Genomic DNA, 57,671 nt, shown 5'->3' on the forward strand with positions numbered 1-57,671 from the left:
TCTCCGGTTTGAGGATCGCGATAGATTAGCGCCTTCGGTCTGGCACCCTGAGGTGAACCACCCACCTGCAACAAACGCTGCAGGAATGCTCCATCGTTACCATGGAGCACCTCCTGCACTTCGGTGGCAAGCAGGTCGAGTGGGATGTGCACACTTGACGCCAATCCCTCGGGCACCACAGGCTCGAACGACATAGCCCCTATAGCCTTGTTGCCAATGTACGTCAGTCGTTCCAATGGGTCGATGCGTGCGGTGGTAAGCCCGCGGCGCCTGAATAATCGGTCCATCAAGAGCATGCCCCAACCGTCAGGCAACGAGTCATAGACCGGCCCTGGTAGGCCCAATTGATGGGGGGGGAAACCGCGACGCAACTGAGTTCCTTCCAGCGGCAGGGTGTAGGACGATAACTCCAAGCCCCTTTGCCTTGCCTCATTGCTGTACTCAAACATAATCTGCGGCCGGCCGGTGAGGGCCGTCGTAGACATCAGCGTACCCCAGAGCCACCGTTCACCCCAGCCTTCGTAGTAGACGTTCACTTGCTCAAGCATTGTTGGGCTTCCTCTTGCTACGGTGACGATTGGCGCTGTTTTCGTAGCGGCGAATGTCTTCGAGGCTCTCTAGCTTAGGCAGGAACAGACCTTCGAGCTCCTTGGTTCGGCCAAGAACCATCGCCACGCGAACCACGTTCTCGAAGCCGACATTACGTCCGGCTTCCAGATTGGACACGGTATTGGTGCCGATGCCAGCGCGGCCAGCCACATCCGCTTGAGTCATCTGCTGCGCCAACCGTTCAGTACGCAAGCGCTCGCAAAGTTGTTTGACAATCTCACTCGGCTTTTTGAAGCTTAAATCCAACATATTGTGAAAACCTATCAAATAAAGCGAGTTAGTACCCAAAATTATAGAATTAACGAGAAATCCGGGCAAGCTTAGTTATTCCCTTAAATGATGTTTTAAGCTCAAAAAAGTCATTTAAACCCCAATTTATTGGATTTAAATGGGGGCGATAGGCTGATCCTTCCTATTAAGTGGGCTTTTAGTGATTCTTGATATCTCTCCACTTTCTCCCATGGCGCTTACCGTATATTCCTTGTTAAATCCTGATGCCAGCTTGGGCGTAAGCCGGTTGTTTTGTACTGCCAGGATGCGTACTATCTTCCCTCGCCGGCGGCGGTGGGCAAGGCTTGGGTGTTATCTGACAATAAAGGGGATGTGATGGAAAGGCGTAATTTTCTCAAGGGTGCTGCTGCGTTATCTTCTTTTGGCCTGATAAGCCCCGCCTGGTCGGAGTCGCGTAAAGCGGGCACCCCGGCGGCAACCTGCGTGGACAGAAGAAGACGCTTTCTGATGACCCAGACTTATCGGCTGAAAGCGCCAGCAGGTTCCGAAGGTAAGGCCAATCTGTGGATCCCGGTACCGGAAGATACCGCCTTTCAGCAACTGGAGCACATCTCTTTTTCTGGCAACTATCAGCAGGCTTATCTGACGGCCAACAACCGTTACGCGGCTAAAACGCTGTTTGCTTCCTGGCCGAGCTCAAAGGGCCCGATGGAAATAAAAGTGGAAATGCTGATTGAAACCCTGGACTGGGAACCGTTGAAGAACAATCAACTGTCCGCATGGCATCTTCCTGACACCGATCTGGTGTTCCCGGCGGAAATACAGCCCTATCTCAACGCTACGCCCCATATCCCGGTGGATGGGTTGGTGAAAGAAACGGCGCTGAAGATTATCGGCAGCGAGAAATCACCTCTGCAGCAGGCGCGGTTAATTCATGATTGGGTAAGAACCCATATGCATCGCGACGATTCTGTCATTGGCTGTGGCAGCGGCGACGTGGGCCAAATTCTGAAAACCGGCAATCTGGGCGGGAAATGTACCGACATCAACTCTGTTTTTGTTGCGCTGTGCCGTGCCAGTGGGATCCCGGCGCGCGAGATGTTTGGGATTCGCCTGGGGGCCAGTCGCAAGCTCGGCAACTATTCGAAGAAGGCGTTCGGTAGCGCAGACGAACAGGGTGTGGCGAAAATCAGCGGCGGGCAGCACTGCAGGGCCATGTTCTGGCTGGCAGGGTTTGGTTGGGTGCCAGCCGATCCGGCCGATGTGACTAAAATGCGTCTGGCAGAGAAAAAAGAAAACGGCGATCCGGCAGTCGAGGCCGTTAGTGATTACCTGTTCGGCAACTGGGAAATGAACTGGGTGGGCTTTAACTATGCCCGCGACTTTGCGCTTTCACCGGTGGCGGAACAGGGCGATCTCAATAACTTTGGTTATCCCTATGCTGAAGTGGATGGCGATCCGTTGAACTTCTACGATCCGGCTGAATTTAGCTATGACTACGTCTCTGTCGAACAGCCTTAAGGGCTGTGTGGTGACGTTGCTGGCGGCTCTGCTTGCCGCCGCCGCATCCACGCTTTGTTGCCTCGGCCCGCTGCTCTATCTGGTGTTCGGCATTTCGGCTGCCGGGTTGACGGGCATCCCGGCGCTCTCCTGGCTGCAACTGCCGATGATCTTTCTCTCTGTCGGCTTGATGCTGAGAGGGTTCTGGCGGCTTTATCTCTCGCCACGTCCTGTCTGCGTGAATGTCGTCAGCCGCCGGGCATTGCTTTGGCTTTATTGGTTATCGGTGCCGCTGCTTTTGGCCTTGATGACCTACCCGTATGTATTACCCTGGTTGTGGGAGTGGATGGAATGAAAAAGGGCATTTTTCTGATGTTGGCTCTGGTGCTGATGGTACCGCAGGCATGGGCGGAAAACCAAAAGGTCACTATTGATATCAAAGATATGACCTGTTCGCTGTGCGTTATTTCCATCAATAAAGCGCTGCGTGCTACAGACGGCGTGATTAAGGCCAAAGCCTCCCTGAAAACGCATCAGGCAGAGGTGATTGTGCCAGAAGGCTTTGATAATCAGACATTGCTCACGGCAATTTCCCGCACCGGGTATACCGGTGAAATTCAGGGCGTGGCTTCAGCGCCATAGTTTATTCTGCCTATTTTATCCCGGTACTTGCTGGTTATGGGTTTTTCAGTGGCCGCTTATTTTGGAAAATACAGCAGGTAATAGTCTTCATCGCCATCGCAACCCGTCGCAATATTCTGCCAGCCGTGCTTGTGGTAAAACGCCAGCGCCTTTTGATTTTTCACCAGGCATTTTAACGATCCGGCAGAAGTAAAGGTGCGTTCAGCCGTATGCAGCAGTGCGCTGCCAACGCCCTGTGGCGGCAAATACGGATCGACATACAGATGGTGAATGAAGTTGTCGGCGCGATAAATTGCTACAAACCCCAGTAACTTCCCAGCCTCTTCAGCAACCCATATTTCTTCCCCTCGCGTTGCGCGATCGAAATCTTCCAACTGGTAATGACGCGTGTCGCGCCAGGTAAATGCCGATCGGCGTGCGGCCAAGTACAAAACGCGCAGAAATAGTCGATCTGTCTCCTGGTATGGCCTTATCTGCATAATGTTTCCTTTGGGAGGGTGATATTTATCAACGCATTTATGCCGATGGTTCCACCTCAACGCAGGTGCCTAATTTATGTGCCAGCCTTCCGGCATTTCAATAACCTGGACCAAATTTTTCCACCAACTTGGCCTGGTATCGGGATGATAAAGAACACCCCATAGCTCCTGCAAGGGAGACTTGATTCGCCAGACGGTGGAAAGTTGATACTCAGCCATGCCATCAAACTCTGTATCAAGGGGTAAAGAAATTATCGGGAAATTGGATGTTGAATACGATGGCATCCATAAAAACGCTTTCTATAACATGGCCATCAATACCATAACTCACGACTTTGATGGGAAAATGGTGGCTATTCTCCAACCAGAGTTCAGACCGGTGAACATCACTGACGGTAAAACCTGCAGGGCCATTGACTGATACATGCAACACGGGTTGCCCCTGTAAGATTTCTTTACCAACGATGGTGGTTTCACCTCCTTGTTGCAGGTTGCGGATATTGCGCAGTAATGTACCAACATCTGATTGGTCCACCCGGTGGCCGTTCTGATCGCGTATTAAAGAGTTTGCTGGTGAAAGGTTAAGCACAGGGAGTTGATGCAGGCCGAATGGCCACAGGCGGACAGTGCCGCTCGTTGGGTTATAAACCAGCACCGCACCCGGGTGCGGCTCAGTAAAATCCATCCGCACATACCCCGGTTTGCGATAGCTGTATCGAATCACATTATTTTCACCCAGGGCCGATTTGGAAATGATCTTAACCTGGTAGGATTCAATATATTCAAAATGTTGCTGGGCAAGAATGATAGGATCCGGGCTGCTTTCGTTTGACGGTGGCAGGAAGGTGGCCGCGTTTGTGCTAGCAACACAAACGCGGGGAATCGGCATTAATAGGGTTGCTAGTAACAATATTGATCGAGTTCGTTTAATGATAGTCTTCTCCTATACTGAATCAGCAGATAGTAAGAGCAATATCCCTGTTATTTTAGTCATTAATCTCTGTTATTACGACTCTATTTCTCCCTTCTTTCTTTGCTTGATAAAGGCACTGATCGGCGAGTTCTATAATAGACTCCATTGAGAGGCTATTATTGCGCGATGAAATACACACTGCCCCAATGCTGACTGATACTTTATATCCACCTTCAGTATTTCCGCTATGAACCAAGCCTTTAGCCACAATAGCTTTTCTCATACGTTCACAAATAGCATGAAGCTTATCAAGATTAATATCCTTTATCACTGCGGTAAATTCTTCCCCACCCGTCCTGGCAATCAGATCTTTTTTATTCCTAATAATGATCGACAAGGTGTTGGCGACGATGATTAAACATTTATCTCCAGCAGAGTGCCCATATATATCATTGTATTTTTTGAAGTTATCAACATCGAGCATCACGACGCCAAACAGGTTTTTTTCTTTATTTTTTTTACTCCAAAAAGCTGTTAATTCATTGTCAAAATGCCGACGGTTATTTAGCCCGGTCAATGCATCAGTGATTGATTTTTTAAAGTTAATATTACTTTGCTCCTTGATTATCTTGTAGTCACTGGTCAGGTAGTATAAAGCGACGCCTATCATGCCTACTCTGAATAAACTTTCCAGAATTTTAGAACTGTACCAACCAAAGGTATGTTGTGGGAGTAAAGAAAGGTTGAGTGCATGTAAAATGGTGGTTAATGCAATCCATAGAATAAATACAAGGGTGATGTGGTTAAGTGGCTTTAACTTAAATATTAACATTGGCAGTACTGCGGATTTTATTAAAATACAAGTTAATACAATTTCATCTCTTGTTGCCGCACTAAACAAACCAACGTCTAATATCATAAACCTGAGGGTACCAATCAATAATAATGCTGCAATAGGGAGGGAAAAACTATATATCATTAGTTTTTTGAATGAGAATGATATTTTTCTCATGGAAATAAGTATTAAAACAGTTACAGGTAGGCATATTTCCCATAATAACCATAAAAATAAAATGACGGTTGACTCAAGGCTGTTTAAATGATAATTGTCATTAATTAAATCATAGCGAAGGACAAAAACTATCATGATGATAGTTGATGTCAGATAAGCAACCCCTACCGCCCAGATATTTTTATTTTTAAACGCGCTTGCATGTAATAAAGCGATTAAAGCAAAAAATAAATCACAAAGAGTGCTTAGGGTGAAAAAAACCGGTTTGAAGTAAGGGATGTCATTAACGATAATCAACTTGTTTTTAAAAATGATGAAAAAAGATAAAAACATTATTACTGCAATTAAACTACCGTAGGCTTTTGTTTTCATGATTCAACACCGTGTTTGCTATAGTCATGATTTATTGATTATGTTGCCATGCCAAAGTTAAAGAGATCCCCTTGCGTGTGGTGTAGTGAAACTAAAATTCATTTGGCAGTTTAGCTACACTCAATAGTTTTCCATTCTCAATGGTTATGTATCCCCCCTTTCTTAGTTCGGAGAGTATAAACATAACTCTACTTTTCGAAATTCCTGTACATTCAATGATAAATGTCGAAAGGGAAATGCTATCTCCTAAAATATCTTTATGTTCGTAAAATAAGTTAATGCATATTTTGACTTTTTTATAGGCGCTAGAATCTGGATTAATGTATATCTCAGTTATGTTACAAAATTCGTAAAGTCTGTTAGCAATAAGATATGATATTGACTCATAGAGATTGTATTTCGATACTAAGCTCTTCGCTTGAGCAATATCTATAGTATACACTTCAGCACCAGAAAGTAATTTAAACTCTAGATTAAGACGCATGGCTGTTTGCCCAAGAATGAAATAAGTGCCAATAAAATCAGGGCCAATGAGTGGGCTAAATGAGCTACCGCTATTAAAGACGAGTACCGCTCCTTTTTTAACATAATACAGAGTGTCAATTGCGTACATTCCAGATTTGGACTCTGGTAGAGGGCACAGGTAGGGCTCGAAAACGTCAGCCAATGTTATCACACACTTTTTGACCTGCTCTTGAAAGTTATCCACTTTTATTCCTCGCACATTAGCACCGCCTATATGCTAAGGATAGCTGAAAATTGAGTGGGTAGATCTTGGCATGAGGTGCTACATAATGTTGTTTTAGTCGTTAAACAGCATGAGGTGGTGTACTTTTTTCAAGTTATTTTTGAAATGATTACCGTAAGTGATTGTTGAGAGTGCTCTGGAGAGGTGATCGCTATTCTGGTTTTATGACGTCTTGTGCAAAAATCTGACTATGTTTGAGCTTGCTTAACCAACTGAGGAGTTCGTCTTTAATAGCACCCAGGTAGAACCGTCACTGCAATTTGTATAAGATATGTCTTGGAAACCTATCCCATCAGGTCACTTTATGCCTAGGCAGTGCTCGTAATTCTCACGTTCTGCGTGTGCGTGCTGCTTGCTCCGCACAGACCTCATACAAACTGGCTGCAGTTATCTACGCATACAGGGATAGGTTTTTGTTGTAAAAAATTATTCAGGAAGGTGTGGAATGAACGTCAGGAACTATACCCGTATAGGTTCTGACATCAGCGGAAATACGGCTATGATCTACTGTTATTCCAATTTTCGTATAAATAACTGTCTGCTTCTTTTAAAATAATACGAATTTGGTTAAAACTCACTAGGTAACTTGGAGGCAATTAATACTCGACCATCTTGGGTGGCAATATGCCCCCCTTTTTTTAACTCGGAAAGTATAAACATAACTCTACTTTTAGAAATGCCTGTATACTCGATGATAAACGAAGAAAGTGAAATATCATCTTTTAGGATATCTTGAGAGTTGTGGTATAACTCGATGGCAGTTTTAACTTTTTTATAGGCATTTGAGTTTGTGCTGGTAAATGTTTTCGTGATGTCACAAAATTCATAGAGCCTGCGGGCTATAAGATATGCTACTGATTCGTATGAGTTTTTATTGAAAACTTCTGATTTGGCTGCATGGGCGTCTATCATATAAACCTCAGCTCCGGGAAGTAACTTAAACTCCAATTTCAGGCTGCTGATTGATTGACCAAGTACGAAATGAATGCCGATGAAGTCAGGCGCAACCAAAGGAGAGAGGGCTCTGCCATCATTAAGAATCAAAATGGCACCATGTTTAATATAATACAGAGTATTAAGTGCATACACGCCAGAACTTGTTTTAGGCAATGGAGACATGTAAGCATCTAGAATGCTGGCTAGCTCCTGTATGCTTTCATTGACTTTACACTGAAACTGTTGCAATTTTTTCTTCTCCCATAGAAATCCTTTGATTTATTTAATGACGTCATGACTTAATTTACTTTAACTATATTGTAATAATTATGTGGCATTGTGCATTTGATGTATTCTTCGCTTTCGCCTCGGCATCGATGAGGCTTATTTATAGTCACTCCCACAGAAGATCCTCTCTCTTGAATGAAAGCGTAAGCCTGAAATATGAGGAGTTAGGCGGATAGAGCCCGTACTTAATCCAACATAAAAATGTTAACGACTACCCCTTCCGGTACCAGTTAATGGGTAACGTATCATCTCAAATTCATCCTATCAAGTCCTATAAAGGACTGGTGTCGGTGTTTTAAACTGGCCGGTAATATTCTATTATCACTGCAGCTAATTATAGCAGCACCTGTTTTAGTTCGGACCATATGCTTTATGTATGATGCATTTCAAGTATCTAAAGGGCACAAGAAAAGACTAAAAAGGAAAAGGATATCTGTAATCGAAGCGTAAGCCAGTTTATAGATAATTTAGTCGTTCGATGCCAAAAATTGTCTTGTAGGACACGATTTTATCGCCTGATAAATCAACCCTTAAAACAGTATCGCCATCGAAAGAAACGTTAATGTTGTAATCCAGTCAATGGAATATGGAGTTCCAAATCGTGAAAATGAATGTTTGTGTTAATAGCCTGATTGCCTTGGGGTTGAGTTTGTCTGCAAGTGCTTTTGCTGCAGATGGCATGATTAGTTTTGAAGGTATTGTGAATGGCAAGACTTGTACGCTGGATAGCGGTAGCCAGAATTTAACGGTTACTTTGCCTTCTGTGCTGACCACTACTTTCTCAGCGGCAGGCACCGCATCTAGCGCGGCGCCAACTCAGTTTACGCTGACTGCAAGTGGGTGTGACGTTGGTACTGTCAGTGCAGCGGCTGTTTTTTCCGCCGGTGCCAATGTTGATAGCGTAACAGGTAACCTCAAGAACACTTTTGCTGGCGGTACCAATGCTCAAGTTCGTCTTTATAAGAAAGATGGCCTCACGCCGATTAACTTGGCTAACTTTGGCGATTCGGTAACTAACACCGGTACTGTAGATAGTGGTACAGGCACTGTTTCTGTTATTTTCTTTGCTAACTATTTCGGTGCTGTAGCACCTGTAACTCCTGGTTTATTGAAAACCAGCATTCAATATAGCATGCAATATCTGTAATACCCGGCCCCCAGAGGAAACTCTGGGGGTTATAGTACTTTGAGTCATCATAATAGATAGTGTAATCAATGAACGGTTATATACTTCTAGTGATTAACTCGAAAGGGTTTTATATAAACGTAATAAGTTGAAATATTTATGGTTAGACAATTTTTGACTATTTTTATGATGTTTATTGTTGTACTTAAGCTACAGGCTAGTACTCAATTAGCATCAACGCGCATAGTTTTCCCTGCTGATGAGAGAGAGGTTACCGTTCAGCTATACAATCCTGCTACCAACGCAACATTAGTTCAGTCTTGGATTGATAGCGGAGATAGGGATGTCGTGCCACCTAAAGAGGATATTCCATTTTTAATCCTACCCCCATTGGTTCGTATTAATCCTGAGCAAGGGGCAGCATTAAAAATAATATTCACAGGCCAAGGGAAACTTCCCCAGGATAAAGAAACTCTATTTTGGCTAAATGTGATGGATATCCCTCCATTGGCGAGGGGGAAAAGTGAAAATCACATTCAAATAGCCTATCGCACTAGAGTTAAGTTGTTTTTCAGACCCGCAGGGTTGCGAGGATCTGCTGAGCAGGCAATTAAAAGTGTTGTTTGGAAAACAATGCATAATGAAATTGATGATGTATTACAGGGGTGTAATAAGAGCCAGTTTTTCGTATCCATTAATCGTATATCAGTGATAATTAATAATAAAAATTATACTAATGAATTGGGGGGCTCTATTGCTCCTGGCGAATGTGAGGAATTCTCCGCTACAGCAGAGGGAAATACACAGAGTAACAATGGAGCTGTTGCTGTTGAGTGGATAAATGATTATGGCATGGTTTATAAACAGGAAGGAAGGTTAAGTAACGCGCCTTAAATAGCTGGGGGAATAATGAAAATTACTTCATATTCTGGTTATCGGATGTGGCTCTCCTGTTTTTGCAACTCGTTGGTTTAATAACGGTTTTGTATGCAGGGAAAGTTAATCCTCAGCACAGTGAATATTATTGCGACGAGCGGAAATGTTGCGGTCGGAATGATATTTAAGAGTGCCACGGTAGCTGCAAGCACCGTGACTTTCGCCAGTGGTCATAATTCATCCCCATACGACTTGGAGCGGCTTGCGAATGAGATCGCATTTATCTTTTCCGGTTCGTATTCCACCGTTACGTGCACACAATGACTGATAATGAAATTCTCCATCAAATATCGTCGCTGAACGTGCGGTTTTCGGTTAATGCCAATGTGATTGCTTCTATTCCTGTGTTATTTCGGCGACGAAGGTTCTCAACATCTATCTAGCGGGGGAAACGCTGAATGCGCTTCCGTGCTAAGGCTGAAGCGGGGTCTGATGCGTCGAGTTGAAAAGCATTCAGGGAAAGTACCATGCACGTTTATTTTAGTGAGGTGTAATATTATGAAAAATACCACAGGTATTAAACCTTTGGTGCTATGTCTGTCTTTAGCGCTCTTTGCGGTGATAGGCAGTACCCCGGCATTTGCCGTATGTGGTTTTCTTGATGGCCACAGCCTGCAAGTTCATCAACTGACTATTAGCCCAATTTCGCTGGCGCGCGATACTGCCATCGGTACGGTAGTGGGCAATGGGGAAACCCTTGCAGCCAATGGGCCAAACTATGCCTGGTGTAACAGTACCACTTTTTATCGTTACCAGATGAATGCGTCCAATGGGATGACCGTTAACGGTTTAAACAACGTTTTCCCCACCAATATTCCCGGTATTGGCCTGCGTTTTTATGGTCGGTCTGAAGGCTCTGCTAAATCTTATCAATTTAACAATCAAGGGACGGGAGGGGGCACTGTTGGTGGCGGTGGTTGGCGTTGGGGTAGCAATGGGCTTAATTATTGGGGGGTTGACGTTGTCGTGACGGGGCCGGTCAGTAGCGGTATATACAGCAGTAACCTGGTCGCCTCTTTGACGATAGATACTTTACTCGTGTTTAATGTGAGCGTTAATCCGTTTACGGTAACCGGTAGCAGCTGCGATGCATCAAGTACTCAACAGGTCGTTGATTTTGGGCGACAACCCCTCTCCGCCTTCACTGGCCTAGGAAGTACGACTCCAGCGAAAAATTTCTCTATCGAGCTGCGCGGCTGCAGTGCCACCAAGTTGAATACCATCAGCTATACGCTCAGCGCGTCTAATGGAAATGTTGTAGGATTGCCAACCGGTGTGATAGCTAATTACAATGGGTCATCTCTTATCGGCGTATTGAAACCGGCAGCTGGGATCGGCGTTAAGGTGATGGATAGCCTGGGTAACCCGGTAACGTTTGGCAGCAAAAAAACAGTCAGTTTTACGCCAGGAACAAGTTCAATAAGCATTCCCTTCAAGGCCAGTATGTACCAATACGGAAACCCAACTGTTTCAGTCGGTACGGTGTATGCGAATATGTTTTTTACCATGGAGTACAAATAGTTCCCGTATCGGTGGCGTGCCGAGAACCGCAAGCCAGGTTTCGAAGATGTCTGGCAGTCTCTCTCTCTCCCAGCCAACCCGGTATCGTTGCCGGGTTTCTCTTTTGCGGTAAATATTAAAGCAGTGAATTGAGGTAGCAAACCCAGTCGTATGCAACACGGCTAAAGCGATGGGTGATAGAGCATGGAGATATTCAATAAGTATTTCATTTCAGGCAGCATTTGCTGATGTGTACCTTCTATTCATATTTTTGATTAAATACACAACGTTATTCGGTTATAAGTGTTTAACCCAATCACACTACCTGGGTGATTTCCCTAGAAAGTTAAAAACCTCCTAAGCTCTTATCAAGTCCTATAAAGGACTTAAGTTTGTATTCTAAACTTGGCTGAGATGTTCTACTATCATTAACAGCGAATATATATTCTATGTGGTGCAGACTGCGGAGTGTAGCGAGAATAAAAGTCCGCTAACAGGTATGTAATTTATAACGTCCGTGTTTTTGTGAAATCGGATAGAACACCGCAGTTACAGTCAAAAATTGAAACAATACCTTTATAGTGGCGGGATGTTATACGTCACCTTGTAGGACAATGTGGCTTAAAAACTATATTGGTCTTTAATGCTGTATTGTGAGTGAGAAAATCGATAAACACGGAGTTAAAAATCAATGGGTAAGTATATATATGTTAGTGGGGTAATTGCCCTGGGGTTAAGCTTGTCTACAGGTGTTTTTGCTGCTGATGGTACCGTCCAATTTCAAGGGGTTGTGAATGCTAAAACCTGCACGCTGGATGCCAACAGTCAAAATATGACGGTTCTTCTGCCTTCGGTTTTGTCTACGTCTTTCCCAGGGGCTAATTCATATTCTACTGCACCAGCAACTAAATTCACACTGACGGCTACTGGGTGTGATCCAAGTCTTACGAGTGCTGCAGCTATTTTTTCCGTCGGCAGTAGCGTTGACAGTACTAACGGTAATCTCAATAACACTATTGCTACTACTAGTGGTGGTACCGATGCGCAAGTTAGGCTTTTTAAGGATGCCGGACAATCTTCGCCGATTAACCTGGCTAATTTTGGTGACTCAGGATCCAATACTGGTTCTATAACCGGTGGTGTTGCCAAGGTTGATTTTTATGCTAACTACTTTTCTAAAGCTGTGACCGCAAAGCCTGGTTTATTAAAGACCAGCATTCAGTTCAGCATGCAATATCTGTAATTCTATTTACCCCAGAGAAATCTGGGGGATATCTTTGAGGTTTGCCGTGAAATTGTTTTATCGTTCGTTTTATTCTGTCATTTTATTCAGCTTGTGCATAGTTCCAGTGGCACAGGCGAGTGTTTCTATTGAAGGTACAAGGCTTATTTATCCCTCCAGTGAGCGGGAAATCACGATTAAGATGACCAATGAAGGGACCGCACCTGCTTTAGTTCAAATGTGGACCGATCGTGGGGATCCTGCAACACAGCCACAGAATGCCGATGCTCCTTTTTTAATTACTCCGCCTATTTTTCGCATAGAACCAAGCAAGGGACAGAGCGTGCGTCTGGTGTTTGCGGGGGAAAAATTACCGCAGGATCGTGAGTCGTTGTTCTGGTTTAACGCATTGGAAATCCCCCCTGCGAATTTGGATACTGATCGGAGTTCTATGCAAATTGCTGTACGTTCCCGGCTGAAGTTATTTTACCGTCCCGCCAATTTACCTGGGGATGCAGCCAGTGCTGCGTATCAGGTCACTTGGCAATGGGTATCGGCGAAGGGGAATGGATATGCGTTACGGGCGACTAATTCTAGCCCATATTTTGTCACCTACAGCAAACTGGAATTACAGGTACAAGGCAAAAAGCATAACTTAGGCACTGGGATGATCGCACCTTTTGACCACTTGGATTTCCCGGTGAAAGGACTGAACAGCAAGGCGGCTAATAGCTCGCTGGTTTACCGCCCAATGAACGATTATGGTGTCGGCGCTGAACAAACGGTATCAATTCATTAAGCGATGCCGATGATATTATCAAAAAGGAATTAAGTTACATGTCAGCAGTGCATTTTCTTGCATATCGCTCTGTTCCAGATCAGTTATCTGCTGATATATTGCTTTTTTTAAAGCCACATATATTGGCGGTGACGATTACCGCTATTATATCGGGTTATGATCTCTTATTACCTAAAGAAGCTAGGGCTAATGAGATTGCTTATCAACAGTTTAATACGGACTTCTTACTTACGAAAGAAGGGCAGTCGGTAGATATTTCACGCTTCGAAAAAGGCGATTCTATTAATCCAGGTAATAACCGCTTTGATGTTTTTGTTAATCAAAATTTAATTGGTAGGCATGACGTTACTGTTAATAAAGACGAAGATGCACACATAACCTATTGTTTTAATAGCCAACAGGTTAAGATGTTAGGCATTGATATCAACAAACTGCCAGACATAAATGCGGTTGCCAATATACTGAAAAATGAAAAGTGCATTGATATTGAGCGCCTAGTGCCTGGGAGTAAAGTTGATTTTGATCAAACTAGCCTGCGTATTGATCTCAGTATCCCACAAGCTTATTTGAGCCAGATTGAGCGTAATTATGTTTCGCCATTGGATACCGATCGTGGTATTACTGCCTTTTTTGCAGACTATAATATTAATAGCTGGCGCTCCCGTTCATCCGGTGTTGAGCAGACACAACATTATGCGGGCCTAAATACTGGGTTGAATTTAGTCGGATGGCGTTTACGGCATAACGGAAGCTATAGCCAGAGTAGCGGTGATAATACTGAAGCAACGCGGCAATACGCATCGCTCAGCACTTATGCCCAAAAAGAGATCGCTATTTTAAAATCCCAGTTGACCATAGGGCAATATTTTACACCGTCAGATCTGTTTGAGAGTGTGCCGTATAATGGTATTCAACTGGCATCTGACGACAGAATGTTGCCCGACTCTCAGCGCGGGTTTGCTCCTGTTATCCGGGGAACCGCTGAAACTAACGCTAAAGTTACCGTTCGTCAGAACGGTAATACTTTGTATGAGAAAACGGTCGCTCCTGGTCCATTTGAGATCAACGATCTCTATAGCAGCGGTTTCGCTGGCGATGTAGAGGTTACCGTGACGGAAGCAGACGGACGTGTGCGCAGTTTTACGGTGCCTTTTGCAACGGTGCCACAGCTTTTGCGCCACGGCGTGTCGCGCTATAGCGCGGTAATAGGCACGCTGCGTGATAATCGCCTGGATAATGCTCCTAACTTTCTCCAAGGGAACTATCAGCGGGGAATATCTAATTTGTGGACCGGATACACTGGCAGCATTCTTGCCAATGATTATATGGCGGTTCAAGTCGGGGTGGCGCTGAGTACCGGATTAGGTGCATTTGCCTTGGATGTGACGCACTCTGATGCCTCGGGTCTTTCGCTCAGTCAAGGGTTGGGAGAGAAGTCTCGTGGACAGAGTTATCGCCTTAGTTACAGCAAATTACTGGAGTCGACCCAGACTAACGTAGCCGTAGCGGCTTACCGTTTTTCCAGTAAGGGATACCTCAGTTTTACCGATTACGCCCAATCGTTGGATGAGGTGGGTGACAACATTGCGACTTACCGCCAACGTAGCCGTCTGCAGGTTAACATTAGCCAAACCATGGGTGAAGGGTTTGGCAGTTTTTATCTGAGCGGGGCGGCGCAAAATTATTGGGGAGCAGGACGAGGTAGTGATATCAGCTATCAGGCTGGCTACACCAACAGTTTCAACTGGGGGAGCATCAATCTTTCCGTTGGGCGTACTCGCTCATCGAATGGCGAGCAGGAGACACAATATATGTTGGGTATTTCTCTGCCTTTGGGGAGTTCACCCCAGGCCCCTTACCTGAATACATCGGTGACGCGCTCACAATCTGGGAATATGAATTCCCAACTCGGGGTATCTGGTTCGTTGGGGAATCAAAGTCAGTTTAGTTATGGCTTGTACGGTTCCTACAATCAGTCAAGCAGTAATAGCTCGACGCATAATTTGGGCGGCAATGTGCAATATCGGGCCTCTAATGCTCTGCTTTCAAGCAATATCAGCAGTGGTAATAACTTCAACCAATACGGTGTGGGTATGAGAGGTAGCGTATTGGTTCATGCTGGCGGGATTAATTTTAGTCAAGGGCAAGGCGAAACCAAGGCCATAATTGTCGCTAAGGGGGCCAAAGGCGCCTCTTTGTTGAACAGTAGTGGTGAAAAGATCGCCGGTAATGGTTATGCCGTAGTAAGTGGGCTAATGCCATATCGGGAAAACTCGTTGGCTATTGATCCGAAAGGTATGTCAAATAACGTTGAACTAGCGACGACCGAGCAGCGTATCGCCCCGAGTTATGGCGCAATCGTGAAGCTCGATTATCCTACTGTAACTGGGCGCCCGGTACTTTTACTTTTACAAGATACAAAGGGTAATAGTCTACCGGTTGGTGCAGAAGTAAATGATAGCGAAGGGAATCTCTTGACCATGGTTGGCCAAGGGAGTCGCGTATTTTTGCGTGCTGAAAAATCGCAGGGCCAACTTGTGGTGCGCTGGGGAGAAAGTATTGATAGGCAATGTAAGGTTGATTATCAATTACCTGAGGTGGCAGATAATAACCCAACGTCTCTCTTGCAACAAAGTGCGCTGTGTTATCCTGTATCATCATCTCGTTAATGAAAATTTATAATTTTAATTGCCAGTCTCTATTTTAATTTTTCATTAAAAATTATTTCTTTAGAGAGATATTTACGCTGCATTTCTATAAGAACATTATCACTCACAATAAAACATCAACGTTAAAATAGTTAATTCATGCATCAGAGTAATTGCAAGCGATTAACTGTAGATAATCTATACGCATTTTTAATTTATGATATGAATAGGAAAAACAAAGGTAATTAATGAATATGAATTCACGAATTCAGCTGTCGCTGCCCAAGGGAGGGCGTTTTTATGTTACAGTTTTGAGTAACGACTATTTTTTTAGTTTAGGTCTTATCTCCATTGTGAAAGAGTATTTTTCAAAAACAATGGCAATGTATCAGAGTTACTCTAGAACATTAAGTTTTTGCTCTGAATCATTGATGGGGTGTGATATTGTTTTTCGTGAACATAATTATCCATGGGTATGCAGTCGATGTTATCGGCGGCCGACTAGCGATGCTGAATACATTTCAGGACCTGTGAGACATATTAATATTCGTGAGAGAAATATGTTTAGGGGTAATATGAAATTCAGCATCGGTTGCGATGCCAGCGTTGATGAGGTTTACCACCTGTTAGGTAGCTTATTATCCATTTTTTCAAAAGAAAGGGCTCAATCTAGTATGTCGCAAAAACAGCGCTGTGAGCGCTGTCGTCTGCTTCTATTGACACCAGCTGAGCGCAGGGTTTTGAATTTATTTATGACAGGCTTGTCTCTAACGTCAATAGCCATCAAGTTGCAACTTAGTCCTAAAACAATTAGTGCACTTAAGGGATCTGCAATGAGACGGTTAGAAGTAAATAACAAGGTTGAGTTATATAACATTCTCAGCCGATATGATTATTTTTTCACTAAAAAATTAATCAGATAAAACAGATGATTAAATATACTTGATGTGGTGTTAAAAATAAGGTGCAGCGAATATCTCTGCACCTTGGGAGTATATATGGATGATGTTAATTAATATTGATTAATTGCAGTAAGACATGTCTGCCTGGTCGATCTGAGTATTACTAACACCATGTTTGTCAGTACAGGTAGTGACTTTGCGGCAAACGGTGTTTGCCCCGAATGTCATTTTTGCATAAGAGATTTTGCAAATATTTTCAGCGCCACCAATGACGTTTGAAGCTTCTGATGCGTTTAATTTTTTCATAAAACATCCTTATAATTAAAGTGTGGAGTAAATGTCTTGAAGTCTAATTCATTAAATAGTTAAAAACCATTTAATGGCTATTAGTGCTGATTAGGTTTAATGAACCTTTAAGACGAATAAATTATAGCGTTGGCATAAACTAAGAGTCAACGCTGATGCCTTGGTAAAACTCTGTTTTGGAAAGATCTTGGAAATACTAATCCATTAGGATATGGTATATTCCTATGAATGGTTAAAATTGTTGGAAAGTTAACTGCCTGTTAAAAACAAAAGGCTATCGCATGGCTACAGATGAGTGGTAGTAATAAAAATACGGTTTTGCTGCATTCTCACGAGAAATTATTTTAAAATTTAATCTTGTAAATATACTCCTGTTATTATCATTGTAATGATTGATTATTGTAAGCCTTAATAGGCTAGCCATTCTCTTGCATGAAGGCGCTGTTAAAATGGGTTTACAGCCCCCTGGCTTGGCGATTATCCTGAACAGGCGTTGGTGGCTTTGCCAACAAAAATTTGATGATTTTTTAATGACTCGGGGTGCCCTTCTTTGTGAAGGCTGAGAAATACCCGTACCACCTGATCTGGATAATGCCAGCGTAGGGAAGTCTCGGTATCCAACCGGTACCTGCCTTCTGAACGCCGGTTGGGAGCAATATGTTCACTCGACCTGATGTGTTACCCGGCCACCGTGCCGCCGCCTGTTTTCACCAATTTAAGCAACGTTCCCCTCTGATTCATTGCCTGACTAATGACGTGGTGCAGGAGCTGACTGCTAATGTCCTGCTGGCCGTGGGCGCTTCTCCGGCGATGGTGGTTGAGCCTGCCGAGGCGGCACAGTTCAGCCGTTTAGCGGATGCGTTGCTGATCAATATCGGCACGCTGCACAGCGCGCGGGCCGAATCGATGTTGGCCGCTATCGCGGCCGCTAATCAGGCAGAAAAGCCGTGGACGTTGGATCCGGTGGCGGTGGGCGGCCTGGATTATCGCACCGAATTTGCCCAGCGGTTGCTCCGGCTGCAGCCTGCGGCAATTCGCGGTAACGCGTCGGAGATTATGGCGTTGAGCGGTCTGCAGGCCAGTGGCCGTGGCGTCGACAGCCATGACGATTCGCTGGCGGCCTTGCCAGCCGCGCGTGAGCTGGCGCGCGGCAGCGGCGCGATTATTGCCGTGACCGGGGTGATGGATTACGTCACCGACGGTGAACGTGCTTGGGCCGTAACCGGCGGCGATATCCTGATGACGCGGGTGGTGGGCACCGGTTGTGCGCTGTCTGCGGTCGTGGCTGCCTTTTGCAGCCTGCCGGGCGATCGGTTGGATAACGTAGCCACTGCCTGCCGCGTGATGTCGTTATGCGGTGAACGGGCGGTGGCGCGCAGCAGCGGCCCAGGCAGTTTTACCCCGGCGTTTCTCGATGCACTTTATCAACTGGCCCCGGAGGAGCTGCAATGAAACGTATCAATGCGTTGACCATTGCGGGCACCGATCCGAGCGGAGGCGCAGGGATTCAGGCCGATCTGAAAGCGTTTTCGGCATTAGGAGCCTATGGCACCAGCGTGATCACCGCCTTGGTGGCGCAAAACACCCGTGGGGTACAGTCGGTGTATCACATCGATCCGGCTTTTGTTGCCGCCCAGCTTGATTCCGTGCTCAGCGATGTGCGGATCGACAGCGCCAAGATCGGCATGCTGGCGAACGCGGATATCGTCATGGCGGTGGCGGAACGTCTGCGCCACTATCCACTGCCGCATGTGGTGCTTGATACGGTGATGCTGGCTAAAAGCGGCGATCCGCTGCTGGCTCCCGAGGCCGTCGAATCCATCCGTCGTGAACTGTTGCCGCTGGTTTCTTTGATCACGCCAAATTTGCCGGAAGCGGCGGCGCTGCTGGCTTGCGCACCGGCCGAGAATGAACGGCAAATGCGTGAGCAGGGGCAGGCATTGCTGGCGATGGGGTGCCAGGCGGTGCTGATGAAAGGGGGGCATTTGAGTGAAGAAGAAAGCCCGGACTGGCTGTTCACCGCCGATCTGGAGCAGCGCTTCACTGCACCGCGCGTGGCAACCCGCCACACCCATGGCACCGGTTGCACACTTTCAGCAGCACTGGCGGCGTTGCGCCCGCGCTATGAAAACTGGGTTGAAACGGTGGCAGCGGCCAAAGCTTACCTGCAACAAGCCTTGCAGCAGGCGGACAGCCTTGAGGTGGGCCAGGGTATCGGGCCCGTGCACCATTTTCATGCCTGGTGGTGATTAGGCCGGGCGCGGGAACGCCCGGCACAGAGATCAGCCGATCCCAGCCTGATGCAGATCGTGCAGGTTGAGCGCCCCGACCAACACGCCGCTAAGGTTAACGACCGGGGCCGCGCTGATATGTTGTTCGTGCAATGCTTCCAGGGCTTCGCCGGCACGCCATTGCTCCGGCAAGCGATAGCCGGGGCGGGTGATCGCCGGGCTCAGGGCATCGTTGAGGCTGTTGCCCTTCACCAGCCAGCGGCGCAGGTCGCCATCGGTAAATACGCCCACCACTTTTTGCTGGGCATCGCACACGGCGACCAGGCCAAGGCCGGTGCGGCTCAGTTCCAGCATCGCTTCCATCACGTTGGCGCTTTCTGCAACCACCGGCAGGCGATCGCCGGTGCGCATCAGATGGTGTACGCGATTGAGCAGGCGCGCACCCAAACTGCCCCCTGGGTGAGAACGGGCAAAGTCTTCGGCGTTGAAACCACGCTGACGCATCAGCGCCATCGCCAGTGCATCGCCCATCATCAGGGTGTTGACCGCGCTGGAGGTAGGGGCTAATCCCATCGGGCAGGCTTCATGCTCCACGCTGATATCCAGGGTACAGGCTGCAGCCAGCGCCAGCGGTGACTCTTTGCCACCGGTAATGGCGATCACCGGGATCTGGCTTTCTGCCAGCAGCGGCAGGATCAGATCCAGCTCTTTGGCGCGGCCAGAATAAGAGATAAAGATCACCACATCTTCGGCACCGATCATGCCCAGATCGCCATGCAGCGCTTCGGCTGGGTGGACAAAGAAGGATGCCGTACCGGTGCTGGCCAACGATGCGGCAATTTTTTTGCCGATATGGCCGGATTTGCCGATGCCGGAAACCACCGCTTTACCCTGGCAGTTCAGCAGCAATTCACAGGCGCGAACAAAGTTATCGTCCAGCCGGGTCAGCAGGCGCTGCGCTTCAGCCAGTTCAATCTCCAGGGTTTCGCGGGCAAAGTTGAGCAGGGCAGTGGCGTTACTCATCGGAGTCTCCTACCAGAATGATATTGATGCCTTTCGCCTCTAGCGCGGCGAGGTAATCTGGGTTGATGCCTTTATCGGTGATCAGCGTATCCACCACGCTCAGGTCGCACACCACGTTCGGGCTTTTGCGGCCAAATTTTGAGGAGTCGACCAGCAGCACAATGCGGCTGGCGGCTTCGCACATCGCTTTGCTGACGTTGTGCACCTCATTGAAGGTGGTGACTCCCGCGTTGAGATCGACACCGTCGGCACCGATAAACAGTTTATCAAAGCTGAACTGATGGAACGCCGACTCTGCAAGGTTGCCGTGAAACGACGCCGACTTTTTACGGTAGGTGCCGCCGGGCATTAGGATGGTCTGATCGTTATCCAGTTCCACCAGCGCATTGACGATATGCAGGCTGTTGGTCATCACGGTGATGTTATTGAACTGCGCCAGATGGGGTACCATCTGCAATACGGTGCTGCCCGCATCGAAGATCAGCGAATCACCATCGTTAATCAGCTTGATGGCGGCGTAGGCGATCTGGCGTTTCTTTTCGGTATTGATATGGGTTTTGCGATCGATAGGTTGATCGCCATCGTCACGGCTGAGCACCACACCGCCGTATGTGCGGATCACTTCACCTTCTTCTTCCAGCAGGGTGAGGTCTTTACGGATGGTGGTGCCGGTAGTGGAAAAATGTTCTGCCAGGGCGTCCACTGCCGTTTTGCCATGTCGCTGCAAGTATTCGAGGATGGCGGCTTGCCGTTGCTTTGGTTTCATAGCGATTCCTGTTCACAAGAGTTGAGCATTCCTCTCGGTGAATAATTCACTATGAAAGGTAATGTCTTTTAATGTGAAAATATCATGATTTCGGTTTAATCGCTAACGATAGTGCAGTTTGGCATGCCTGATCCTCGGGGAAGATCACATCTGGGCATAAATTTTGTTGATGCATACCATGTAACTCACTGAGTTGTTTAGGTTGTGCAAAAATGGTCAGGCCTCGCATCAACAGGCTGCCGCATACCCGTTGCTGTTCATCGAACGCCAGCGCCAGTATCACGCGGGGTTTGAAGCGCCCGCCAGAGCGGCCAACCCCCACGGTGCCTTGCTGGCACAGGCGATCAAAGGCGCGGTTGAAACGCTGAATCTGCCACCAGCCGAGGGCGATTTGCATCAGCCAGGCGATAACGGCAAAGGTGATGAGTGCGCTGGTCATGAGGTTGTGCTCCTATGTGAAAATAAAGGGTAAGGCAGGTGATATTTCCCCTCACCCTAGCCCTCTCCCACGGGGAGAGGGGACGGTATGTGCCACCGTTTTACCCCTGCCTTAACCGTGGCATTTATCGATTCCCTCGCCCTTGGGCTGAAGGGCGGTATGCGCCACCGTTTTAAGCCTGTCTTAACCGTGGCACTTGTCGGTTCCCTCGCCCTTGGGCTGAAGGGCGGTATGCGCCACCGTTTTACGCCTGTCTTAACCGTGGCATTTACCGATTCCCACTCCCTTGGGCTGAGGGGCGGTATGTGCCACCGTTTTACGTCTATCTTATCCGCGGCACTTGTCGGCTCCCTCTCCCTTGGGGAGAGGGTTGGGGTGAGGGGACACAATCTCGCCCTCAGCCGATATATCAGAACATCACTTGTCCGCCGGTAATGTTGATCGACTGACCTGTGCAGTACGACGCCTTATCGCTGGCGTAAAACAGCAGGGTGTTCAGCACGTCCTGATACTCACAGCCGCGTTTGAGCGGCACCTTGTCGGTGTAATACTTTTCAACGTCTTCTGGCTTGATCCCCAGTTTCTGCGCGTATTGCGGCAGTAACGATTGGAACATCGGCGATTTCAGTAGGTTGCCGAGCATCAGGGAGTGCACGGTAATGCCATAATCCGCCAGATCAAGCGCCAGCGATTGGGTGAGCCCGACGCCGCCGAATTTGGCTGCGCTGTAGCCCGAATTATGCTTGCTGCCGACTTTGCCGGATTTGGAATTGATCTGAATAATGCGCCCGGCAACGCCGTCGCGGATCATCAGGCGCGAGAATTCGCGGGCACAGAGAAAATAGCCCACCAGGTTCACCTGCAATGAGCGATCGAAATCACCCAGTTGGAAATTGGTGATCGGTGCCGCTTTGGCGATCCCGGCGCTGTACACCAGCAGATTCACCCGGCCGAAAGCCCGATCAACCGCTTCTGCCAGTGCGATAACGCTGGTTTCATCGGTGGCATCGGCCTGGAAGCCGATTGCGCGCTCGGCACCGTATTGCTGATTGATTTGCTGTGCCACCTGATGGGCGTTGTCAGCGTTCAGATCCGCCACCGCTACGCGGTAACCGGCCTCAGCCAGGCCGTGGCACAGGAAGGCACCTAACGTTTGACCACCGCCAATCACTACAGCTACTTCAGACATGTTGTATTCCTTATGCGTATACTCGTCATACTTCAGGTTTAGAGTAAAAATTTGAAGGTGCTACCTAGTGGGATATCGCCAGGTGTCGGGCCGGTAACGTGGATCGAACCGGGGAATTCCGCCTGTGTCTCACCGTCGAAACGCACGGTGACGTGGCCCAATTCGCGCAGATTCTGCGTGGCAACTTCACCAACGGCGGTGATCGGGTAGCGGTTTTCGCCGAGCTCCATTATCCCACCGACCTGTAAATCACCGGCGGTAATACCGTGCTGGTGGATGAAACAGTACTCTTCGATGTCTGCCGGAGCGCCTTCACGAAAGGTGATCAGCATGTCATCCAGCAGCGCATCACGGGCATAGCCGCCGATACGGGTGATGGTGGTCTGGAAAATGGTGTTCATCGCTTTCCCCTGTTCAATTTATTGATAAATAAAGGCCGATGCTGCCCAGGCGATCAGCACTGTGGGTGCGCCGGTGAGGAAGCGCCCGACCAGTACCGAAGGCACGCCAACCCGCACCGTATCCTGCTTGGCCTCTGCCAATGACAGTCCCACCGGGATAAAGTCGCAGGCGGCCTGCGCGTTAATGGCAAACAGCGCCGGTAACGCCAACTGCGGTGGAATATGGCCAAGGCCGATCTGCACGCCGACCAACACGCCGATCACCTGAGCAATCACCGCGCCTGGGCCAAGGAATGGCGAAAGCAGCGGGAAGGAGCAAATCAGCGCCAGCGTCACCAGGCCGATTGGGCTGTTGGCCAGCGGCGTCAGGCCGTGAGCGATAAAATCCCCGAGCCCGGAAGCCATGATGATACCGATCAGTGCCGAGACGAAGGCCATAAACGGCAGGATGGTTTTCAGGATGGTGTCGATGGTGTCACGGCCAGCCTGGAAGAACACCGCCACTACCGAACCCATGCCCATCCCGACTTTGGCCAGCAATCCATCACTTTGCTCGGTGATCTTCTTGCTGGTGTCGTAGTCGCGCACTTTTGGTGCTGCGGGTTTTTCCGTGACCGGGGCCGTTGCCGCGCCATCAGCCACCTCAACCAGGCTGATATTGTTTTCGCGCACGCCGGAAACGTAGATATCTTCCAGAATAAACTGCGCCAGCGGGCCGGATTGACCGGTGGCATGAATGTTGATGGTCGGGATGCGGCGTTTCGGGTAAATACCGCAGCGTAAGGTGCCACCGCAGTCGATTATCACAATACCGATTTCTTCGGCTGGTGGTTCGCCCTCTTTAAAACCGTCAACCGCTGGCCAGCCGGTCAACTCGCTGAGTTTGTCGACGATCGCCGGGCGGGTACCGGCGGTGATATAGACAATTTTCTTACCGGGTTCGATAGCCAACTGCAGTGGGCCACCCCAGCCGCCAGCACCTTTTTCAATACGGATATAAGCACTCATGCTGCACTCCACAATTAAAGTTGAACCTGACGATCCAGTTGGATGCCCATCTTGCGTTCAAACAGGCTGGTGGTGAGATCGGTGATCCAGCCGCGGAAGAAGTTGGTGAACAGCCCCACCAGGAAATAGCTCACGGCCAGCGGTGCCAGCGGCAAGCCCAGCGTGGTCAGCCCGCTGGCGATCCCAAGGTAGACAAACAGTTCACCGGGGTTGATATGCGGGAACAGGCCGTTCATCGAGTGGCAGCTGTAAGAGGCCGCAGCGTAGTAGCTTGGTTTGTATTTCTCGGGCATAAAGCGACCAAGGCTCAGGGTCATAGGGTTACAAAACACAAAGGTACCGATCAGCGGCAGCAGCAGATAGCGTGAAACCGGGTTGCCTGCACAGCGCTGTGCCAATCGTTCGATTCGTTCCTGGCCAACAAATTTGATCAGCGCGTTCATGATCACTAACAGGCTGATCAGTAAAGGTAAGATGCCGGTCACCATGCTGACAAACACCTCACCACCTTTCTGAAACAGGCCGATAAACCATTCGGCTCCGTGGGTTATTAGATCAATCATTATTTTCTCCTGTGATGGATGAAATGGCGTGGAGCAAACGGCGGCCCTGTCGCCATGGATCTACAGTAATCATTTCATGAACCCATTTGTTTTAAATGGATCACAGTTTGAAAGATAAATATTTTATTTTGAAAGTTTAAAATGAAAGAAAAGGAAGTTTTAAGCCAGGGTAAGTCATGATGCGAAGAGTTTATGGCAATAAAAAGTGCCCGACATTGTTGCAATGCCGTTCATTTAAGCGCAAAACTGCATAATTATGCAGCAGTTGCTGAAGGTGTCGCCTCCCCCTCCCCGAGGGAGGGGGAACTGGTTAGCCTTAACTGTTTGGCATTGCGATATTGTCGGGCTTTGAGTTGGTTTTATTTTAAAAACAGATGGTTAAGTTTTTGAGGGGGGAGCGGTATGGCAGCAGATTAACCTAACAACTCACAGTTGGGTGGCAAGCGGCACTCAATTGCGCCTGGCTGCAATTCAATGCGGAAATGTTTGCCTTTCAATGGTTCGCCATCAAGGTTGAAGGTGATTTCGTGTGGCGCGCTAATTTCCAGCCAGGGCAATGAGGCATCAACCACGCTGCTGTTTGCTTCGCCGCTGAACAGGCTGCTAATCAGAGCCGGTAGCAGTTCTTCAGCGGTCAGCAGGCGCAGTTGCAGCAGGCCATCGTTGATCAGCGCGCCAGGGCATAGCTGCTGTCCGCCACCGGCCTGTTTACCGTTGCCGATACCGATTACCAACGCTTCGCCGGACCAGTGAAAATCCGGTCCGCTGATATCACAGCGGTCGGCCTGCAGCGTATCCATACGCAGCAGACCATGGATAAAATAGGAAACGCCCCCCAGTGCCGCTTTCAATTTTTCCGGTGTTTCGGTGGTGATGCGCGTACCAAAACCACCGGTGGCCATATTGATGAAATAGCGATCCTCGTTCACCTTCGCCAAATCGATCGGCACGGCTCTGCCTTTAATCGCCAGCGGTAACGCCTGATCCACCGCCAGAGGAATATTACACGCGCTGGCGAAGTCATTGGCGGTACCCAGCGGCACAATACCCAATATTGGGCGAGTGGTGGCTGGGCGTTGGGCCAGTGCTGTGACCACCTCGTTAATGGTGCCGTCACCCCCACCGGCGATCACCGTTCCGGCCCCCAGTTGGCAGGCTTCTGTCACGAAACGTGCGGCATCACCCTGCTCCCAGGTAACGCGAACATGTAATATCAGGCCTTCATCCCGCAGCGTTTTCACCGTAGAGCGTATTTCCTCGTTATTGGCGCTTTTGCCGTTAATGATAAGCAGCGCTGACGCATATTGGCTCATTTTTATCTCCAGGGTGAAAAAGAGTCTGTCTAAACGATAAACCACAACCGGGGGATGGGCCACCTGAATATTCAGGCAATAGCATAGGGGGGGCCTAGAGCGGCATTTTCTTACGCGGTTTGATATTTCTATCTCGGTTTAAATGTTCGTATTAAAAAAATGATTAATTGTTATATTAACTCTTATATATTAAGTGGCGAGGAATATTCTTAAGAATTTAATTGGGAAATATCTTAAAAAAATGCTTTTTTCTCATTTGTCTTGGTGGTAACTCAGTGAGCCTTTATCAATAATCTCGGCCTTTGGCTATACTCGTGATACTTCAAGTCGTTTGCCTTACTCACCCAGTCACTTACTTGAGTAAGCCTCTAGTATTATTGCTGAGGTTCACCTGTAAGCTACAATAAGTTCCTTTAAAATCATTTGGTTAATTTCTGTGGGCCACTCGGGGGATTTGAGTGTCGCCGACGGTTTCAGCGTGTTTTGGCTGTGACGAATTAATGCAATGAAAAGCAGGGAAATAAACAAAGAAAAAGCCAACCCAAGGGAGATTGGGTTGGCTAAGGAGGTGGTTCCTAGTATTGCTATGCAAATATTTTCGTTCTTAGTTTTAAGCAACACGATAATAACCAAGTTGCACGGCAATTGATGTGATCTAATTCTAATATTTGCTAAAAATCACCACCGATTGAGGTGGTGATTAAAATCGTATCAAGATTCGCTATTTTCTTCCGGTAAATTGCGAATTAACAAGGCGTAATTCAGATCAACATCCTCGGGGATTGGCAAATAAACGATATGGCCGTTACCCGGCGCAACGTCAATCATTTCCCCTTTTTTATTCTGCATGCTTTCCAGCGTAAACAGGATGTTACCACCCGGCGTCATCATTTCTACGCTATCGCCGCGTAGAAATTTGTTTTTCACATCCACTTCAGCCCAGCCGTTGCGGCGCACGCCGGTGAATTCGCCGACAAATTGCTGGCGTTCAGAAATTGAAGAACCGTGATCATAATTCTGGTGTGCATCGTGGGTGTGGCGACGCAGAAAACCTTCGGTATAGCCACGGTGCGCCAGGCCTTCCAGCGTGGTGAGCAGGGTGGGATCAAACGGCTTACCGGCAACGGCATCGTCGATGGCGCGGCGATACACCTGCGCCGTGCGTGCGCAGTAGTAAAAGGATTTGGTGCGGCCTTCGATTTTCAGCGAATGCACCCCCAACTGCGTCAGGCGCTCCACGTGCTGGATGGCCCGCAGGTCTTTCGAGTTCATGATGTAGGTGCCGTGCTCATCTTCAAAAGCACTCATGTACTCACCGGGTTTCTGCGCTTCGGAAAGCATAAACACCTTATCCGTCGGCGCACCAACGCCGAGCGTTGGCTCAACGTTCTGCACCGGGATCGGCTCATGCAGATGTACGATGCTGCCGGTATCGTCCTCTTTACCTTCTTCCGCTTTGTACTGCCAGCGGCAGGCATTGGTGCAGGTGCCCTGGTTCGGATCGCGCTTGTTGATATAGCCGGAAAGCAGGCAGCGGCCGGAATAGGCCATGCACAGTGCACCGTGAACGAAAATTTCCAGTTCTATCTCTGGCACCTGGCTGCGGATTTCGGCGATCTCATCCAGCGACAGTTCGCGGGAAAGGATCACGCGCGTCAGCCCCATCTGCTGCCAGAATTTTACCGTAGCCCAGTTGACCGCGTTGGCCTGCACCGAAAGGTGAATATCCATCTGCGGGAAGGCTTCACGCACCATCATGATCAGCCCAGGGTCGGACATAATCAGCGCATCCGGCCCCATGTCGATCACCGGTTTCAGATCGCGCAGGAAGGTTTTCAGCTTGGCATTGTGTGGCGCAATGTTGACCACCACGTAGAATTTTTTACCCAGCGCATGGGCTTCGTTGATCCCCAGCGCCAGGTTCTCGTGGTTGAATTCGTTATTACGCACTCGCAGGCTGTAACGGGGCTGGCCGGCGTATACCGCATCGGCACCGTAGGCAAAGGCGTAACGCATGTTTTTCAGCGTTCCCGCTGGAGAAAGTAGTTCTGGTGTAAACATAGTGATTCTCGGTCTGATTTCAGGTCAGCACCGCGCCACTCAATGGCGCAGCGAAAGTGGGGAATTGTAGCGGCAGCCCGGCAAGAAATCAGCAATTAACCGGAGTTTTTTAGGGGAGATCGCGCTCGTTGCTGGAGAATTCACCCTGGTCGCTGAATTGGCTCAGTGACCAAGGGTGTTTTCTGTATTTTTGCAGGGACGGCTGTGGATTGCATGGGGGAATCAGGCGTTCAAATCGCGCACATGTGGGGTTGCACCATGCTTGATCACCGACAGGACGCCATTTTTGGCAGCACTTTCTGAGGCGTACATCTGGCTGGTGCCGATCACCACGTGATTTTTGGCCCTCAACACAAAATAGGGTTTGTTGCTGTTGCTGAGTTTCAGTTCGAATTGGGCTTCGTGTGGAGCATTTGCTCGCACAGAAGCGATGCCATTTTCTGCTGAGGCTTTGCTGGCATACCTCTCGCTGGAAAGAATAATCTCTCCGTTACTGGCTTTCAGAGTGAAGTGATACTGTCCATTGCTCGATTTTTTAAGCTCGTAGTGGCCGGTTGCCATAGTCCTTCTCCGCTTGGTTCAATGACAGAGGTAAGTGTAGCCAATGCTTTGAAAAGTGACGTTTGAGCGGCGACGTTATCGCAAGATATGTGATCTTTTACACTATACCCTTCATACTTCAAGTTGCTTGGGTGTTGGCTGCACGTGCTCACTCTGATCACATAGTTCGCTATGCTCCCAGGGATGATGAGCCTCATCACTGAGGCTCACCCTACAGGCCAGCGCTTGCCGCCTACAGGCAACTCGAATTATTTAGGGTATATACTTGTCGCCTGGCGCGGTAGGCAGCTTGTGCGCAGTATTATGCAAGGCCGTTAATCAATCGGCAGGGTTCGGCTTCCCAGCGATAACCCACGCCGTAGACCGAACGGATGAAGGCTTTCTCGCCGTCAATCAGTTCCAGCTTGCGGCGCAGATTCTTGATATGGCTGTCGATGGTGCGATCGGTAACGACGCGGTAATCGTCGTACAGGTTATTGAGCAACTGCTCGCGTGAGAAGACGTTGCCCGGCTGGCTGGCCAGGGTTTTCAGCAGACGGAATTCAGCCGGCGTCAGATCCAGAATGTGCCCGCTATAGCTGGCCTGGAAACGTGGTTCATCAATGTGCAGCAGCCTTTCTTCTTCACCCTGTTCCAGGGGGCGGTAGCAGCGGCGCAGAATGGCTTTGACTCTGGCGACCACCTCGCGCGGGCTGTAAGGCTTGCAGATATAGTCATCGGCACCGATCTCCAGCCCCAACAGGCGGTCGATCTCCTCAATCTTGGCGGTCACCATCATGATCGGTACATCGGTAAAGCGGCGCAGCTCGCGGCAGATAGTTAACCCATCGCAGCCCGGTAGCATCAGATCCAGCAGGATCAGCGCTGGTTGCTGTTCATGCACCGCTGGCACCACCTCACGGCCGTTGGTCAGCCAGCGCGTGGCGTAGCCCGCCGCCTGCAGATAATCCACCAGCAATTGGCCCAGCTTGGGTTCATCTTCCACAATCATAATCTGCAATGGTGGGTTCGGGTTTTCCATCATGAGGCCTTGTTGTTCAGCGTAACGGGGAAATCTACTGTAATGCGCACGCCGCCGAAAGGCGAGTGCTGCGCATGGATCGTGCCGCCATGGGCTTCCACAATATTCTGGCTGATGGCCAGCCCCAGCCCGGCACCGCCGCTGGCGCGGTTGCGTGAGCCTTCGGTGCGGTAAAAGCGTTCGAAGATGCGTGCCAACTGTTCGTCACTGACGCCGGGTTTGCTGTCCTGCCAGTAAATCCGCAGCCCTTCCGGCAAAGGTTCGATACCGATCTCCAGCTTGCCGCCGGCGTCGGTATAGCGCAGGCTGTTTTCCAGCAGATTGTTGAACAACTGATTGAGGCGATCCGCATCGCCGAACAGTGTCGCCTGTTCTGGCAGATGGGTAACGATCTCCAGCCCTTTGGCATGAAAACGTTCGCGGAAGGCGGCGACGGCGATGTGCACCAGATGCACGCAGTCTACCGATGACTTACGGTAGGCGAGGGCGCCGAGATCGGACAGCGAAAGCTGATGCAGGTCGTCCACCAGTTTGGTGAGGGTAGACACCTCCGCCAAGAGTGAGCTGATCGACGCCGGAGTCGGTTGGCGTACCCCATCCTGCAAGGCTTCCAGCTCACCGCGCAATACCGCCAGCGGAGTGCGCAGTTCGTGGGAGACATCTGCCATAAAGGCCCGCCGCATCTGCTCGTTCTTTTCCAGCGAGATAGCGAGGTGGTTGAAATCCTGCGCCAGGCGGCCGAGTTCATCCTGGCCGCTGGCCGCGACGCGGGCACTGAAATCCCCCGCCGCCAAACGATGGGTGCCAGCGACCAGCCGCTTTACCGGTGCCAGCAGGCCGCGCGACAGCAGCCAGGTCACTGCGGCGGCCAACAGCGTCGACAGCGCGACGATCAGCCAACTGGTGCGTTTTTGCTGCCGATCGAAGTTGATGTCGGCGTTGCGCGTCAGCTTCTCCGGCGGGGCCGCCATCACCCAGCCGACGATCTGATTGTTGTAATGGATCGGGTGGCGGGTGCTCTCTTTCGGGATCGGACCAGAGTGCCCCACCAGCCGCCGATATTGGCTATCGACGATCCAGAACTGCGACCGCCAGCCCTTGGGGGGCAGATTGTGGCTGCTGTCGCTGTTTTGCTCGAACGAGCGCACGATGCGGTAAACCACCTGATCGTTATTACGCAGGAATGCCCAGTTACCGTGCAGGCGATACTGCTCTTCCAGGGCGTCACCGAGCATGGTGATACGCTGCTCGTTACTCTGTTTGATATAGTCGATAAAGCCCCGTTCAAAGCTGATACGCACACCCCAATGCATGGTGATCAGCACCAGCATGCAGGTAGCGAAGATCGCCATGAACAGTTTGCCGGTGATACCTATTCTCATTGCAACCTCGTTGGGCCGTTACTCTGCCCTTTTGTCAGCGTGCGGTTGGGGGCGATATTGGTGGGAACGCGAGCGAAAACCAGCGCGGGCAGGGCGATAATCAGCGCCATACACAGGTAACTGTAGATAAAGGCGCTGTGGATCTCGGGGCTGTCGGCCACCACCTGGTGGTGGGCGAAACTGCCGATCAGGATCCCGGCCACGCTGACCCCCAGGCTCATGGAAAGCTGCATCACCATCGACAGCAGGCTATTGCCGCTGCTGGCCAGGCGATCGGGCAGGTCTTTTAGCGTCAGGGTATTCATGGACGAGAAGCGCAGCGAGTTGACCATGCCCTGGAAAAACAACACCACCGGCAGCAGATAGACCCAGCCGAGCATCGCCACCAGCGGCAGGGTTAAACTGACCAGCGCCAACAACAGCGTGCTGGTGACCAACACGTGGCGATAGCCGAAACGGTTGACGATCTGCACCACAATACGCTTCATGCCCATGCTGCCGATGATCATCGGGATCATCATCAGCCCGGCATGGAAGGGAGAAAACCCCATGCCGATCTGCAGGAACAGCGGCGTCATAAACGGCAGCATACCGCTGCCGATGCGCCCCAGCAGGCTGCCGGTCAGGCCGATTCTGTAGGTTTCGGTTTTAAACAGGCGCAGTGAGAACAGCGCCCGGCTATTGCCCTTGGCATGCCACCAATAACCAGCCAGCGCCGCACAGCCCAGAACCACCAGCCCGAGTAGAAAGGAAGGAGAAAGCCCCATGCCTTTGTGCCCGTCGAGCGCCAGCGTCAGCGTAGCCATGCCGATCGCCAGCATGATAAAGCCGCTGAGATCAAAGCGGCGGGTCTGCATACGGTAATTGGGCATCAACAGCAGGGTGGCGATAGCACCGATAATCCCCACCGGAATATTGATCAGGAAGATCCAGTGCCAGTTGGCGTATTGCACCAGAAAGCCCCCCAGCGCTGGCCCCATCAGCGGGCCGATCTGGCCGGGCAAGGTCACGAACGTCATGGCCGCCATATACTGTTCACGCGGGACGATTTTCATCACCGTCAGCCTGCCGACCGGCACCATCATCGCGCCGCCAATGCCCTGTATCACGCGGAACATCACCAGCTCATTCAGCGAATGCGCCTGTGCGCACAGCACTGAACCGAGGGTGAACAGCACAATGGCACTGAGGAACACCCGCTGGGTGCCAACTTTATCCGCCAGCCAGCCGCTGGCGGGCAGCATCACCGCCATCGTCAGCACATAGGAGACGATCACCGACTGCATGCGCAACGGGTTTTCCCCCAGGCTGGCGGCGATCGACGGCAGCGCGGTATTGACGATGGTGGTATCCAGCGCCTGCATAAAGAAGCCAAAGGCCACAATCCATAGCTGCCACTGCACTGGGGCGGTCTGTCTGGTAATCATTCACCTACCTTTCATGTTAAAAGCTATCGTGATAGCTAATCATTACCTAGGTGCTAAAGGGGGAGCCCCCTCTCCCTGTGGGAGAGGGCCGGGGTGAGGGACTTGTAGTTCGCTGATCTTCTCTCACTTTACTGACCAGCATTATCGTAAGAGCCATTTATTGCGGCAGCGGCGCTAATTTTTTACCGCGGCGAAACTTCATCTGTAGCCGATCGAAATACAGGTAGATCACCGGCGTGGTGTACAGCGTCAGCAATTGGCTCATCACTAACCCGCCGGCAATGGTGATGCCGAGCGGTTGGCGCAGTTCGGCACCATCACCGCTGGTCAGCACCAGCGGCAGTGCGCCAAACAGCGCTGCCAGCGTGGTCATCATGATTGGCCGGAAGCGCAGCAGGCTGGCCTGGAAAATCGCCTCGCGCGCGCTGATGCCACCGTTGCGCTGTGCGTCGAGGGCAAAATCGACCATCATGATAGCGTTTTTCTTCACAATGCCGATCAGCAATAGGATGCCGATCAGGGCGATCAGGCTGAACGGCGCGCCAAACAGCTCCAGCGCCAGCAAGGCACCGACTCCGGCGGAAGGCAGGGTGGAGAGGATGGTCAGCGGATGGATATAGCTCTCATACAGCATCCCCAGCACGATATACACCGTGGCGATGGCGGCGGCGATCAGCAGCAGCTGCGATTTCAGCGTTTCCTGGAACACCTGTGCGGTACCGGCAAACGTCCCGCGCACCGTAGAGGGCACACCGATCTGCGTCATGGCGCGCTCGATGGCGGCGCTGGCCTCGGACAGGCTGCCCCCTTCCGGCAGGTTAAACGAAATGGTCGAGGCGGCCGACAGCCCCTGATGGTTAACGGCAAGCGGGGCATTGGCCGGTTGCCAGCGGGCAAAATAGGACAGCGGGATCGCCTGGCCCTGTTTGTTAATCACGAACATCTTTTCCAGCGAACTGACGTCCTGGGTATAGGGCGGTGCCACCTCCATCACCACCTTGTACTGGTTCAATGGCTGATAGATGGTGGAAATCTGGCGCTGGCCGAAGGCGTTGTTCAGCAGATTGTTAGCATCGGTAATGGAAATGCCCAGCCGCGCCATGGCTTCGCGATCGTAAGACAGATCCATTTCCGAACCTCGGTCCTGCTGATCGGAGTTGACGTCGGCCAGTTCCGGCAGTGCCGCGAGCGCCAGCCGGATCTTCGGTTCCCACTCGCGCAGTTCGCTGAGATCGTCCGCCAGCAGCGTGTACTGATAGCTGGCGTTGGATTGCCGCCCACCGGCACGGATATCCTGCACCGCCATCAGGAACAGGCTTGCTCCGGGCTCTTTCGCCAGCTTGGCGCGCAGCCGGGCAATGACCTTTTGTGCATCGTCGCTGCGTTCCGACAGCGGTTTGAGCGAGATAAACATCGAGCCGCTGTTGGTGCGTGAACCGCCGGTAAAGCCGGTGACGTTATCCACGTCTTTATCTTCGCGCACGATCTTCATAAAGTCTTCCAGCTTGCCGCGCATTGCCTGGAACGAAATGCTCTGATCCGCCTGGATAAACCCCATCAGGCGGCCGGTGTCCTGCTCGGGGAAGAAGGTTTTCGGGATGCTGATATACAACCAAACGTTGAGGGCGATGGTGGCGAAAAACAGCGCCAGTACCCAGCGTGAATGGCCGAGCACCCAGTTCAGCGAGCGGCCATAGCCCCGTTGCAGCGCCAGCAAGACTTTGCCGAAACCGCGCACGCGCCGCTGCGCGCGCGCGGGCTGATGGCGCAGCAGATAGGCGCACATCATCGGCGTCAGCGTCAGCGAGATCAACAGCGACAGCCCGATGGACACCGACAGCGTAACGGCGAACTCGTGGAATAACCGCCCTGGCAGGCCCCCCATAAACAGCAACGGAATAAATACCGCCACCAGCGATATGCTCATGGAAAGCACGGTAAAGCCCACTTCACGCACCCCTTGCAGCGCGGCGTTGATCGGCTTCATTCCGGCCTCAACGTGGCGAGAGATATTCTCCAGCACCACGATGGCATCATCCACCACAAAGCCAGTGGCGATGGTCAGCGCCATCAGCGACAGGTTGTTTAAGCTGAAGCCGCACAGGTACATGGCGGCAAAGGAACCGATCAGCGACACCGGCACCGCCACCGCAGGGATCAGCGTGGCGCGCCCGGAGCGCAGGAAGATAAACACCACCAGGATCACCAGGCCGATGGCGATCATCAATGAGCGCTCCACCTCTGCCAATGAGGCACGAATGGTGGGGGAGCGATCCTGCGCGATATTCAACTGGATGGAGGTGGGAATATTTTCCCGCAAGGCGGGCAGCTCGGCGCGGATGCGATCGACGGTTTCGATGATATTGGCGCCCGGCGAGCGGCTGACGGTCAGGATAATCGCCGGCTTGGCGTTGGTCATTCCGGCGTTACGCACGTCCTGCACCGAATCAACCACGTTGGCCACATCGCTCAGGCGCACCGCAGCGCCGTTGTGGTAGTGGATCACCAGCGGCTGATAGGCAGTAGCGGTTTTCAGTTCATCATTGGCCTGGATCTGCCAGCGCTGCTGTGAGTCGTCTACCGCGCCCTGTGGCCGACGAACGTTGGCATTGGCGATGCTCTGGCGTACCGCATCCAGCGACACACCCTGATTGAACAGCGCGCCGGGGTTGAGTTCCACACGCACAGCAGGCAGGGAACTACCGCCCACCGACACATCGCCCACCCCTTCGGTCTGGGCAATTTTCTGCGCCAGCTGCGTGGAGGCAAAATCATACAGCTGCCCCTGATTGTAGGTGTCCGAGGTTAGCGTCAGGATCATGATCGGTGCGTCGGACGGGTTGATTTTGCGATAGGTAGGGCGGTTCGGCATCCCGGTCGGCAACAGGCTTTGTGCCGCATTGATGGCCGCCTGCACGTCGCGCGCTGCACCGTTGATATCGCGATCGAGATCGAACATCAAAATGATCCGCGTACTGCCCAGCGAACTGGTCGAGGTCATTTCGCTGACCCCGGCAATCCGCCCCAACGCGCGTTCCAGCGGGGTGGCCACCGAAGACGCCATGGTTTCCGGAGAGGCCCCCGGCAGTGATGCTGTGATGGCGATCACCGGGAAATCAATCTGCGGCAGCGGCGAGACCGGCAGCAGCCGGAAACCGATCACCCCGGCGATGGCGATCGCCAGCGTCAGCAGGGTGGTGGCAACGGGCCGATAGATAAACAGGGCGAAGAATTTCACGGCAGCTCCTGCGCATCCGGCTGGTGATGAGTATTACGCGCCAGCTTGTCGAACAGCAGATAAATCACCGGCGTGGTGAACAGCGTCAGGATCTGGCTCATCACCAGCCCGCCGACCATACAGACACCCAGCGGGCGGCGCAGCTCGGCCCCCACGCCGGTGCTGAGCATCAGCGGCAGCGCGCCGAGCAGGGCGGCCAGCGTGGTCATCAGGATCGGGCGGAAACGCAGCAGACAGGCCTGATAGATGGCATCGTAAGGCGTCATCCCCTGCTCGCGTTCGGCGGCCAGCGCGAAGTCGATCATCATGATGGCGTTCTTCTTCACGATGCCAATCAGCAGGATGATGCCGATAATGGCGATCACATCCAATTCATGGCCAGACATCATCAGCGCCAGGAGGGCACCGACCCCGGCGGTGGGCAGGGTAGAGAGAATGGTCACCGGGTGAATAAAGCTCTCATACAGCACGCCGAGCACGATATACATCGCCACTACCGCCGCCAGGAACAGCCACAGAGTGCTGCCGAGCGCCGCCTGGAACGCCAGCGTTGCCCCTTGGAACTGGGTGGTAATGTCATTGGGCATGTTGAGGTTTTTTTCCGCCTGAACAATGGCCTCCACCGCTTCCCCGAGTGAGTAGCCCGCGGCGACGTTGAACGACACGGTGGCGGAGGGGAACTGGGCCAGGTGGTTGATCGTCAACGGGCCAAAACGCTCTTCAATCTTGGCAACCGTGCTCAGTGGCACGATGGTGCCGTTGCTGCTGGTCAGGCGGATATCGTTGAGCGCCGCCAGCCCCGGCGTGCTGCTGACATCATGCTCCAGCACCACCCGGTACTGATTCGCCTGGGTGTAAATGGTGGAGATCAGCCGCTGACCGAAGGCGTTGTACAGTGCGTTATCGATAGCACTCATGGTGATACCCAGGCGCGAGGCGGAGTCACGATCGACATTCACAAACGCCACCAAACCTTGATCCTGCCAGTTGCTGGTGACGTCGCTGAGCTGCGGGGCCTGCTGTAATACCTGCATCAACTGTGGCACCCATTGGCTGAGTAGCTCAAGCGACATCGCCTGCAGCGTGAACTGATATTGGGTGCGGCTCACCTGGGTATCGATGGTCAGATCCTGCACCGGTTGCAGGTACAGTTTCACGCCGGGGAACTGCGCCGCCTGCTGCTGCAGGCGGGTAATGATTGCCGGAATGCGATCGCTGCGTTCACTTAGCGGTTTCAGGTTGATCTGCAAGCGCCCGCTGTTGAGCGTGGCATTGCTGCCATCAACACCGACGAACGAGGTCAGGCTTTCTACCGCCGGGTCTTTCAGGATCTCGGCAGCCACCTGCTGCTGGCGCTCGGCCATATTGCTGAACGACACGCTTTGCGGCGCTTCCAGCGTGCCCTGAATAATGCCGTTATCCTGCACCGGGAAGAAGCCTTTCGGGATCAACAGATACAGCAGCACGGTGAGGAACAGCGTGCTGAACGCTACGCCCAGCGTTAGCCAAGGGTGATTCAGCACCACTTTCAGCCACACGCCGTATTGCGCGATCACCCGCTCAAAGAAACGTTCCGAAGCACGGGAAAAGCGGTTCTGCTTGCGCAGCGACTCATGGCTGAGCATGCGTGCGCACATCATTGGCGTGAGCGTCAGGGAGACCAACGCGGAAATCAGGATCGCCACCGCCAGCGTCACCGCAAATTCGCGGAACAGGCGGCCGACGATATCGCCCATAAACAGCAGCGGGATCAGCACCGCTACCAGTGAGAAGGTCAGTGAGATAATGGTGAAGCCGATCTCGCCAGCCCCTTTCAATGCTGCATCCAGCGGCTTTTCACCTTTCTCGATATAGCGCGAAATGTTCTCGATCACCACGATCGCATCGTCCACCACAAAGCCGGTGGCGATGGTCAGCGCCATCAGCGTCAGGTTGTTGATGGAAAACCCAAGGAAATACATGGCGGCGAAGGTGCCTACCAACGAAAGCGGCACCGCCACGCTGGGGATAATAGTGGCGGGCACATTACGCAGGAACACGTAGATCACCATCACCACCAGCACGATCGCCAGCAACAGTTCGAACTGCACGTCGCTGACCGACGCCCGAATGGTGGTGGTGCGATCGGTCAATACTTGCACATCCACCGATTTAGGCAGGCTTTTGATCAACTGCGGCAGCATCTCACGGATGCTGTCGGCAGTGGTGATGACGTTAACCCCCGGCTGGCGCTGAATATTCAGCACGATGGCCTGCTCGTGGTTCGCCCAGGCCGCCAGACGGTTGTTTTCCGCCCCCTGTTCAATGGTGGCGATATCCTGCAGGCGGATGGCTGCGCCGTTCTGATAGGCAACAATCAGCTGACGATAGTCCTCTGCGGACTTCATCTGATCGTTGGCGGAGAGCGTGACTGAGCGCGTTGGGCCATCCAGGCTGCCTTTGGCGGAGTTGACGTTGGCATTGCTGATCGCCGTGCGGATGGCTTCACTGTCCAGCTTGTAGGCGGCAACCGCCGCGGCATTGAGCTTCACCCGCACCGCCGGGCGTTGGCCACCGGAAAGGGTCACCAAACCGACGCCGGAAACCTGAGAAATCTTTTGGGCAATACGGGTTTCCACCATGTCTTCCACCTGCGTCATCGGTATGGCGCTGGAAGTGACCGCCAGCGTCAGGATCGGCGGATCGGCAGGGTTAACCTTGCTGTAAATCGGTGGGTAGGGCAGATCGTTGGGTAGCAGGTTGGTGGCGGCGTTGATCGCGGCCTGCACTTCCTGCTCTGCAACGTCGAGCGGCAGCTCAAGCTGGAACTGGAGTGTAATCACCGAGGCCCCGCCGGAACTCTGCGACGCCATTTGTTTCAGGCCAGACATCTGGCCAAACTGCCGCTCCAGCGGGGCGGTGATCGCCGAAGTGACCACGTCCGGGCTGGCGCCGGGGTAGAGCGTGACGACCTGAATGGTGGGGTAGTCCACCTCCGGTAGCGCAGAAACCGGCAGCGCCCGGTAACCGATAATCCCTGCCAGCAGGATCGCCAGCATAAACAGGGTAGTGGCCACCGGGCGCAGGATAAACAGCCGGGATGGACCGCCACCGGCTTTTGGGGGCATGGCCTGCATCAGGATTTCTCCTGCACTTTACGCGGGAGCTTGGGTTTCGCCGCTCCTTCTTGCGGCTGCTGTGGTGCCAGCACTTCCACCTGCATGCCTTCGGTCAGGCGATCGATACCGTCGGTCACCACGCGATCGCCCACTTTCACACCGCGGGTGATCACCACCTGCTGGCTGTCCTGCACGCCAGCGCTAACCCGCTGCTTACTGACTTTGTTCTCTTCGTTCAAGAGCCAGACAAAGTGGCCTTCATTGCCCATTTGCAATGCGGCGCTTGGGATCACAATCGCATCATGCAGGGTGGCGACTTTCAGCCGCGCGTTAACGAACTGATTGGGGAACAGCGTGTCGTCCTGATTATCAAAGCGGGCTTTCAGCTTGATGGTGCCAGTGGCGGTATCAATCTGGTTATCCAGACTGAGTAATAACCCGTTGGCAAGTTGCTGCTGATTGGTGCGATCCCAGGCTTCGACGCTCACCGGCCCGGCCTTTTGCGCTTTCACCAGATCGGCGATATCGCTTTCCGGCAGCGTGAACACCACGTCGATCGGGTGGGTTTGGGTGATCACCACGATCCCGGTGCTGCTGCCGCTGGAGATGTAATTGCCTACATCCACCAGTTTAAGGCCAACGCGGCCGTCAATGGGGGCGGTGATCTTGCTGTAGGTGATTTGCAGTTTAGCGCTGTCGACCGCGCCCTGATCGGCTTTGACCGCGCCCTCGCTCTGGCGCACCAACGACAGTTGGGTATCCAGATCCTGGCGCGAGATCAGATTGGTTTTAACCAGTTGCTGATAGCGCGCCAGATCCCTCTTGGCGTTGGCCAGCGTGGCCTGATCTTTCGCCAGTTGCCCCTGCGCCTGCGTCAGTTGCACTTCATACGGGCGCGGATCGATTTCCGCCAGCAAATCGCCCGCTTTCACCTGTTGGCCTTCGCTAAAGTGGATCGCCATCAGCTGGCCTTCCACCCGGCTGGTGACGGTCACGGTGTTGGCGGCGGTGGCGGTACCCAGCCCGCTCAGGAAACGCGGCACGTTTTGCTGGCTGGCGGTAGCGGCCTGAACTGGTGACATTGGCGCATTACGTCGGCCACCGGCCCTGCCGCCAGCCCCCGCATTCCCGCTCTCCGCAGGGCGAGCCCCTGGGGCAGCCTCCGTCGCGGGGGGCGTGTTGAAGTGACGCCAGGCCAGAATGGCAACAATAACCACGATAACTACCAGCAGCAGGCGTAGTATCAATGAGCGGCGTTTCGGTTTTGCATTCATGGTGATGAGGGTTCTCTCCAGAGACAGACCAGCAGGCAATCATTGCCAAAAGTGACACGTCCTACAGGATACTAGTTTAGCGAGGAGTACCAGCAAAAAAATGAAGGAAATATGGAGGAAACGTCAGGTTTTTCAGAAGAAAACACATAATTAACCGCGGTGATACTGAGACAGGATGACAGGAGTGGATGATGGGTAAAAGAGAACTGGGGCGTTCTGGCATTCAGGTGCCGAGTCTGACCTTTGGCGGCAACGTGTTTGGCTGGACGGCTGATGAGGCCACCTCGTTCAGCCTGTTGGACGCGCTGCTGGATCACCAACTGAATTTCATTGATACCGCCGATATATATTCCTCTTGGGCACCGGGTAATCACGGCGGCGAATCGGAAACGGTGATCGGCAACTGGCTGAAAAAAAGCGGCAAGCGTGATCGGGTGATTATCGCTACCAAGGTTGGTAAGCCGATGGGGGAAGGCAAGCAAGGGCTTTCACCGCGCTATATCCAACGTGCGGTAGAGGATTCTCTGCGCCGTTTGCAGACGGATTATATCGATCTGTATCAATCCCATGATGACGATCGCGATACGCCGCTGGCAGACACCCTGGCGGCGTTCGACGCGCTGATTAAAGCCGGTAAAGTGTGGGCGATTGGCGCTTCCAACTAAAGGTGCTCAATGAGGCGAGTGCTTAGGTTTATGTGGGGCAAGTGTCATGGGAATTGCCGTAAATAGAGCGCAATTCTATGAAACGATACTCACCGTAATAGGATATTCAGGCAATGCAATAGGTGAGGTGAGCACCGGTGTTGATGCCATTGAAGGCGCCGAACGTAGACACGGCGCATAGGAGAAACCGCCACGGACGGCGGTTTCAGGCGAGACAGGCAGGGACGCCTGTCGTAGCCGGCCGTCATGCGCCGTGGTGGAGTGAGGGAAGTCGCGCAGCGACCGCCTGATATGGCAAGGGCCGGGGTGCAGGGGGCTGGCTCTTGAGCCCCCTGCTCGGGCGCGTTCACTGTGTTATCGAATGAGCACAAGATATTTAGCGACCGAAAGTCAAATCGATCATACCTCGCTTACCTAGACGAAAGTACCGTACTGCGATACAGCACATGCTTGCGCAGCGGGTGCCCAACGGGTAAACGCGGATGGTCAAACGTTTCTCCGCTGAACCTCATGCCAATACGCTCCATCACCCGGCGCGAAGCTTGGTTGATTTCGGCGGTGAAGGAGACGACTTCGGCCAGGTTGAGCGTGTTAAATGCCAGATCCAATACGCCGTGGGCGGCTTCGCTGGCATAACCCTGGCCCCAGAATTCGGCAGCTAATCGCCAGCCGATTTCCACACAGGGGGAACAGGGCAGGTCGTCACCGGAGATCGCCAGCCCAACGAAGCCGATAAAGGAGGCGCCGCCTTTAATTTCCACCGCCCAAAAACCCCAACCCTGCTGCTGCATCAACTGGCGGATACGATCTGCCAGCGCATCGCTTTCTGCACGGTTTAAGACCGCTGGGAAATAGGTCATTACCGCAGGATCGGCATTCAGCGCGGCAAAAGCGGGCAGATCGCTGTCCTGCCACTCACGCAGCCGCAGTCGTTCTGTTTGGAATGAGATAATCGTCATCGCTGAGTACCTGTGTATGAATCAACGAAACAGCGTTTGAGCCCAGCGTGCCAATCCTGCGGTGACCGAGCCGAAGTCGTTGCCGCCGACGATCGGGATCCCCGGCAGTTGCTGCTGCAAAGCGCTACGCAACAGCGGTGAACGCGCGCTGCCGCCGGTCAGGTAAATCACCTGCGGCGTGCACTGGCTGGTGGCCAGCGCGGCGCTGACCTGTTCCTGAATACGCAGCAACGGTTGCGAGATCGCCTCGGCCAGTTGATCCTGGCTGATGGTTTCTGCCAGATCCGCTTGCACAAAGGCCAGCGACGTGCGGACGTTGGCCTGATCGGACAGGGCAATTTTACTCTCTTCAGCCGCGCGTACCAGCCGGTAGCTCAGGCGTTGCTGGTAAACCTTCAGCAGGCGTTTTACTTTTTCCGGTTCGGCGGCATCGCGGATCAGGTCGTGCAGCAGGCGGCCATTGGTTGCGCTGTAAAAGTCGTTCTGGGCCGGAACGTCGTTGGTTGCCACCGCATTCCAGTAAGGCAGAGCGGGCAGGGCGATGCCTTTTTCGGTTTCGCCCCCCATGCCGAACAATGGCATCAGTTGTTTGAACGCCAGCATGATATCCAGATCGTTACCGCCCACGCGGCAGCCGCTGTGCCCCAGCAGGCTATGCTGACGCTCGGCCCGATCGCGCCATTGCGGGCCCATCAGCAGCAGCGAGCAGTCGGTGGTACCCCCGCCGATATCCACTACCAGCACGGTTTTCTCTTCGCTCAGCGTGGCCTCAAAATCCAGCCCGGCGGCCACTGGTTCAAACTGGAATTCAATCTGCTTAAAACCGGCGCGAACGGCGGCGCGTTGCAAAATCCCCTGCGCCTGTTGGTTGGCTTCTTCACCGCCAATGCCCTGGAAGTTGATCGGCCGGCCAATCACCGCCTGATCGATACTGCTTTGCAGCACGCCTTCCGCCTGGCGTTTAATGTGGAACATCATGGCGCACACCAGATCTTCAAACAGCGCGATCTGCTGCGGTTTCAGGCCGTTAGCCCCGAGGAAGGATTTTGGGGAGCGTACGAAATAGACCTCTTGCGGATCTTCAATGTAGTGCGCCAGCGCCTGCAGGCCGAACAGCACGCTGTCGTTCTTGACCGGGATATCTTCTTCACGGTTGAAGGCGATGGCGCGCCGCAGCAACTGCTGGTTTTCCTCGCTGCCGGTAGGCACCTGCCAGTGGCGATGCAAGCACTCGCTCACCGCCTCACGCGTCGGCGCGCACAGCATCGAAGGTAGATAGGGTTCGTGGTTTTCCAGCGTCAGTAATTCGGGGCCGTTATCCCGCATCACGGCGACGGAACAGTTGGCTGTTCCATAATCGAAGCCAATAAACATTTATTTCAATTTCCCCATGCCAATGAAGGGGGGCGACTTTACCTGAGAGTCTCGGGCTGGGCAACCCGTGTGGGCCCGTGGCAAAAAATTTAGCGCGGTTCGTGCCGGCATGCTTAACTTAGGCGGTTCAGGTTAATGTCCGATTCTCGCACGTCAGCCACAGGGCCGAGCCCCATAATGAAGAAAAAACAGACTCTGAGCGTTAGCATGATGGATCAACAACAGGCGTTATACTCCGCGTTGAGCGCACGCGATCGTAAGTTCGACGGGCGCTTTTTTGTCGGCGTGTCTTCCACCGGAATTTATTGTCGGCCAGTGTGCAGTGCGCGTACGCCGAAGATCGAAAACTGCACGTTCTATCCGAGCGCCGCCGCCGCCGAACTGGCGGGTTTTCGCCCTTGCCTGAAGTGTCGGCCCGAATTGGCACCAGGGTTGGCGCTGATCGACCTCGGTAACCGCTATGCGCAGGTAGCCGTTCAATTGATCGAACAGGGCTATCTGTCAGAGCACAGTTGTGAGCAATTGGCTACCCGTCTGGGGATTTCCGATCGCCATCTGCGGCGCATTTTTGCCGAACAGTTAGGCGCATCCCCCATCGACTATGCCCAGTCGCACCGTTTACTGCAGGCTAAACGCCTGCTGATGGATACCGCTCTGCCGCTGAGTGAAGTGGCGTTTGCCGCCGGGTTCGGCAGCCTGCGCCGCTTTAACGAACTGTTCAAAGCCCGTTACCGCCTGATCCCCTCTGCGCTGCGTAGCGCCGCTGCTCGCCATGGAGGCACGGCCAGCAGTGGGCTGATTTTTCATTTGGGCTATCGGCCACCTTACGATTGGCCACGGATGCTGGCTTTCCTGCAAGCGCGTGCGGTGAATGGCGTGGAACATGTCGCAGGAAACCAATATTGGCGTTCGATCGCCGTCCAACAGGGGGGCGTTGCCTATTGCGGCTGGGTGAGCGTGCAACCGGACGAAGCCCGTAACCGGGTGCGGGTGGAGGTCGCCCCTGCACTCAGCCGGGTCACCACCGAGGTGCTGCGGCGCATCCGCCAACTGTTCGATCTGGATGCGGCTCCCGATCGCATTGCCGATGCGTTGGGCAGCCTAGTGGCGGATGCACCGGGCCTGCGGTTGCCGGGATGCGTTAACAGCTTCGAGCAAGCCACGCGCGCCATATTGGGGCAATTGGTCAGTGTGAAGATGGCCGCTATTTTTGCCGGACGCATAGCGCAAAACTGGGGCACTCCGCTGGCGCAGCCTAACGGCAGCATCACGCATGTGTTCCCCGAAGCGGCCAAGGTTGCGCAACTGCAACCGGAAGAACTGCGGCCATTGGGGATCCAGCTTAAACGCGCGGCGGCGCTGATCGAAATGGCCAGGGCGGTGACGGAAGGACGCTTGCAACTGGATAACGTATTGGATATTGAACAAGGCATTAAAGCGCTGACTGCGCTGCCGGGCATCGGTAGCTGGACTGCCAACTATATTGCGATGCGTGCCTGGTCGTGGCCGGACGTTTTTCTGGCGGGGGATTACCTGATCAAACAGCGTTTTCCAGGTATGACGCCGCGCCAAATTGAGCAATACGCCGAACGTTGGCGGCCATGGCGTTCCTATGCCACGCTGCATCTGTGGCATAACGGCGGTTGGGTACCCTCAACTGATGCCGAAATGGTCATCGTCAAGTAACTCCGCCAGCGGTTTTGTCACGGCGACAACATCACCGTCCACCAGATCGATGCCAATCGCCGCCAGCATACTCAACGTCTCCGGCAGCTCTACTGGCCCTGCCAGCGTTTGGGTATGTATTCGATGCGCCGCGCTATTGAGCATCGATACCATCAGTTCGTCCATCTGATTGCTGTGCACGTTGGTGATAAAGCGTTCATCAATGCGAATGTAATCGATCTTTTGGCTATTCAAGCGATCGAAGGCGTTCAAATTACGCCCGAAGCCATTCACGATCAGTTTGCAGCCCAGTTGCTGCAGTTGGTGAATAAACTTACCGATCTGTTCCGAATGCTCCAGGATAATAGCCTCATCGACCATCAGCAGCAGCGATTGGTTCGGTAAGGCAGAGGTGGTCAATTGTTTTAGCAGCTCCTGTTGGAATGTGCTGTCCAGCAAGCTTTCTGTGGCCAGTGGCAGAACGATGGAGGCCCCCTTATCGTGAAGGGGGCGTGCATACTGCACCAGGATTTGTTTGATCACCCAGCGATCGATATCTGGCAGCAGGCTATACAACTGAGCGGCAGCGAGGAAATTCTCGAACGTCAGCAGACGTCCATCGGGGGAGGCCACCTGCACTGCTAGCTGATAAAAACAGATCGCCTGCGGCGTTTTGGGCGGTGCCGCCGCCTTGACGTACAGTTGCAACTGCTGCCCATCAATAATGTTCATCACTTCCTGGCGCGTCAGCAGTTCGTGTTGGCGGTCCAACGGCTGTTTTTGCCGAGCTTCATAAATATAAACCTGACCACGGCCAAGATGCTTAGCGGTATAACAGGCGAGATCGGCCTGCGCCATCAGTTCGGCGCTTTTTCCACTGGTCGCATTGATTTGGGTGATACCAACGCTGGCACCCACAGAATAGATCTTGCCTTCCCAATAGAACGGATGTGCGTTGATTTGTGCGACCATCTGTTGCATCAGCGTTTTTGCCTGTTCCAGCGAGCAGTCGAATAGGATCAAGCCGAATTCGTCTCCGCCCAGCCGGGCCAGACAGTCACTGTTACGCAACTGACGTTGCATCAGTTGGCCAATTTCCTGCAGTAAGGTGTCACCGGCTGCGTGCCCGGCACTGTCGTTAACCACTTTGAACCGATCGAGATCGACGAAGACCAATGAATGTTGTTGATCGCTGTCGGCAGCGCTGGCAATGGCGCTTTTCAGCCTTTTTTCGAAGCTGGGCCGGTTTTGCAGGTTGGTCAAGGCATCGTGCGAGGCGCTGTAACTCAACTTTTTCATCAGTTCCCGTGAGGCGCTGACGTCCTGTAGTACCATCACGGCCCCCATCACTTCCCCTTCAAGGGTTTTTAGCGGCGAAACGGAGGCTTGTACGTCGAAACGGCGGCCATCACGGCTGTGCAGCACCAGAGCATAGTCCGCTGGTAATGGGGTGCCGTCCTGCAGGCAGGACTGCACCGGGTTTTCGACCTCCGGCCCATCTTTGCCATTGGTGATACGCACCACGCCGGTGATGGGCATGCCGAGTGCCAGTTCCAATGACCAACCGGACATCTGCTCGGCGATCGGGTTCATAAAGGTAATGCGCATTTCGCCATCGGTAGAAATAACCCCTTCACCAATCGCATCCAGCGTAATGTGCAGGCGTTCTTTCTCTTCATGCAGTGCTTCGGTCAGCGCGACGAATTCCGTCATGTCAATATTGGTGCCCAGCAGGCGCTGCGGCTTGCCATGCTCGTCCAGCAACAGGTTACCTTGCCCACGAATATGACGCAGGTTTCCTTGGTGGGTCAGGATACGAAACTCGGTGACAAACAGCTGTGGGCGTTCCATCACCTGGGCGATCAGTTGATTGAGGCGTGCCAGATCCTCGGGCAGCAGCAATGAACGCCAGAGCTCAGGGGTTGGTATCTGGTCCAGCGGCAAATCGTACAGCTCGAACATGCGTTTGTTCCAGATGAGCTGTTGTTTGTCGATCACCCATTCCCATACGCCAATTCCGCCTGCCAGATTGGCTAACGTAATGCGTTCTATCAGGAGGCGATTTTCAGCTTCAGCCTGCTTCAGGTTGTTGATGTCCTCTACCTGAGAAATAAAATACAGCGGTTGACCGCTGGGATCGCGCACCAGCGAGACTGCCAACAGCGTCCAGACGCTTTCGCCATCGCTACGGATAAAGCGTTTTTCCAGGGTATAGCTGCTGATATGGCCTGCCAGTAGTTCTTGCGACTGTGTCAGATCGGCATTCAGATCGTCTGGATGGGTGATCTCCTGAAAGGTCAGGCGGCACAGGGCTTCAGGCGGGTAGCGCAGCAGTTTGCACAGCGCCTGATTTACCTGTAACCATTTCCCTTCTGGCGAGACCAGAGCCATTCCGATGGCGGAATACTCCAGCGCGTTGCGAAAACGGGCCTCGCTCTCCACGATATGCTCTTTTTCTACCCGGAATGCGTGCATCACCATCACCATGGCGTGGGCTGGGATCAGAATAAGGATGAGTGGCAGGTAAATTTCAACTTCACCGAGAAACTGTCCGCGATCCTGAAACGACAGCACCCCAAATGAAATGCTTATGGTAATCATCAGCGTAGTGGCAAAGCAGAGGGTGAAGGCTTCAAGCCTGGGCAGAGTAATAGCGGCCCATAGGAGCGGTAGAATGATGAAAGTAAACGGATAGGGCAGGTTGGTCAGTGCCAGATAGCTGAAAACCAATGTTGCAATCAGGGTTAACAGCCACTCAACCAAATTAAGCGTTTTCAGCATGGAACGGCGATAAACCAATCCGATGGGCGTCAGCGCAAGTACCCCAACGGCTTCAGAAATAAACCAGGTATTGAATGACTGCCAGAAGGGGTGCCCGAGCTGAGCGGCCCAGGAGGTTGCCAGCAGTGCGCTGAACATGGGGGTAAAGATGACCGCACAGACGACAAACTTCAGCCAACTCGCCAAGCCGTTGAGCGGATCGGCAGGCTGCAGTACCCAGCGCAACAGCAGGGTACTGACTGCCGCTTCCAACAGGTTGATCAACGTCAGCTTGACCGAAAACCAATTGAAACCGAACAGGATAAAACTGGCCGTGCAGATGCCAGCCGCGCAGAGCAGCATCGGCAGCGGCCAGTGGTAGGGTTTATGCTGGTATAACACGATGATAATGGCGGCGGTAGGGAACCACAGCGGGGTAAAATGGCTGGATTCGGCCGACAGGGTCAGACAAAGATAAGCCAGCAGGAACACGACGATAGCCATCAGCAACGAGTGAGCCAGTAGAGAGCTTTTCGATGTTGTAAGATGATTCGCTGCGCTGATGTCCATGAGTAACCTTAGCTGTGCCATCGACCACGGGTAAAGAACATTACCGCTGAAAGTGGGGATTTTACTAACAACAGATTAGTATAGAGCGTGATAAATGCCCATTGAATGATATAGTGCGGCGCTCCTTGAGCACACTGGATAGCCTGTTGCTCGCCGGCGCTAGCACCGGCGAGACAGCGTTAGAGCAGGAAAATGGTGGCCAGCCCAAGGAAAATAAAGAACCCGCCGGTATCGGTCAGTGCGGTAATCAATACGCTGGAACCCACCGCTGGATCGCGCCCCAGCTTGAGCATGGTCATGGGGATCACTACGCCCATCAGTGCCGCCACCAGCAGGTTCAGGATCATGGCCAACGTCATCACGCCGCCCATCGCCAGATCGCCATACAGCAGGTAGGTGACTAACCCCATGATGCCCCCCCAAACGAAACCGTTGATCAATGCGACCCCCAGTTCTCTCAGCAGCAGCCGCGAGATATTACCGACTTCAATCTGGTGCAGCGCCAGCGCCCGTACGATCATGGTAATCGTCTGATTCCCGGTATTACCGCCAATACCGGCGACGATCGGCATCAGAGTAGCCAGGGCCACCAGTTGTGAAATGGTATGTTCGAACAACCCGATGACGCGTGAAGCGATAAAGGCAGTGCACAGGTTGATCGCCAGCCAGGCCCAGCGGGTTTTCACTGCTTTGCTGACCGGTGCAAAGACGTCCTCATCCGGGCTTAACCCCCCCATGCGGCGCAGTGTGGTATCACTCTCTTCGTTGACGGCGTCAACAACCTCTTCGATGGTCAGGCGCCCCATCAGTTTGCCTTTGGCGTCGACCACCGGGGCGCTGATCAGGTCATAACGTTCGAACGCGCTGGCTGCGGCCTCGGCTTTATCTTCGGGTTGAAAGGTGGTGGGATCGCTGTCCATCACCTGAGAGACCAGGGTCTGCGGATCGTTGAGAAGTATCGCCGTCAGCGGGAATTCACCGAGTAGCGTGTTTTTGCGATCGGTGACGAACAGTTTGTCGGTGGCGTCTGGGATGGTTTTACGCTGGCGCAGAAAGCGGTGTACGGTGCCAAGTGAAACATCCGGGCGCACCGTGACCAGTTCGAAATCCATCATCCAGCCAACGGTATCCTTGCCATAATGCACCATTTCCCGCACCTGTGTGCGTTCATCTGGTTCCAGCGAAGTGAGCAGGCGGCCCATCAGGTTACGCGGCAGATACTGCGCCAGGTAGGCCTGTTCGTCGACGTCCAGCGTTTTGATCGCTTTGAGCAGATCTTTATCGCTCATCTCTTCGATCAGGCTATCCCACACCGGTTCCGCAACTTCCACCAGCGTTTGGCCCCGTTTGGTGGTATCCACCAAACGCCACAGTGCCAGACGTTGGTCCTGCGGCAGGGCCTCCAGCAGGTCTGCCAGATCGGCGGCGTGCATCTCTTCCAACAGATGGGTAATTTCGGCCGTATGATCCAGCAGTTCGCTTTTGCTGAGCGCTTTTTGGTCCCCTGGGCGGCCGAGAATACCGTCAACCAGTTCTTTGTTATTTAACAGCAGGCTCAGGATACGCTGGCGGTATTCAGCGACCTTTTTAACATTATGTGTGGCGGTGGACATGGTGTTCCTTAACGCTAACTAAGTACAAACGGTTCCTTTACGGCTATCTTTACAAGATAGAGCATAGCGGCGGCGGGCGTCATTTTTATGCAACCAGCGCAGAAGTGAAGAATAAGTGAGAGGTCTGAATGTATTTCAGGCCGCTTAAATATTGGTTTCCACACGGGTGAAAAGAGAGGCAGGCTTGGTAACGAGCGAGAACTCACTGATTATCAACGTCGATTTGATGAATTGGTGGACGTGGTGGCATACTTCTTTCCTGGTGATGGGGAATGGCGACTATGGCAGCATACAGCAGGCGGCCAACTAGAATGATAAAACTTATTAGTAAGACGATCTTGGTCATGCGCCCGGGCGTTTTTCTTCTCATATTATCGTCCGAATGAGTTGCAGCTTCGCACTGCCCATTTTTAGCGTTGCTTATTTATTGATATTCAGTAAGTTAACATTCTAATTTTATGCAGTGATGACCAAAGGTGTCTATTTATTTCTATCCTATTACATTGTGTATTGAACTTTTGTTTAGCTACTGTCTGATTTTTTGTTGAGTATGAGTAGGTTATTATTAGTATGAAAAACACGTTTGATTTTCTATTCATATTTTCTCTATTAATTGATTGTGGTCAAATCTTGAGCAAGCGCAGCGAATAGAATACGCAGCCATTCTTGATGCTGAATCAGCGTATCTCAGCCGTGTTCGACGAATGGCTTTGGAGTTAGATAGGACTCTTCTCTGCGATTTAAATTATGCTCAAGCAGTGAAATGAATCACGCACGGGCGGATACAGTATCTTGATGAGTATTTTGAAGTTCTGGAATAAGTTACGCGATTATTGGTGGGGGCAGCCTATTGTGCTGAGCCTGCTGTTCTTGCCTGTTGCCGGTTGGTTATCGCCGCGTCTTATGTTGCCTGAAGGTAAGGCTTATCTGGTCTATTTGCCTTTGGCGGCCTGTTTTTCTCTGCTGATGGTTTACGATTGGCGTGCGCTGCCAGGGATCGCTCTGGCGGTTTTTATCCGTTATTCCGATCGTGCCGGAATCGATATCACGGTCATCATGACCCTGTTCTATTTGGCATGCCTGAGTATCTGCTGGTGGGGGTATCGCTACCAGTCTCAGAACCGCTGGTGTGCGGGTTTTTCGGAGCTGAAGCTCGGCAAATACCGGCTTATCTGGCTGGTTGCCATGCCTCCGTTGCTGTTTATCTTTGGCTTGAAGTTAATCATCGGCCTCGATCTGCTGCCCGATGAACTCGGTATGATGCCGGGTAACGGTATCAACCTGCACACCCTGGTCAATTTTCAGGCGGTGCTGATTGGCTGTCTCTCTTCGATGCAACTGTTTTATTTTGTGTTGCGGATCATTAAAAACCCCAGGTTTGCCAGAGTGTTGTGGGGGCGCATTTGCCGCGAGATCGCGCCGTCGGTAAAAAAAATCGAGCTGCAACTCTGGCTTGCCGTGCTAAGCGTGCTGGTGTTTGTTCTGGCTTATCATACGGCGGACACCAATTTTATGCAGGTGCCGGATTACAGTCTGACCTTGCTATTGCCGGTGATGCTGTACAGCGCCATGCGTTTTGGCTACCAGTTTAACGGTATTATCTGGGCTACGACTCTGATAGTCCTGTTCTTTAACTACCCAGGCTATGTGCAGTGGAACAATTTGTTACATAACCTGACGATGATCTCTTCGATGATGCTGGCGTTTACGCTGAGTATTCTGATGACTTCGGCGGTGCATACGCGCCAACGGATGGATCATGCCAAGGCGCAGAGTGCCTCGCTGAAGGATCCGGTGATTGGTTTGCCCAATTTGCGCGCATTGAAACGTGATTTGGCAAAAACGCCGCGTTCTACCCTCTGTTTTTTGCGTATCTCCGAACTGGACCTGCTCAGCCGTAACTACGGTATGCAACTGCGCATCCGCTTCAAACAGAAGTTGGCCAGCACCTTGCACAGGGTATTGGAAGAGGGGGAAGATGTTTATCATCTGCCGGGGTACGATCTGGTGCTGCGGCTGAATGGCTCTAACGCAGAAGCCAAGGTGGCCACGATCCAGAGTACGCTGGAGAAATTCCGTCTGGTGTGGAACGGCCTGCCGATTCACCCACCGCTGGGGATCAGCTACTGCGGTGTGTACTCAGAAGTGGCGCATTTGCATTTGCTGCTGGGGGAGTTGAGCTCACTGGCAGAGATGTCACTGACCAGCGGCCGGGCGGAGAACGTGCAGAACGATCACCACGTCGCGCAGGAAGAGATCAAACGCAAAGTTGCCTTGTTGCACTGGGTGCAGCGTTCGCTTGATAACGACAGCTTTGTCCTGATGGCACAGCCTATTGTCGGCGTGCGTGGCGATACATACCACGAAATTTTGTTGCGGATGCTGGATGATGACAACAACACGGTGTCCCCAGGCGAGTTTATGCCAGTGGTGCATGAGTTTGGCCTGGCCTATCAGTTGGATCTGTGGGTGTTGCGTGAGACCCTGCAGTTTATGGATCAGCACCGGGAAGCCCTGCCCAGTGCGCGTTTTGCTGTGAATCTTTCCCCTTCTTCGCTGTGCCGCCCGAGTTTGTGTCAGGATGTATACGATGCGTTGCAGCAATACCAGGTTGAACCTTATCAATTGGCGCTGGAGGTGACAGAGTCTCATCTGGTGCAGGATGTGAAATATGCCAAGAACTCGTTGAGAGAGCTACGTCAACTGGGGTGCCGCATTGCGTTGGATGATTTCGGCACCGGTTATGCCACCTATGATCGCCTGAAAGAGTTACATGTGGATACGCTGAAGATCGACGGCAGTTTTGTGCGCGGCATGCTGACCAACAAGGTGGATTACCAGATCATTTCGTCAATCTGCAAAGTCGCGTTGATGCAGCGGTTATCGATCGTGGCGGAATATGTCGAAACGGAAGAACAGCGCGATGTGCTGAAAAGCCTGGGTGTGGATTATATGCAGGGCTATTTTATTGGTGAACCCCAACCGCTGGCGTCCTTGGTGCAGCCGAATAAGGACGTGCAAGCCCCTGATTAATGCTAAACCTTAAAGCATCCGCATTGCAGGAGGGAACCCATCAATGAGCAGCGTCACATTGCCAGCAACTGTAGCTTGAAGTATGACGGAGATATCGCCCTCCATTAAGAGGGCGACAGATTCATATCATGCCAAACGCTGTTCGTTCTGTTCGTCTTCTTCTTCTTCGATCATCAACTGCCAGCCCACCACGTCATTCCAATAAGCCTGTTCACGCTCGAAATCCAGTTGCACTAAGTTATTCTGTGCCAGATAGCCAGCCGGGAAACGCAGCGTCCAATGGTTATCGTCGGTCACCAGGCGCAGCGTTTCGGGCGTGGTGGTGGATTGACGCTGATTGTTGAGCAGGGTGCTCAAGCGCAGTAACTGAATCAGCGGCAGATAGTATTTTTTCTTGAACAGGTTCAGCCGTGGCAACTCTTCCAGCTTGATCGCTTTGCGATGGAAGCGCACCAGGGCGGCTAATAACCACTGCTGCTCCTGATTAAAACCGGGCAGGTTAGTATTTTGCAGGATATAGGCCGAGTGGCGATGCATGCCGCTGTGGTTGATGCTCAGCCCAACCTCATGCAGCATCGCAGCCCATCGCAGCAAGGCTTCCAGTTGCGGTTGTACCAGTTTGGTATTTTGCGCCATCCATTGGGCATACAGCAGTTCCGTGGTGTCCAGAACGCGTTTGGCCTGCTCACGGTCAATATTGTAGTGATCGGCCAGACTGGTTGCCGTGCGGCTGCGGATATCCTGATGGCGGAAGCGGCCTTCCATTTCATACAGAACGCCTTCACGCAGCGCCCCGTCAGATAGACGCAGATCGCGGATGGCCAGCGCATCAAACACGCCGCATAGGATAGCCAGCCCAGGTACAAACACCGATTGGCGATCTTCCGTCAGCCCCGGCAAACTCAGAGCGCTGAAGTTTTTAAACTGCAGAACCTGTTCCACCAGCATTTCCAGGCGTTCCGGCGTGATCAGGCCGTCTTTTTCGCCGCTCGCGACCAGCACTTCATGGGCGGCCTTGATGGTGCCGGAGGCACCCAGAGCGTATTGCCAACCCTGAATACGGTATTGCCAGGCCAGGGTTTCCAGCTTCTGCGCTGCGGCCAGCCGTGCGCGCCTGAAGTTGGTTTTGCTGATTTCCCCCTCGGGGAAAAACTGTTGTGCGAAGCTGACACACCCCATGCGGCGGCTTTCCGCCAGCAAGGGTTCGAAATCCTCGCCAATCACCAGTTCGGTAGAACCACCGCCGATATCGATCACCAGCTTGCGGCCTTTCTCCGGCTGGGTGTGCTCCACCCCCATAAAGATCAGACGTGCTTCTTCCTGCCCGGCGATAATCTCGATCGGATAAGGGATCACTTTGGCCGCCCGTTTCAGGAAGACTTCCGCATTCACCGCCTGACGCAGGGTATGTGTCCCGACGATGGTGACGTTGTCTGCCGGGAATCCTTGCAACCGCTCGGCAAATAATGCCAGGCAGGCCAGGCCGCGCTCCATGGCCTCTTCGCTAAGGACATTGTTACTGTCCAACCCATCGGCGAGGTGTACCCGCTGTTTTAAACGCCCCAATACCTGTAAGGCGCCGTTGACGACGCGAGCGATTACCATGTGGAAACTGTTCGACCCAAGGTCGATGGCAGCGATTTCCTGCGGTTTGTTGGCGGTAGTGCTTTTTAGCGGCATAGTTGCTGGCCTACTTTCCCGGTTGTTCCAGAGCTTTTAAATACTCATAAATAGCCACCTGGGCGCGCACTTTGCGGCGATTACCGCGCGGCACGTACTGGTTGCTGAGTTCTTTATCGATGTAACGGGCTTTGACCGTATCGCTGAACAGGATCTCCAGAATGTCCAGAACGCGCTGCTTCAGCGCCGGATCCAACAGCGATACCGCCACTTCGATGCGGTAATCTATATTTCGGGTCATCCAGTCTGCTGATGAGAGATACACCCGTTTGTCACCTTTGTTTTCAAATACGTAGACCCGGTCGTGTTCCAGGTAGCGGTCCACGATGCTGATCACCTGAATATTGTCACTGATCCCCGGCAGGTTGGGAATCAAAGAACACATCCCACGCACCAACAGGCGAATTTTCACCCCGGCAGCGGCAGCGGTGTAAAGCCGATCGACCAACCCCTTATCCACCAGATTATTCACTTTCAACATAATACCGGCGTTTTCCCCGGCTTGTGCGGTGACGATTTCACGATCGATCAGCTCATACAGCATCCGCCTGGAGTTCTGCGGTGATACCATCAGATTGTCGAAGGTGACCGGCCGGTATGGATTTTCAATAAAATTAAACACCCTGCGTACTTCGTTGGTGATGCGTGCATCAGCGGTCAGCAGCGAGTAGTCGGTGTAAATACGGGCGGTTTTCTCGTTAAAGTTACCGGTGCCAATATGAGCATAGCGCACAATATCATCACCTTCACGGCGGGAGATCAGGAATAGTTTGGCGTGGATTTTCAGCCCCGGCGCGGAGAAGATGACGTGCACCCCGGCTTCCGTCAGGCGCTTGGCCCAATGAATGTTGGCCTCCTCATCAAAGCGGGCCTGAAGCTCGACTACCACGGTGACTTTTTTGCCGTTGTGCGCTGCATGGATCATCGAATCAATAATGCGCGAGTCTTTTGCCACCCGATAAATGTTGATTTTAATCGCCAGCACGCTGGGATCGAACGACGCCTGGCGCAACAACTCCAGTACGTGCTCAAAGGTGTGATACGGGTAGTACAGCAGCACATCTTGCTCACGAATGGCGTCAAAGCCGTTGCGAAATTTATCGAACCAGGTATGCCGCAGGCGCGGAAGCGGGCGGTTGACCAGATTGGCTTTACCGACGTTGGGGAAGCTGATGAAATCCTTGAAATTATGGTAACGGCCACCGGCGATCACCGAATCATAGTTGGAGATCCCCAGCTTGTTGCGCAGCAACTCCACCATCGCATTTGGCATATCGCGCTGATAAACGAAGCGTACCGGCTCGGCCGTGAGGCGCTGTTTCAGGCTGGAGGACATCAGTTCCAGCAGACTGGACTCCATCTCGGTCACCAGATCGTATTCCGCATCGCGCGTCATTTTCATCGAATAGGCGTTGAGGGTGTCGTAATCAAAGAACCCCTTGAAGATATCGTCCAGGCAATAGCGCAGAATGTTGTCCAGCAGGATCATCGGCTTGCGGCGGCGCGGTGCTTCAGGCGGCAGATTGACGAAACGCGGTACCTTGTCGGACGGAATTTCCAGCAGCGCATAGTCAATGCGCGTGCCGCGGATAATCTCCACCGCCAGGTAGGTGTAATCATCTTTCAGAAATTGCACCAGGTTGGTGTCGTGATTAATCAGGATCGGCGTGATGTGCGGCCGCAGGTGCTGTTTAAAATACTGCCGCAGCCAGATTTGCTGGTTTTCCGATACCTGCCGCTCATTGATCAGGAAGATTTGATTGCGTGCCATTTCCAGCAGCAGATCGTTGTACAGGTTGTCGAATTCTTGATCGGTTTTTAGCACCTTGGCCTGAATTTTTTTCAGCAAATGGCGCGATGTGCCACCCGACCCCTGTTCTTCGCTGATTAAGATGCGCCGTTTTAGTTCAGCAAAGCGGACTTTATAAAACTCATCCAGGTTATTGGAGTAAATGCCCAGAAACCGCATACGCTCAATCAGGGGATTGCTCTTATCTGCGGCTTCCTGCAATACACGCTCATTAAAGGATAACCAGCTTAGTTCTTTATCGATGTAGAGCTTTTCCTGACCCATTGCCACTCCAGTTCAATTTTAGAAAAGGACTCGGGACACCGCCCAGTGTCTTACTTCATTATTGCGAGAGATTGCCAGGAATGTCCAACATATCTACGGGGTTGTGGTACCTCACCGGTCAGCGAGCCACATCGTTGTCACCTTGTGCTACAGAGGATAGCGCCGGGCAGTTTTGTCATGCAAACGTCACAAAACTGACATAAGATGCCCGGTTATCTTAGAACGCCAGCCAGAAAATGGAGCAGACAGCGAGAGACATGGGACAGACAAGGGTAAATCAACATCCCCGCGATCGTTGGCGGGCAGTCGTCGATCGTGGCGTGCAGGGCGCTGTTACTGCAACCGGATTGCTGGTGTTGATGACGCTGATGCTGATTTTTGTCTATCTGCTGCTGTCGGTACTGCCGCTGTTCAAACCGGCATCCATCGGCAGCGCGCGCCCGTTACCGATCGTCAGCACATCCCCTGCCTGGGCGATTGGCATGGATGTGCAGCAGCGTATCGGTTACCGCATCGATCAACAGGGCGAAGGCCGTTTTTATCGCTTGGCCGCACAGGGTGAGGCCAGCGCTGGGCAACCGTTAGCGCAACAATCCCTGCTGGATAAACCGGTACTGATGGCGCAGGCGGCAGGAACGCGCGATCTGTTCGCGTTGGCCCAGGCCGATGGCCGCGTGATCGTTACCCAGGCCGATTTTGCCCCGGTGGGGGGCAGCCTAGCGCAATGGCGTTTTCCGTTAGGCCAGGAGCCTGTGGAGTTTGACCCCCAAGGGCGGCCATTGGCGCTGCTGGCACTGGCTGAAACGCGCGCGGGAGTGACCCTGTTGGCGGCGGTCACGGAGGATCATCGTCTGCTGTTTGGCCGTTTCAGCTCCGCTGCGCCCGCGCAACTGATGCAGGTGCAGCTGAGTGCCGCTGCGCAGCAACTGTTTTTGACGCCGGATGGCCGCCAACTCTATTTACTCACCGGGAATCAGCTAGCCCGCTATCAGATCGAAGCCACCCAGTTATCTTTGCGTGAGACTCGCACGCTCGGGGAGCACCCGCCTTATCATCTGACGGCCTTATCTGGCGGCAGCGCCCTGTTGATCCGCGCTGGGGACGGCAGCCTGCG

General features: G+C 52.4%; 46 protein-coding genes, 1 pseudogene and 1 riboswitch (2 of these 48 running past the window's edge). Of the genes and pseudogenes, 16 read left to right on the forward strand and 31 right to left on the reverse strand.

Annotation, left to right across the window (positions count from 1 at the left end):
- Together BMI79_RS14115 and BMI79_RS14120 are read right to left on the reverse strand one after the other, a co-directional pair.
- On the reverse strand, nucleotides 1-548 hold the 5' portion of the coding sequence (locus BMI79_RS14115) for a type II toxin-antitoxin system HipA family toxin (RefSeq protein ID WP_076942775.1). Its footprint begins 712 nt before the window's first position; the window shows 548 of its 1,260 coding nt (coding positions 1-548); it begins with the start codon at nucleotides 546-548; its stop codon lies beyond the left edge, outside the window.
- Nucleotides 541-858, reverse strand: coding sequence for a helix-turn-helix domain-containing protein (locus tag BMI79_RS14120; protein WP_076942776.1), 318 nt, complete (start codon nucleotides 856-858; stop codon nucleotides 541-543). Before BMI79_RS14120 ends, BMI79_RS14115 begins: the two co-directional genes overlap by 8 nt.
- Nucleotides 859-1,215: 357 nt before the next feature.
- Here BMI79_RS14120 and BMI79_RS14125 point away from each other — a divergent pair, with 357 nt between their 5' ends.
- The 3 genes from BMI79_RS14125 to BMI79_RS14135 are packed head-to-tail and all read left to right on the forward strand — an operon-like array spanning nucleotide 1,216 to nucleotide 2,982.
- Nucleotides 1,216-2,361, forward strand: coding sequence for a transglutaminase-like domain-containing protein (locus BMI79_RS14125; RefSeq protein ID WP_076942777.1), 1,146 nt, complete (start codon nucleotides 1,216-1,218; stop codon nucleotides 2,359-2,361).
- A complete protein-coding gene (locus BMI79_RS14130; protein ID WP_095996140.1) occupies nucleotides 2,333-2,695 on the forward strand; it encodes a mercuric transporter MerT family protein in 363 nt (120 codons plus the stop codon). Before BMI79_RS14125 ends, BMI79_RS14130 begins: the two co-directional genes overlap by 29 nt.
- The gene (locus BMI79_RS14135) at nucleotides 2,692-2,982 is read left to right on the forward strand and encodes a heavy-metal-associated domain-containing protein (protein ID WP_076942778.1); all 291 of its coding nucleotides are present in this window, start codon (nucleotides 2,692-2,694) and stop codon (nucleotides 2,980-2,982) included. The genes BMI79_RS14130 and BMI79_RS14135 overlap by 4 nt, the downstream gene beginning before the upstream one ends.
- Nucleotides 2,983-3,038: 56 nt before the next feature.
- On the opposite strand, the gene BMI79_RS14140 is transcribed toward BMI79_RS14135, so the two are convergent.
- From BMI79_RS14140 to BMI79_RS14160, 5 genes are all read right to left on the reverse strand, one after another.
- The gene (locus BMI79_RS14140) at nucleotides 3,039-3,461 is read right to left on the reverse strand and encodes a GNAT family N-acetyltransferase (protein ID WP_076942779.1); all 423 of its coding nucleotides are present in this window, start codon (nucleotides 3,459-3,461) and stop codon (nucleotides 3,039-3,041) included.
- A gap of 235 nt (nucleotides 3,462-3,696) precedes the next feature.
- Entirely contained in the window at nucleotides 3,697-4,350 is a 654-nt protein-coding gene (locus BMI79_RS14145) for a DUF1571 domain-containing protein (protein ID WP_076942780.1), read from the reverse strand.
- Between the two features lie 97 nt (nucleotides 4,351-4,447).
- Nucleotides 4,448-5,758 (reverse strand): sensor domain-containing diguanylate cyclase, encoded by a 1,311-nt coding sequence (locus tag BMI79_RS14150; protein WP_076942781.1) that lies wholly within the window; start codon nucleotides 5,756-5,758, stop codon nucleotides 4,448-4,450.
- A 91-nt stretch (nucleotides 5,759-5,849) separates the two neighbouring features.
- Nucleotides 5,850-6,467: a helix-turn-helix domain-containing protein gene (locus BMI79_RS14155; RefSeq protein ID WP_076942782.1), complete on the reverse strand. Its 618-nt coding sequence runs from the start codon at nucleotides 6,465-6,467 to the stop codon at nucleotides 5,850-5,852.
- A gap of 606 nt (nucleotides 6,468-7,073) precedes the next feature.
- On the reverse strand, nucleotides 7,074-7,691 hold the full coding sequence (locus tag BMI79_RS14160; protein WP_076942783.1) for a helix-turn-helix domain-containing protein: 618 nt from the start codon (nucleotides 7,689-7,691) through the stop codon (nucleotides 7,074-7,076).
- Nucleotides 7,692-8,337: 646 nt separating this feature from the next.
- Between BMI79_RS14160 and BMI79_RS14165 the strand changes: the two genes are divergently transcribed.
- The 7 genes from BMI79_RS14165 (at nucleotide 8,338) to BMI79_RS23120 (ending at nucleotide 16,884) form a co-directional block, all read left to right on the forward strand.
- Complete coding sequence (locus BMI79_RS14165) at nucleotides 8,338-8,877, forward strand: fimbrial protein (protein ID WP_244157349.1); 540 nt, start codon at nucleotides 8,338-8,340, stop codon at nucleotides 8,875-8,877.
- Nucleotides 8,878-9,015: 138 nt separating this feature from the next.
- Nucleotides 9,016-9,750: a fimbrial biogenesis chaperone gene (locus tag BMI79_RS14170; protein ID WP_076942785.1), complete on the forward strand. Its 735-nt coding sequence runs from the start codon at nucleotides 9,016-9,018 to the stop codon at nucleotides 9,748-9,750.
- Between the two features lie 540 nt (nucleotides 9,751-10,290).
- Nucleotides 10,291-11,313 carry a fimbrial protein gene (locus BMI79_RS14175; protein ID WP_076942786.1) on the forward strand — a complete coding sequence of 341 codons (1,023 nt, stop codon included), beginning with the start codon at nucleotides 10,291-10,293 and terminating at the stop codon, nucleotides 11,311-11,313.
- A gap of 670 nt (nucleotides 11,314-11,983) precedes the next feature.
- The gene (locus BMI79_RS14180) at nucleotides 11,984-12,535 is read left to right on the forward strand and encodes a fimbrial protein (protein WP_076942787.1); all 552 of its coding nucleotides are present in this window, start codon (nucleotides 11,984-11,986) and stop codon (nucleotides 12,533-12,535) included.
- Between the two features lie 46 nt (nucleotides 12,536-12,581).
- Entirely contained in the window at nucleotides 12,582-13,313 is a 732-nt protein-coding gene (locus BMI79_RS14185; protein ID WP_083704449.1) for a fimbrial biogenesis chaperone, read from the forward strand.
- 38 nt (nucleotides 13,314-13,351) lie between these two features.
- Entirely contained in the window at nucleotides 13,352-15,982 is a 2,631-nt protein-coding gene (locus BMI79_RS14190; RefSeq protein WP_083704444.1) for a fimbria/pilus outer membrane usher protein, read from the forward strand.
- A 227-nt stretch (nucleotides 15,983-16,209) separates the two neighbouring features.
- Nucleotides 16,210-16,884 carry a helix-turn-helix transcriptional regulator gene (locus BMI79_RS23120; RefSeq protein ID WP_083704445.1) on the forward strand — a complete coding sequence of 225 codons (675 nt, stop codon included), beginning with the start codon at nucleotides 16,210-16,212 and terminating at the stop codon, nucleotides 16,882-16,884.
- A gap of 99 nt (nucleotides 16,885-16,983) precedes the next feature.
- On the opposite strand, the gene BMI79_RS14200 is transcribed toward BMI79_RS23120, so the two are convergent.
- Entirely contained in the window at nucleotides 16,984-17,169 is a 186-nt protein-coding gene (locus BMI79_RS14200) for a DUF4762 family protein (RefSeq protein ID WP_076942789.1), read from the reverse strand.
- Nucleotides 17,170-17,695: 526 nt separating this feature from the next.
- Nucleotides 17,696-17,792, forward strand: a riboswitch (TPP riboswitch).
- 34 nt (nucleotides 17,793-17,826) lie between these two features.
- Here BMI79_RS14200 and thiM point away from each other — a divergent pair.
- Complete coding sequence (thiM, locus tag BMI79_RS14205; protein WP_076942790.1) at nucleotides 17,827-18,621, forward strand: hydroxyethylthiazole kinase; 795 nt, start codon at nucleotides 17,827-17,829, stop codon at nucleotides 18,619-18,621.
- Entirely contained in the window at nucleotides 18,618-19,418 is an 801-nt protein-coding gene (thiD, locus tag BMI79_RS14210; protein WP_076942791.1) for a bifunctional hydroxymethylpyrimidine kinase/phosphomethylpyrimidine kinase, read from the forward strand. The genes thiM and thiD overlap by 4 nt, the downstream gene beginning before the upstream one ends.
- A 33-nt stretch (nucleotides 19,419-19,451) precedes the next feature.
- Here the strand turns inward: thiD and gutQ are convergent, their stop codons facing one another.
- From gutQ to BMI79_RS14290, 16 genes are all read right to left on the reverse strand, one after another.
- Complete coding sequence (gene gutQ / locus BMI79_RS14215) at nucleotides 19,452-20,423, reverse strand: arabinose-5-phosphate isomerase GutQ (RefSeq protein WP_076942792.1); 972 nt, start codon at nucleotides 20,421-20,423, stop codon at nucleotides 19,452-19,454.
- On the reverse strand, nucleotides 20,416-21,189 hold the full coding sequence (srlR, locus tag BMI79_RS14220; protein ID WP_076942793.1) for a glucitol operon DNA-binding transcriptional repressor SrlR: 774 nt from the start codon (nucleotides 21,187-21,189) through the stop codon (nucleotides 20,416-20,418). Before srlR ends, gutQ begins: the two co-directional genes overlap by 8 nt.
- A gap of 82 nt (nucleotides 21,190-21,271) precedes the next feature.
- Nucleotides 21,272-21,628: a transcriptional regulator GutM gene (gene gutM / locus BMI79_RS14225; protein ID WP_076942794.1), complete on the reverse strand. Its 357-nt coding sequence runs from the start codon at nucleotides 21,626-21,628 to the stop codon at nucleotides 21,272-21,274.
- 409 nt (nucleotides 21,629-22,037) lie between these two features.
- Entirely contained in the window at nucleotides 22,038-22,817 is a 780-nt protein-coding gene (gene srlD, locus BMI79_RS14230) for a sorbitol-6-phosphate dehydrogenase (protein ID WP_076942795.1), read from the reverse strand.
- A gap of 38 nt (nucleotides 22,818-22,855) precedes the next feature.
- Nucleotides 22,856-23,218, reverse strand: coding sequence for a PTS glucitol/sorbitol transporter subunit IIA (srlB, locus tag BMI79_RS14235; RefSeq protein ID WP_076942796.1), 363 nt, complete (start codon nucleotides 23,216-23,218; stop codon nucleotides 22,856-22,858).
- Nucleotides 23,219-23,236: 18 nt separating this feature from the next.
- Nucleotides 23,237-24,226, reverse strand: coding sequence for a PTS glucitol/sorbitol transporter subunit IIB (srlE, locus tag BMI79_RS14240; protein ID WP_076942797.1), 990 nt, complete (start codon nucleotides 24,224-24,226; stop codon nucleotides 23,237-23,239).
- Between the two features lie 14 nt (nucleotides 24,227-24,240).
- Nucleotides 24,241-24,789: a PTS glucitol/sorbitol transporter subunit IIC gene (gene srlA, locus BMI79_RS14245; RefSeq protein WP_076942798.1), complete on the reverse strand. Its 549-nt coding sequence runs from the start codon at nucleotides 24,787-24,789 to the stop codon at nucleotides 24,241-24,243.
- A gap of 413 nt (nucleotides 24,790-25,202) precedes the next feature.
- Nucleotides 25,203-26,102 carry a lipid kinase YegS gene (gene yegS, locus BMI79_RS14250; RefSeq protein ID WP_076942799.1) on the reverse strand — a complete coding sequence of 300 codons (900 nt, stop codon included), beginning with the start codon at nucleotides 26,100-26,102 and terminating at the stop codon, nucleotides 25,203-25,205.
- Nucleotides 26,103-26,813: 711 nt separating this feature from the next.
- Complete coding sequence (trhP, locus tag BMI79_RS14255; RefSeq protein WP_076942800.1) at nucleotides 26,814-28,163, reverse strand: prephenate-dependent tRNA uridine(34) hydroxylase TrhP; 1,350 nt, start codon at nucleotides 28,161-28,163, stop codon at nucleotides 26,814-26,816.
- A 222-nt stretch (nucleotides 28,164-28,385) separates the two neighbouring features.
- The gene (locus BMI79_RS14260) at nucleotides 28,386-28,724 is read right to left on the reverse strand and encodes a YegP family protein (protein ID WP_076942801.1); all 339 of its coding nucleotides are present in this window, start codon (nucleotides 28,722-28,724) and stop codon (nucleotides 28,386-28,388) included.
- Between the two features lie 301 nt (nucleotides 28,725-29,025).
- Entirely contained in the window at nucleotides 29,026-29,745 is a 720-nt protein-coding gene (gene baeR, locus BMI79_RS14265) for an envelope stress response regulator BaeR (protein ID WP_076942802.1), read from the reverse strand.
- Complete coding sequence (gene baeS / locus BMI79_RS14270) at nucleotides 29,745-31,127, reverse strand: envelope stress sensor histidine kinase BaeS (RefSeq protein WP_076942803.1); 1,383 nt, start codon at nucleotides 31,125-31,127, stop codon at nucleotides 29,745-29,747. Before baeS ends, baeR begins: the two co-directional genes overlap by 1 nt.
- Entirely contained in the window at nucleotides 31,124-32,554 is a 1,431-nt protein-coding gene (mdtD, locus tag BMI79_RS14275) for an MFS transporter (RefSeq protein WP_076942804.1), read from the reverse strand. Before mdtD ends, baeS begins: the two co-directional genes overlap by 4 nt.
- 157 nt (nucleotides 32,555-32,711) lie before the next feature.
- Nucleotides 32,712-35,792 carry a multidrug efflux RND transporter permease subunit MdtC gene (gene mdtC / locus BMI79_RS14280; protein ID WP_076942805.1) on the reverse strand — a complete coding sequence of 1,027 codons (3,081 nt, stop codon included), beginning with the start codon at nucleotides 35,790-35,792 and terminating at the stop codon, nucleotides 32,712-32,714.
- Nucleotides 35,789-38,908 (reverse strand): MdtB/MuxB family multidrug efflux RND transporter permease subunit, encoded by a 3,120-nt coding sequence (locus BMI79_RS14285; RefSeq protein ID WP_076942806.1) that lies wholly within the window; start codon nucleotides 38,906-38,908, stop codon nucleotides 35,789-35,791. The genes mdtC and BMI79_RS14285 overlap by 4 nt, the downstream gene beginning before the upstream one ends.
- Nucleotides 38,908-40,164, reverse strand: coding sequence for an MdtA/MuxA family multidrug efflux RND transporter periplasmic adaptor subunit (locus BMI79_RS14290; RefSeq protein ID WP_076942807.1), 1,257 nt, complete (start codon nucleotides 40,162-40,164; stop codon nucleotides 38,908-38,910). The genes BMI79_RS14285 and BMI79_RS14290 overlap by 1 nt, the downstream gene beginning before the upstream one ends.
- Before the next feature lie 191 nt (nucleotides 40,165-40,355).
- Here BMI79_RS14290 and BMI79_RS14295 point away from each other — a divergent pair.
- Nucleotides 40,356-40,826, forward strand: a pseudogene (locus tag BMI79_RS14295) (aldo/keto reductase); the annotation flags it as partial.
- Between the two features lie 413 nt (nucleotides 40,827-41,239).
- On the opposite strand, the gene BMI79_RS14300 reads toward BMI79_RS14295, so the two are convergent.
- Together BMI79_RS14300 and yegD are read right to left on the reverse strand one after the other, a co-directional pair.
- On the reverse strand, nucleotides 41,240-41,788 hold the full coding sequence (locus tag BMI79_RS14300; RefSeq protein ID WP_076942808.1) for a GNAT family N-acetyltransferase: 549 nt from the start codon (nucleotides 41,786-41,788) through the stop codon (nucleotides 41,240-41,242).
- A gap of 21 nt (nucleotides 41,789-41,809) precedes the next feature.
- Nucleotides 41,810-43,162 (reverse strand): molecular chaperone, encoded by a 1,353-nt coding sequence (gene yegD / locus BMI79_RS14305; protein WP_076942809.1) that lies wholly within the window; start codon nucleotides 43,160-43,162, stop codon nucleotides 41,810-41,812.
- Nucleotides 43,163-43,339: 177 nt separating this feature from the next.
- Here yegD and alkA point away from each other — a divergent pair, with 177 nt between their 5' ends.
- The gene (alkA, locus tag BMI79_RS14310) at nucleotides 43,340-44,848 is read left to right on the forward strand and encodes a DNA-3-methyladenine glycosylase 2 (protein WP_076942810.1); all 1,509 of its coding nucleotides are present in this window, start codon (nucleotides 43,340-43,342) and stop codon (nucleotides 44,846-44,848) included.
- Here the strand turns inward: alkA and BMI79_RS14315 are convergent.
- The 3 genes from BMI79_RS14315 to BMI79_RS24285 form a co-directional block, all read right to left on the reverse strand.
- Nucleotides 44,816-48,157: a diguanylate cyclase gene (locus BMI79_RS14315; RefSeq protein ID WP_076942811.1), complete on the reverse strand. Its 3,342-nt coding sequence runs from the start codon at nucleotides 48,155-48,157 to the stop codon at nucleotides 44,816-44,818. The two genes, alkA and BMI79_RS14315, sit on opposite strands and share 33 nt — an antisense overlap.
- Before the next feature lie 179 nt (nucleotides 48,158-48,336).
- A complete protein-coding gene (mgtE, locus tag BMI79_RS14320; RefSeq protein WP_076942812.1) occupies nucleotides 48,337-49,770 on the reverse strand; it encodes a magnesium transporter in 1,434 nt (477 codons plus the stop codon).
- A 202-nt stretch (nucleotides 49,771-49,972) separates the two neighbouring features.
- A complete protein-coding gene (locus tag BMI79_RS24285; RefSeq protein WP_076942813.1) occupies nucleotides 49,973-50,140 on the reverse strand; it encodes a YfgG family protein in 168 nt (55 codons plus the stop codon).
- 425 nt (nucleotides 50,141-50,565) lie between these two features.
- Here BMI79_RS24285 and BMI79_RS14330 point away from each other — a divergent pair, with 425 nt between their 5' ends.
- Nucleotides 50,566-52,803: a sensor domain-containing phosphodiesterase gene (locus BMI79_RS14330; protein WP_076942814.1), complete on the forward strand. Its 2,238-nt coding sequence runs from the start codon at nucleotides 50,566-50,568 to the stop codon at nucleotides 52,801-52,803.
- A gap of 126 nt (nucleotides 52,804-52,929) precedes the next feature.
- Here the strand turns inward: BMI79_RS14330 and ppx are convergent, their stop codons facing one another.
- Together ppx and ppk1 are read right to left on the reverse strand one after the other, a co-directional pair.
- Complete coding sequence (ppx, locus tag BMI79_RS14335) at nucleotides 52,930-54,483, reverse strand: exopolyphosphatase (protein ID WP_076942815.1); 1,554 nt, start codon at nucleotides 54,481-54,483, stop codon at nucleotides 52,930-52,932.
- Nucleotides 54,484-54,493: 10 nt separating this feature from the next.
- The gene (gene ppk1 / locus BMI79_RS14340; protein ID WP_076942816.1) at nucleotides 54,494-56,557 is read right to left on the reverse strand and encodes a polyphosphate kinase 1; all 2,064 of its coding nucleotides are present in this window, start codon (nucleotides 56,555-56,557) and stop codon (nucleotides 54,494-54,496) included.
- A 257-nt stretch (nucleotides 56,558-56,814) separates the two neighbouring features.
- Here ppk1 and BMI79_RS14345 point away from each other — a divergent pair, with 257 nt between their 5' ends.
- Nucleotides 56,815-57,671 carry the start of an ABC transporter permease subunit gene (locus BMI79_RS14345; RefSeq protein WP_076942817.1) on the forward strand. 1,318 nt of this gene lie beyond the right edge of the window, so 857 of the gene's 2,175 nt are visible here — the first part of the coding sequence; it begins with the start codon at nucleotides 56,815-56,817; the stop codon falls past the right edge of the window.

The sequence above is a fragment of the Serratia oryzae genome (genome assembly GCF_001976145.1).
GTDB lineage: Bacteria > Pseudomonadota > Gammaproteobacteria > Enterobacterales > Enterobacteriaceae > Chania > Chania oryzae.

What these genes read in the sequence shown, in the direction of transcription:
- BMI79_RS14125 (WP_076942777.1), top strand. Translation starts at nt 1,216, where the DNA reads ATGGAAAGGCGTAATTTTCTCAAGGGTGCTGCTGCGTTATCTTCTTTT.
- trhP (WP_076942800.1), bottom strand. Translation starts at nt 28,163, where the DNA reads ATGTTTACACCAGAACTACTTTCTCCAGCGGGAACGCTGAAAAACATG.
- BMI79_RS14175 (WP_076942786.1), top strand. Translation starts at nt 10,291, where the DNA reads ATGAAAAATACCACAGGTATTAAACCTTTGGTGCTATGTCTGTCTTTA.
- BMI79_RS14290 (WP_076942807.1), bottom strand. Translation starts at nt 40,164, where the DNA reads ATGAATGCAAAACCGAAACGCCGCTCATTGATACTACGCCTGCTGCTG.
- gutM (WP_076942794.1), bottom strand. Translation starts at nt 21,628, where the DNA reads ATGACCAGCGCACTCATCACCTTTGCCGTTATCGCCTGGCTGATGCAA.
- srlA (WP_076942798.1), bottom strand. Translation starts at nt 24,789, where the DNA reads ATGATTGATCTAATAACCCACGGAGCCGAATGGTTTATCGGCCTGTTT.
- BMI79_RS14180 (WP_076942787.1), top strand. Translation starts at nt 11,984, where the DNA reads ATGGGTAAGTATATATATGTTAGTGGGGTAATTGCCCTGGGGTTAAGC.
- ppk1 (WP_076942816.1), bottom strand. Translation starts at nt 56,557, where the DNA reads ATGGGTCAGGAAAAGCTCTACATCGATAAAGAACTAAGCTGGTTATCC.
- BMI79_RS24285 (WP_076942813.1), bottom strand. Translation starts at nt 50,140, where the DNA reads ATGAGAAGAAAAACGCCCGGGCGCATGACCAAGATCGTCTTACTAATA.
- alkA (WP_076942810.1), top strand. Translation starts at nt 43,340, where the DNA reads ATGAAGAAAAAACAGACTCTGAGCGTTAGCATGATGGATCAACAACAG.
- BMI79_RS14135 (WP_076942778.1), top strand. Translation starts at nt 2,692, where the DNA reads ATGAAAAAGGGCATTTTTCTGATGTTGGCTCTGGTGCTGATGGTACCG.
- srlE (WP_076942797.1), bottom strand. Translation starts at nt 24,226, where the DNA reads ATGAGTGCTTATATCCGTATTGAAAAAGGTGCTGGCGGCTGGGGTGGC.
- BMI79_RS14120 (WP_076942776.1), bottom strand. Translation starts at nt 858, where the DNA reads ATGTTGGATTTAAGCTTCAAAAAGCCGAGTGAGATTGTCAAACAACTT.
- yegD (WP_076942809.1), bottom strand. Translation starts at nt 43,162, where the DNA reads ATGTTTATTGGCTTCGATTATGGAACAGCCAACTGTTCCGTCGCCGTG.
- BMI79_RS14260 (WP_076942801.1), bottom strand. Translation starts at nt 28,724, where the DNA reads ATGGCAACCGGCCACTACGAGCTTAAAAAATCGAGCAATGGACAGTAT.
- BMI79_RS14285 (WP_076942806.1), bottom strand. Translation starts at nt 38,908, where the DNA reads ATGCAGGCCATGCCCCCAAAAGCCGGTGGCGGTCCATCCCGGCTGTTT.
- baeS (WP_076942803.1), bottom strand. Translation starts at nt 31,127, where the DNA reads ATGAGAATAGGTATCACCGGCAAACTGTTCATGGCGATCTTCGCTACC.
- ppx (WP_076942815.1), bottom strand. Translation starts at nt 54,483, where the DNA reads ATGCCGCTAAAAAGCACTACCGCCAACAAACCGCAGGAAATCGCTGCC.
- BMI79_RS14165 (WP_244157349.1), top strand. Translation starts at nt 8,338, where the DNA reads ATGAATGTTTGTGTTAATAGCCTGATTGCCTTGGGGTTGAGTTTGTCT.
- mdtD (WP_076942804.1), bottom strand. Translation starts at nt 32,554, where the DNA reads ATGATTACCAGACAGACCGCCCCAGTGCAGTGGCAGCTATGGATTGTG.
- BMI79_RS14330 (WP_076942814.1), top strand. Translation starts at nt 50,566, where the DNA reads ATGAGTATTTTGAAGTTCTGGAATAAGTTACGCGATTATTGGTGGGGG.
- BMI79_RS14200 (WP_076942789.1), bottom strand. Translation starts at nt 17,169, where the DNA reads ATGAAAAAATTAAACGCATCAGAAGCTTCAAACGTCATTGGTGGCGCT.
- BMI79_RS14315 (WP_076942811.1), bottom strand. Translation starts at nt 48,157, where the DNA reads ATGGACATCAGCGCAGCGAATCATCTTACAACATCGAAAAGCTCTCTA.
- srlD (WP_076942795.1), bottom strand. Translation starts at nt 22,817, where the DNA reads ATGTCTGAAGTAGCTGTAGTGATTGGCGGTGGTCAAACGTTAGGTGCC.
- BMI79_RS14140 (WP_076942779.1), bottom strand. Translation starts at nt 3,461, where the DNA reads ATGCAGATAAGGCCATACCAGGAGACAGATCGACTATTTCTGCGCGTT.
- BMI79_RS14190 (WP_083704444.1), top strand. Translation starts at nt 13,352, where the DNA reads ATGTCAGCAGTGCATTTTCTTGCATATCGCTCTGTTCCAGATCAGTTA.
- yegS (WP_076942799.1), bottom strand. Translation starts at nt 26,102, where the DNA reads ATGAGCCAATATGCGTCAGCGCTGCTTATCATTAACGGCAAAAGCGCC.
- BMI79_RS14300 (WP_076942808.1), bottom strand. Translation starts at nt 41,788, where the DNA reads ATGACGATTATCTCATTCCAAACAGAACGACTGCGGCTGCGTGAGTGG.
- gutQ (WP_076942792.1), bottom strand. Translation starts at nt 20,423, where the DNA reads ATGAGTAACGCCACTGCCCTGCTCAACTTTGCCCGCGAAACCCTGGAG.
- thiD (WP_076942791.1), top strand. Translation starts at nt 18,618, where the DNA reads ATGAAACGTATCAATGCGTTGACCATTGCGGGCACCGATCCGAGCGGA.
- srlB (WP_076942796.1), bottom strand. Translation starts at nt 23,218, where the DNA reads ATGAACACCATTTTCCAGACCACCATCACCCGTATCGGCGGCTATGCC.
- BMI79_RS14145 (WP_076942780.1), bottom strand. Translation starts at nt 4,350, where the DNA reads ATGCCGATTCCCCGCGTTTGTGTTGCTAGCACAAACGCGGCCACCTTC.
- thiM (WP_076942790.1), top strand. Translation starts at nt 17,827, where the DNA reads ATGTTCACTCGACCTGATGTGTTACCCGGCCACCGTGCCGCCGCCTGT.
- BMI79_RS14130 (WP_095996140.1), top strand. Translation starts at nt 2,333, where the DNA reads ATGACTACGTCTCTGTCGAACAGCCTTAAGGGCTGTGTGGTGACGTTG.
- srlR (WP_076942793.1), bottom strand. Translation starts at nt 21,189, where the DNA reads ATGAAACCAAAGCAACGGCAAGCCGCCATCCTCGAATACTTGCAGCGA.
- mgtE (WP_076942812.1), bottom strand. Translation starts at nt 49,770, where the DNA reads ATGTCCACCGCCACACATAATGTTAAAAAGGTCGCTGAATACCGCCAG.
- BMI79_RS23120 (WP_083704445.1), top strand. Translation starts at nt 16,210, where the DNA reads ATGAATATGAATTCACGAATTCAGCTGTCGCTGCCCAAGGGAGGGCGT.
- baeR (WP_076942802.1), bottom strand. Translation starts at nt 29,745, where the DNA reads ATGGAAAACCCGAACCCACCATTGCAGATTATGATTGTGGAAGATGAA.
- BMI79_RS14150 (WP_076942781.1), bottom strand. Translation starts at nt 5,758, where the DNA reads ATGAAAACAAAAGCCTACGGTAGTTTAATTGCAGTAATAATGTTTTTA.
- BMI79_RS14170 (WP_076942785.1), top strand. Translation starts at nt 9,016, where the DNA reads ATGGTTAGACAATTTTTGACTATTTTTATGATGTTTATTGTTGTACTT.